Source organism: Rhizobium sp. BT03 (assembly GCF_030053155.1).
GTDB lineage: Bacteria > Pseudomonadota > Alphaproteobacteria > Rhizobiales > Rhizobiaceae > Rhizobium.
Genome location: NZ_CP125642.1, coordinates 514,098 through 559,700, shown reverse-complemented (window position 1 = coordinate 559,700; position 45,603 = coordinate 514,098). Strand labels below are relative to the sequence as shown.

The 45,603-nt window shown below is 63.1% G+C and carries 46 protein-coding genes (1 of these 46 cut by a window edge); 23 read left to right on the top strand and 23 right to left on the bottom strand.

Annotated elements, in window-relative coordinates; translation table 11 throughout:
• The first annotated feature begins 237 nt into the window (after nucleotides 1–237).
• Nucleotides 238–915 (top strand): spermidine synthase, encoded by a 678-nt coding sequence (locus QMO80_RS27365; protein ID WP_283201001.1) that lies wholly within the window; start codon nucleotides 238–240, stop codon nucleotides 913–915.
• 6 nt (nucleotides 916–921) lie between these two features.
• On the opposite strand, the gene QMO80_RS27360 is transcribed toward QMO80_RS27365, so the two are convergent.
• The 3 genes from QMO80_RS27360 to QMO80_RS27350 all read right to left on the bottom strand — a co-directional run bounded on the left by QMO80_RS27360 (nucleotide 922) and on the right by QMO80_RS27350 (nucleotide 2,950).
• Nucleotides 922–1,716, bottom strand: a complete 795-nt coding sequence (locus tag QMO80_RS27360; RefSeq protein WP_283201000.1) for an HpcH/HpaI aldolase/citrate lyase family protein — start codon at nucleotides 1,714–1,716, stop codon at nucleotides 922–924.
• Between the two features lie 36 nt (nucleotides 1,717–1,752).
• A complete protein-coding gene (locus QMO80_RS27355) occupies nucleotides 1,753–1,953 on the bottom strand; it encodes a hypothetical protein (protein WP_283200999.1) in 201 nt (66 codons plus the stop codon).
• Between the two features lie 91 nt (nucleotides 1,954–2,044).
• The gene (locus QMO80_RS27350; protein ID WP_283200998.1) at nucleotides 2,045–2,950 is read right to left on the bottom strand and encodes a LysR family transcriptional regulator; all 906 of its coding nucleotides are present in this window, start codon (nucleotides 2,948–2,950) and stop codon (nucleotides 2,045–2,047) included.
• A 94-nt stretch (nucleotides 2,951–3,044) separates the two neighbouring features.
• Here QMO80_RS27350 and betC point away from each other — a divergent pair, with 94 nt between their 5' ends.
• The gene (gene betC, locus QMO80_RS27345; RefSeq protein ID WP_283200997.1) at nucleotides 3,045–4,559 is read left to right on the top strand and encodes a choline-sulfatase; all 1,515 of its coding nucleotides are present in this window, start codon (nucleotides 3,045–3,047) and stop codon (nucleotides 4,557–4,559) included.
• An 18-nt stretch (nucleotides 4,560–4,577) separates the two neighbouring features.
• Here the strand turns inward: betC and QMO80_RS27340 are convergent, their stop codons facing one another.
• Together QMO80_RS27340 and QMO80_RS27335 are read right to left on the bottom strand one after the other, a co-directional pair.
• Nucleotides 4,578–5,438, bottom strand: coding sequence for a sugar phosphate isomerase/epimerase (locus tag QMO80_RS27340; protein ID WP_283200996.1), 861 nt, complete (start codon nucleotides 5,436–5,438; stop codon nucleotides 4,578–4,580).
• Between the two features lie 65 nt (nucleotides 5,439–5,503).
• Nucleotides 5,504–6,874 carry an amidase gene (locus QMO80_RS27335; protein ID WP_283200995.1) on the bottom strand — a complete coding sequence of 457 codons (1,371 nt, stop codon included), beginning with the start codon at nucleotides 6,872–6,874 and terminating at the stop codon, nucleotides 5,504–5,506.
• Nucleotides 6,875–7,148: 274 nt separating this feature from the next.
• Here QMO80_RS27335 and QMO80_RS27330 point away from each other — a divergent pair, with 274 nt between their 5' ends.
• Nucleotides 7,149–7,427 carry a hypothetical protein gene (locus QMO80_RS27330; RefSeq protein WP_283201238.1) on the top strand — a complete coding sequence of 93 codons (279 nt, stop codon included), beginning with the start codon at nucleotides 7,149–7,151 and terminating at the stop codon, nucleotides 7,425–7,427.
• A 77-nt stretch (nucleotides 7,428–7,504) separates the two neighbouring features.
• Entirely contained in the window at nucleotides 7,505–7,936 is a 432-nt protein-coding gene (locus QMO80_RS27325; protein ID WP_283200994.1) for a DUF1810 domain-containing protein, read from the top strand.
• A 1-nt stretch (nucleotide 7,937) separates the two neighbouring features.
• On the opposite strand, the gene QMO80_RS27320 is transcribed toward QMO80_RS27325, so the two are convergent.
• Together QMO80_RS27320 and QMO80_RS27315 are read right to left on the bottom strand one after the other, a co-directional pair.
• Complete coding sequence (locus QMO80_RS27320; protein WP_003594637.1) at nucleotides 7,938–8,132, bottom strand: hypothetical protein; 195 nt, start codon at nucleotides 8,130–8,132, stop codon at nucleotides 7,938–7,940.
• 72 nt (nucleotides 8,133–8,204) lie between these two features.
• On the bottom strand, nucleotides 8,205–8,828 hold the full coding sequence (locus QMO80_RS27315; RefSeq protein WP_283200993.1) for a TetR/AcrR family transcriptional regulator: 624 nt from the start codon (nucleotides 8,826–8,828) through the stop codon (nucleotides 8,205–8,207).
• Nucleotides 8,829–8,956: 128 nt separating this feature from the next.
• On the opposite strand from QMO80_RS27315, the gene QMO80_RS27310 reads away from it, so the two are divergent.
• On the top strand, nucleotides 8,957–9,172 hold the full coding sequence (locus tag QMO80_RS27310) for a hypothetical protein (RefSeq protein ID WP_049735753.1): 216 nt from the start codon (nucleotides 8,957–8,959) through the stop codon (nucleotides 9,170–9,172).
• A 55-nt stretch (nucleotides 9,173–9,227) separates the two neighbouring features.
• Here the strand turns inward: QMO80_RS27310 and QMO80_RS27305 are convergent, their stop codons facing one another.
• Nucleotides 9,228–9,755: a winged helix DNA-binding protein gene (locus QMO80_RS27305; RefSeq protein WP_049735752.1), complete on the bottom strand. Its 528-nt coding sequence runs from the start codon at nucleotides 9,753–9,755 to the stop codon at nucleotides 9,228–9,230.
• Between the two features lie 85 nt (nucleotides 9,756–9,840).
• On the opposite strand from QMO80_RS27305, the gene QMO80_RS27300 reads away from it, so the two are divergent.
• Entirely contained in the window at nucleotides 9,841–13,452 is a 3,612-nt protein-coding gene (locus tag QMO80_RS27300) for a hydantoinase B/oxoprolinase family protein (protein ID WP_283200992.1), read from the top strand.
• Nucleotides 13,453–13,537: 85 nt separating this feature from the next.
• Here the strand turns inward: QMO80_RS27300 and QMO80_RS27295 are convergent, their stop codons facing one another.
• Entirely contained in the window at nucleotides 13,538–14,395 is an 858-nt protein-coding gene (locus tag QMO80_RS27295; RefSeq protein WP_283201237.1) for an SDR family oxidoreductase, read from the bottom strand.
• Nucleotides 14,396–14,590: 195 nt separating this feature from the next.
• Between QMO80_RS27295 and QMO80_RS27290 the strand changes: the two genes are divergently transcribed.
• A complete protein-coding gene (locus QMO80_RS27290; protein ID WP_283200991.1) occupies nucleotides 14,591–15,430 on the top strand; it encodes an IclR family transcriptional regulator in 840 nt (279 codons plus the stop codon).
• 37 nt (nucleotides 15,431–15,467) lie between these two features.
• Here QMO80_RS27290 and QMO80_RS27285 read toward each other — a convergent pair whose 3' ends face one another.
• A complete protein-coding gene (locus QMO80_RS27285; RefSeq protein WP_283200990.1) occupies nucleotides 15,468–16,682 on the bottom strand; it encodes an amidohydrolase/deacetylase family metallohydrolase in 1,215 nt (404 codons plus the stop codon).
• A 165-nt stretch (nucleotides 16,683–16,847) separates the two neighbouring features.
• Nucleotides 16,848–17,717 (bottom strand): sigma-70 family RNA polymerase sigma factor, encoded by an 870-nt coding sequence (locus tag QMO80_RS27280; RefSeq protein ID WP_283200989.1) that lies wholly within the window; start codon nucleotides 17,715–17,717, stop codon nucleotides 16,848–16,850.
• Nucleotides 17,718–17,844: 127 nt separating this feature from the next.
• Between QMO80_RS27280 and QMO80_RS27275 the strand changes: the two genes are divergently transcribed.
• Entirely contained in the window at nucleotides 17,845–18,303 is a 459-nt protein-coding gene (locus QMO80_RS27275; RefSeq protein ID WP_283201236.1) for a carboxymuconolactone decarboxylase family protein, read from the top strand.
• Nucleotides 18,304–18,369: 66 nt separating this feature from the next.
• Here QMO80_RS27275 and rhaI read toward each other — a convergent pair whose 3' ends face one another.
• A complete protein-coding gene (gene rhaI / locus QMO80_RS27270) occupies nucleotides 18,370–19,662 on the bottom strand; it encodes an L-rhamnose catabolism isomerase (RefSeq protein ID WP_283200988.1) in 1,293 nt (430 codons plus the stop codon).
• A gap of 215 nt (nucleotides 19,663–19,877) precedes the next feature.
• Nucleotides 19,878–21,974, bottom strand: a complete 2,097-nt coding sequence (locus tag QMO80_RS27265; RefSeq protein ID WP_283200987.1) for a bifunctional rhamnulose-1-phosphate aldolase/short-chain dehydrogenase — start codon at nucleotides 21,972–21,974, stop codon at nucleotides 19,878–19,880.
• Between the two features lie 198 nt (nucleotides 21,975–22,172).
• On the opposite strand from QMO80_RS27265, the gene QMO80_RS27260 reads away from it, so the two are divergent.
• The 9 genes from QMO80_RS27260 (at nucleotide 22,173) to QMO80_RS27220 (ending at nucleotide 31,064) form a co-directional block, all read left to right on the top strand.
• Nucleotides 22,173–22,985 carry a DeoR/GlpR family DNA-binding transcription regulator gene (locus QMO80_RS27260; RefSeq protein ID WP_283200986.1) on the top strand — a complete coding sequence of 271 codons (813 nt, stop codon included), beginning with the start codon at nucleotides 22,173–22,175 and terminating at the stop codon, nucleotides 22,983–22,985.
• A 46-nt stretch (nucleotides 22,986–23,031) separates the two neighbouring features.
• Nucleotides 23,032–24,027 (top strand): rhamnose ABC transporter substrate-binding protein, encoded by a 996-nt coding sequence (rhaS, locus tag QMO80_RS27255; RefSeq protein WP_283200985.1) that lies wholly within the window; start codon nucleotides 23,032–23,034, stop codon nucleotides 24,025–24,027.
• A gap of 72 nt (nucleotides 24,028–24,099) precedes the next feature.
• On the top strand, nucleotides 24,100–25,635 hold the full coding sequence (locus QMO80_RS27250) for a sugar ABC transporter ATP-binding protein (RefSeq protein ID WP_283200984.1): 1,536 nt from the start codon (nucleotides 24,100–24,102) through the stop codon (nucleotides 25,633–25,635).
• A 10-nt stretch (nucleotides 25,636–25,645) separates the two neighbouring features.
• Complete coding sequence (locus tag QMO80_RS27245) at nucleotides 25,646–26,635, top strand: ABC transporter permease (protein WP_210632311.1); 990 nt, start codon at nucleotides 25,646–25,648, stop codon at nucleotides 26,633–26,635.
• Complete coding sequence (locus tag QMO80_RS27240) at nucleotides 26,632–27,642, top strand: ABC transporter permease (protein WP_064823589.1); 1,011 nt, start codon at nucleotides 26,632–26,634, stop codon at nucleotides 27,640–27,642. Before QMO80_RS27245 ends, QMO80_RS27240 begins: the two co-directional genes overlap by 4 nt.
• On the top strand, nucleotides 27,639–27,959 hold the full coding sequence (gene rhaM / locus QMO80_RS27235) for an L-rhamnose mutarotase (protein ID WP_010068510.1): 321 nt from the start codon (nucleotides 27,639–27,641) through the stop codon (nucleotides 27,957–27,959). Before QMO80_RS27240 ends, rhaM begins: the two co-directional genes overlap by 4 nt.
• On the top strand, nucleotides 27,956–29,335 hold the full coding sequence (locus tag QMO80_RS27230) for an FGGY-family carbohydrate kinase (RefSeq protein ID WP_283200983.1): 1,380 nt from the start codon (nucleotides 27,956–27,958) through the stop codon (nucleotides 29,333–29,335). The genes rhaM and QMO80_RS27230 overlap by 4 nt, the downstream gene beginning before the upstream one ends.
• Nucleotides 29,336–29,424: 89 nt before the next feature.
• Nucleotides 29,425–30,183, top strand: coding sequence for a fumarylacetoacetate hydrolase family protein (locus QMO80_RS27225; RefSeq protein ID WP_283200982.1), 759 nt, complete (start codon nucleotides 29,425–29,427; stop codon nucleotides 30,181–30,183).
• Nucleotides 30,184–30,284: 101 nt separating this feature from the next.
• On the top strand, nucleotides 30,285–31,064 hold the full coding sequence (locus QMO80_RS27220) for an ABC transporter ATP-binding protein (RefSeq protein ID WP_283200981.1): 780 nt from the start codon (nucleotides 30,285–30,287) through the stop codon (nucleotides 31,062–31,064).
• An 8-nt stretch (nucleotides 31,065–31,072) separates the two neighbouring features.
• Here QMO80_RS27220 and mmsB read toward each other — a convergent pair whose 3' ends face one another.
• The 7 genes from mmsB to QMO80_RS27185 form a co-directional block, all read right to left on the bottom strand.
• Nucleotides 31,073–31,954: a 3-hydroxyisobutyrate dehydrogenase gene (mmsB, locus tag QMO80_RS27215; RefSeq protein WP_283200980.1), complete on the bottom strand. Its 882-nt coding sequence runs from the start codon at nucleotides 31,952–31,954 to the stop codon at nucleotides 31,073–31,075.
• A 9-nt stretch (nucleotides 31,955–31,963) separates the two neighbouring features.
• A complete protein-coding gene (locus QMO80_RS27210) occupies nucleotides 31,964–33,559 on the bottom strand; it encodes a GMC family oxidoreductase (RefSeq protein ID WP_283200979.1) in 1,596 nt (531 codons plus the stop codon).
• 66 nt (nucleotides 33,560–33,625) lie between these two features.
• The gene (locus QMO80_RS27205) at nucleotides 33,626–34,615 is read right to left on the bottom strand and encodes a branched-chain amino acid ABC transporter permease (protein ID WP_283200978.1); all 990 of its coding nucleotides are present in this window, start codon (nucleotides 34,613–34,615) and stop codon (nucleotides 33,626–33,628) included.
• Nucleotide 34,616: 1 nt separating this feature from the next.
• Complete coding sequence (locus QMO80_RS27200) at nucleotides 34,617–35,504, bottom strand: branched-chain amino acid ABC transporter permease (RefSeq protein ID WP_003553893.1); 888 nt, start codon at nucleotides 35,502–35,504, stop codon at nucleotides 34,617–34,619.
• A 247-nt stretch (nucleotides 35,505–35,751) separates the two neighbouring features.
• Nucleotides 35,752–36,453: an ABC transporter ATP-binding protein gene (locus QMO80_RS27195; protein ID WP_283200977.1), complete on the bottom strand. Its 702-nt coding sequence runs from the start codon at nucleotides 36,451–36,453 to the stop codon at nucleotides 35,752–35,754.
• Nucleotides 36,453–37,235, bottom strand: a complete 783-nt coding sequence (locus QMO80_RS27190; RefSeq protein ID WP_283200976.1) for an ABC transporter ATP-binding protein — start codon at nucleotides 37,233–37,235, stop codon at nucleotides 36,453–36,455. Before QMO80_RS27190 ends, QMO80_RS27195 begins: the two co-directional genes overlap by 1 nt.
• A 5-nt stretch (nucleotides 37,236–37,240) precedes the next feature.
• Nucleotides 37,241–38,446 (bottom strand): ABC transporter substrate-binding protein, encoded by a 1,206-nt coding sequence (locus QMO80_RS27185; protein ID WP_049735732.1) that lies wholly within the window; start codon nucleotides 38,444–38,446, stop codon nucleotides 37,241–37,243.
• A gap of 175 nt (nucleotides 38,447–38,621) precedes the next feature.
• On the opposite strand from QMO80_RS27185, the gene QMO80_RS27180 reads away from it, so the two are divergent.
• Complete coding sequence (locus QMO80_RS27180; protein WP_283200975.1) at nucleotides 38,622–39,575, top strand: LysR family transcriptional regulator; 954 nt, start codon at nucleotides 38,622–38,624, stop codon at nucleotides 39,573–39,575.
• Here QMO80_RS27180 and QMO80_RS27175 read toward each other — a convergent pair whose 3' ends face one another.
• Nucleotides 39,576–39,914, bottom strand: coding sequence for a cupin domain-containing protein (locus tag QMO80_RS27175; protein ID WP_283200974.1), 339 nt, complete (start codon nucleotides 39,912–39,914; stop codon nucleotides 39,576–39,578).
• Nucleotides 39,915–40,089: 175 nt separating this feature from the next.
• Here QMO80_RS27175 and QMO80_RS27170 point away from each other — a divergent pair, with 175 nt between their 5' ends.
• The 4 genes from QMO80_RS27170 to QMO80_RS27155 all read left to right on the top strand — a co-directional run bounded on the left by QMO80_RS27170 (nucleotide 40,090) and on the right by QMO80_RS27155 (nucleotide 43,797).
• The gene (locus QMO80_RS27170; protein ID WP_283200973.1) at nucleotides 40,090–41,277 is read left to right on the top strand and encodes an acyl-CoA dehydrogenase; all 1,188 of its coding nucleotides are present in this window, start codon (nucleotides 40,090–40,092) and stop codon (nucleotides 41,275–41,277) included.
• A 91-nt stretch (nucleotides 41,278–41,368) separates the two neighbouring features.
• Nucleotides 41,369–41,830, top strand: a complete 462-nt coding sequence (locus QMO80_RS27165) for a DUF4126 domain-containing protein (protein ID WP_283200972.1) — start codon at nucleotides 41,369–41,371, stop codon at nucleotides 41,828–41,830.
• The gene (locus QMO80_RS27160; RefSeq protein ID WP_283200971.1) at nucleotides 41,827–43,194 is read left to right on the top strand and encodes an FAD-containing oxidoreductase; all 1,368 of its coding nucleotides are present in this window, start codon (nucleotides 41,827–41,829) and stop codon (nucleotides 43,192–43,194) included. Before QMO80_RS27165 ends, QMO80_RS27160 begins: the two co-directional genes overlap by 4 nt.
• Nucleotides 43,195–43,227: 33 nt before the next feature.
• On the top strand, nucleotides 43,228–43,797 hold the full coding sequence (locus tag QMO80_RS27155) for a DedA family protein (protein ID WP_283200970.1): 570 nt from the start codon (nucleotides 43,228–43,230) through the stop codon (nucleotides 43,795–43,797).
• Nucleotides 43,798–43,812: 15 nt separating this feature from the next.
• Here the strand turns inward: QMO80_RS27155 and QMO80_RS27150 are convergent, their stop codons facing one another.
• Both QMO80_RS27150 and QMO80_RS27145 read right to left on the bottom strand, forming a co-directional pair.
• Nucleotides 43,813–44,856 (bottom strand): NAD(P)-dependent alcohol dehydrogenase, encoded by a 1,044-nt coding sequence (locus tag QMO80_RS27150; RefSeq protein WP_283200969.1) that lies wholly within the window; start codon nucleotides 44,854–44,856, stop codon nucleotides 43,813–43,815.
• Nucleotides 44,857–44,933: 77 nt separating this feature from the next.
• Nucleotides 44,934–45,059 (bottom strand): hypothetical protein, encoded by a 126-nt coding sequence (locus QMO80_RS27145; RefSeq protein ID WP_283200968.1) that lies wholly within the window; start codon nucleotides 45,057–45,059, stop codon nucleotides 44,934–44,936.
• Nucleotides 45,060–45,354: 295 nt separating this feature from the next.
• Here QMO80_RS27145 and QMO80_RS27140 point away from each other — a divergent pair, with 295 nt between their 5' ends.
• Nucleotides 45,355–45,603, top strand: partial view of a copper resistance protein CopC gene (locus QMO80_RS27140; RefSeq protein ID WP_283200967.1) — the 5' portion only. The gene runs 114 nt beyond the window's last position; the window shows 249 of its 363 coding nt (coding positions 1–249); the start codon lies at nucleotides 45,355–45,357; its stop codon lies beyond the right edge, outside the window.

The following is a 45,603-nucleotide window of genomic DNA, read 5'->3' as shown; positions in this document are numbered from 1 at the left end:
GTTCCAATCTCCAAAAATGTCGTTGCAATCTCCGAGGCGTGCCCTCGTCCAGCGAAGGACGCTTGAGGTGCCCAGACACCGACAGCCTCCAACCCAAATTCGCTGATGTCCACATCGGAAGCTTGAAGCATGGACCGCCCAACCACCGCCCGACTTTCAAACGGTCTCCGACTGCTGACTGGCCCCACTCATCACCCTATGCTAGGGGACGGTTCTTTCAACTGAGGCGAAACCGTCATGCTGCCCTGGATCCAGCTCGATTCCGCGACCATTCCCGGCGAAGGCGGCGAACTCAGGCTGAAGCAGCGCGGCAGCGAGTTCTCGATCATGCTCGGCGCCAACGAGCTGATGAACAGCCGCCTCAGCGGCTCGGAGGAAGCGCTGGCGACGCTTTCCTGGGAACGGATCAAGTCGCATCCGAAGCCGAAGGTGCTGATCGGCGGGCTCGGCATGGGGTTCACCCTGCGCGCCGCTCTTGCCATCCTTCCCGGTGATGCCGGCGTCACCGTCGCCGAACTGGTGCCCGCTGTCGTCGCCTGGGCGCGCGGGCCGATGGCCGAGGTCTTCAAGGGCTGTCTCGACGATCCGCGCGTCGCCATCCATCAGGGGGATGTTGGCGAAGCGATCCGTGCCGGCAAGAACGCCTATGATGCGATCCTGCTCGATGTCGACAATGGCCCGGATGGGTTGACCCGCAAATCCAACGATCGGCTCTATGATTTCGCCGGCCTGCGCGCCGCCCGCGATGCGCTTCGCCCCGGCGGCGTGCTCGCCGTCTGGTCGTCTAGCCAGGATCCTGCTTTCACGCGCCGGCTTGGGGACAGCGGCTTTTCCGTCGATGTCGTCAATACCCGCGCCGGCCGCAAACGCGGCGCCCGTCACGTAATCTGGCTGGCGGTGAAGCCGGCCCGCTGACGAAGATCAACTGCCCGAAGCGATCCTGCGGGCGGCGTTGATGGCGCGGCGGGCGCCGGAGCGCAGTTGTGTAGTCTCGGCGCCGGCGATGACCAGGTCGAAGCCGAATTTCAGGAGTTCGCCGGCCCGCTCGCCATCGGCGCCAAAGGCGCAGGCGAATTTGCCGTGGGCGCGGCAGCGCTCGACGGCATGCTGCATGGCGCTATCGATTTCGGCAGCGTTCGGCGCCACCTGATCGCCGTTCGACAGCGCAATCGAAAGATCGGAAGGGCCGATGAAAATGCCGTCGATGCCGGTCACGCCGAGAATGCCGTCGATCGCATCGAGCGCGGCGCGGGTCTCGATCATGGCGATGGCGACGGTGAGCGCGTTGGCGTTCTTCAAATAATCATCGCCCGACAGGCCGGTATGGTTCAGCGCCAATGACGGCCCCCAGCTGCGCTCGCCGACGGGCGGATATTTCGTCGTCCGGACCAGGGCTCTCGCATCGTCGGCCGAATTGATCATCGGCGCGATGATGCCCGAGGCGCCGGTATCGAGCAGCCGCGAGGCGGAAGCGAAATCGCCGACCGGGATGCGCGCCAGGGCCGGCTTGCCGGCCAGACGCACCTGCGCGATGCCATTGGCCGCCGACGGCATGTCCCACATGCCGTGCTGCATATCCAGCACGACGGCATCGAAGGCCTCCTGCGCCAGATGGTTGACGAGCAGCGCGTCGGGAATGCCGACCCAGGCGGAGATCATGCCGGCCCGGCTGCCCCTGATCCGGTTCGCAAAGCCGTCGATGTCAGTTGCACCCATGCCATTCTCCTCAATTCGTCAGCGCCCAGCGGCGGCTCACACTCTCCGGCGCAGCCGCGAGACGATGATCATGAGGGCAACGCCGGCTGCGGCCAGAAGAGCACCCCACAGCATCCAGATCGTTTGGGCGATCATGAAGCTCGAGGCCGGATAGGGAAAATAGCCGCTTCCCTGCCCGATCCAGATCAGCCCGAGGAGGACCATAAGCAGTCCGATGATATATCCGATCGTTCGCATGCTTGCGTCACTTTCGCTAGGGATTCGCTCCCACAATGTCGGTCGGCGTCGCCGATGACAAGGCTCCCCCCGGCGGGAAATGCAGCCGTTGCTAACTGCTCCGCTTCACCTCGTCCAATAGCCAGGCAATGAGCCTCTCGCTGTGAGCGCTTGGAGACCGCGGCGGCACCAGCCAGTAGCCGCGGTCCTGCGCCTCGAGCGGCGGGCCGGCCTCGACCAGCATGCGGGCGGAGAGCAGCGTATCGACGAGCCCCATCCAGCCGATCGCCACGCCCTGCCCGCTCAGCGCCGCCTGAACGACCAGTGAGTAGGTATTGAAGCTGATATCGCCGCGGCCGGCATTGATGTCGCGCAGGACGGAGAATTCGGTCAAATAGCTGCGCCAGTCGAACCAGGGTGATGGCATCGGCGTGTCGAGATGGATCAGCACTGCCCTGGCAAGTTGCCTCGGATCGTCGAACGGACCGTTGCGGTCGAGAAATCCCTGCGTGCAGACCGGCACGACCTCTTCCGGCAGCAGAAGCGTGCCGATGGCGCCGAATTCCGCCCGCGTGCCGAAAACGACCGCGACATCCGCCTCGTCGCGAAAGCCGGCTGAAAATCGCTGCGTCGCGACGATCTGGATGTCCGTTTCCGGGTGAAGAAGACGAAAGCCGTCCATGCGCGGGATCAGCCAGAGCGATGAAAAGGCATAGTCGGTTCTCAACCTGACGACCGGTCTTTGCGCTTCGGCGCGGAAACTGCGGGCGAGCGCATCGATGTCGCCGACCGCCTTGGCGGCGACGTCGAGAAGCCGCTCGCCTTCAGCAGTCAGCGTCACGCCGCGATGCTGGCGGCGCAGCAGGCTGACGCCGAACTGCTCCTCCAGCCGGCGGATCTGATAGCTGACGGCCGGCTGGGTAAGCCCGAGCACCACCGCTGCCGACGAAAAGCTCCCGAGTCTGGCGACCTCGACGAAGATGCGCATCCATCCAAGCTCAAGCGGGTGCTCTGGCATAAAAATTCCTTTGATGAGATATCGAAAAAAGCCAGCTTTACAGGAACGATGATAGGCGTTTCAATAAAATCTGCAAATATCATAGAGGAACGACATGACGCGCCCGAATATTCTCATCCTGATGGTCGATCAGTTGAACGGGACCCTCTTTCCCGATGGGCCTGCCGATTTTCTGCATGCGCCGCATCTGTTATCATTGGCGGAGCGTTCCGTGCGCTTCGCCAACACCTATACGGCAAGCCCGCTCTGCGCACCGGCGCGGGCCTCCTTCATGTCCGGGCAATTGCCGAGCCGGACGCGCGTCTACGACAATGCCGCCGAATTTGCCTCCGACATCCCGACCTATGCGCATCATCTGCGCGCCAGCGGATATCAGACGGCGCTATCGGGCAAGATGCATTTCGTCGGCCCCGACCAGTTGCATGGTTTCGAGGAGCGGCTGACGACGGATATCTATCCGGCCGATTTCGGCTGGACGCCCGACTATACCAAGCCCGGCGAGCGCATCGACTGGTGGTATCACAATCTCGGCTCGGTGACCGGCGCCGGCGTTGCCGAGATCACCAACCAGATGGAATATGACGACGAAGTCGCCTACCACGCCACCCGCAAACTGTTCGATCTGTCGCGGGGCCATGACGAACGCCCCTGGTGCCTGACCGTCAGCTTCACCCATCCGCACGACCCCTATGTCGCGCGCCGCAAATTCTGGGACCTCTATGAGGATTGCCCGGCCCTCGACCCGGCGGTGGCGCCGATCGCCTTCGAGCGGCAGGATCCGCATTCGCAGCGGCTGATGAAAGCCTGCGACCACGATGCTTTCGACATCAGCCCGGAAGAGATCCGGCGGGCAAGGCGGGGCTACTTCGCCAATATCTCCTATGTCGACGACAAGATCGGCGAGATTCTCGGCGTGCTGGAACGGACCCGCATGGCCGACAACACCATCATCCTCTTCGTTTCCGATCATGGCGACATGCTCGGCGATCGCGGCCTCTGGTTCAAGATGAACTTCTTCGAAGGATCGGCGCGCGTTCCGCTGATGATCGCGGCCCCCGGCTGGAAGCCCGGGCGTATCGATCAGCCGGTCTCCACGCTCGACGTGACGCCGACGCTGGCGGCTCTTGCCGGGATCGACATCACCTCGTTGAAACCATGGACCGAAGGCGAAGATCTCGCAGGCCTTGCCGAAGGCACCGGCAGCCGCGGCCCCGTGCCGATGGAATATGCCGCCGAAGGTTCCGAAGCGCCGCTCGTCTGCCTCAGGGACGGGCGCTACAAGCTTTCGCTCTGCGAGAAGGATCCACCGATGCTGTTCGATCTCGAAGCCGATCCGCAGGAGCTCGACAATCTGGCCGGGAAGCCGGCGCATGCCGACACTCTGGCAAGACTTGCCGACCAGGCCGGCCGGCGCTGGAACCTTGCCGATTTCGACGCAGCCGTGCGCGAAAGCCAGGCGCGCCGCTGGGTGGTCTACGCCGCGCTGCGCAACGGCGCCTATTATCCCTGGGACTATCAGCCGCTGCAGAAGGCATCGGAGCGCTATATGCGCAACCATATGGACCTGAACGTGCTCGAGGAAAGCCAGAGGTTCCCGCGGCAGGAATGAGCGCGAAATCCGTTTGGATCAAGCCGTCCTGCGCGCCGGCGACTCGCGCAGGAAATCCTCGATGAACTGCTTTTGCAGCAGGATGCCGTCCCATTCGTCGGGGAAGAAGGGCGAGTCGTAGATCAGCGTGAAGGGTCCGGCATAGCCGGCCCGCTCGCACATCTCCAGGCATGTGCGGTAGTCGTCGGCATCGAGGCCGGCAACGGTGTAATCGGCCTTGGCATGGCAGATTTCCGCCCGGCGCATGATGTCGGCCAGACCTTCATATTTTGCGGGTGCCGCCCAATTGCCGAGGTCGCCGTTGAGGCCGACCTTGCCGTCCAGCCGATCCAGCAGCCAGTTCATCTCGACGGGCGACGGCAGCAGGTCGAACCAGTTTTCGACGACGATGCGCACGCCGCTGCCTTCGGCTCTTTCGGCCAGCCAGTTCAGATGACGGGCAGCACGGCTCAGGTTTTCCTCGACCGGCTTCTGCTTGCCGGCGATGACGCGCATCCTCTGCGCCCCAAGGGAAGCGGCGATATCGATCCACGGCGCCATCCATCTGACATCGCGTTCTCCAGTCTCGGGATGGCTCGGATCGCCGTCCTCGACGAGCAACGTCTGGAACAGCACGTTTGACGCCGTCATCGCATCGCGCAATTCGCTTAGATAGCCGGAATCGAGGCTCGGCAGATGAAAGGAGCAGATCTCCAGCCGGTTGAGGCCGCGCGCCGCCAGCGCCGCCGGCATGTCGATCAGTGCCGCGGCCCCCGGGCCATAGGGTTGCCTGGGCGCAGCACTTTTATCAGGATCGGGGCTATAGTCATAAACGGCGCCGAGCAGCCGATGCAGCGACCATGTCGAAACCGCGAAGCGTCCGTTTTGCAAGATCTGCACGTGCTTTCCTCCAGGATTTCCTCCTGCCATCAATCGCAATAAAAGCCCGGCGGTTCAATTGCCAATTAGGCGAAATCGCCACGAACGACCGGCTCGGCGGCGAGTGCGACCCCGAGCAGCGCCTCGTCGCGACGGGCGGTGGCCGAAAGCAGCAGACCGACCGGCATGCCTGAAGCACCCGTGCCGCAGGGGATGGAGACGCCGCACCAGTCGAGGAAATTGCCGAGCGCGGTGTTGCGCAGCGTCTTGTTGTTTGTCGCGAAGAACAGCTCGTCATCCTGTTCCAGCGGTCCGATCGGTGGAGCGACATGGGCGACCGTCGGAAAAGCGATGAGCCGGTCGCCGGCAAGGCGCTCGACATCGGCGATCAGGCGGCCGCGCGCCGCAAGGACCGCCAGGTAATCGGCCAGACTCGTCCTGCTTCCCAAGCGTGTGCGCATGACGACGCGGTGGTCCATCCTGTCCGCATCCGGTCCCGCGAGCCGCTCCCGATGCAATGCGAAAGCCTCCGCTGTGACCAGCGGGCCGTATCTCGTCATCAGATCGAAAATCTCGTCGAAGGCGGGAATGACCCTACGGGCAACATGGGCGCCGGCCCTTTGAAGACGTTCCAAAGCGGCCTCGAACGCAGCGATCACGTCAGGCTCGGCTCCGTCGAAGACGATATTGTCAGGCACGAGCAATTCCAGCCCCTGCAGCGGAGGCTCGACGACATCAGGCGCCGTGCGGCCGCGCATCGCCGCATCGATCCACACCGCATCCCGGACGCTGCGGCAGAGCGGCCCCAGCGAATCCAGGCTCTTGGCCAGCGGATAGACGCCTTCCATCGCATGACGGCCGCGGGTCGCCTTGTAGCCGACAATGCCGTTGAAGGCGGCGGGAATGCGCACCGAGCCGCCAGTATCCGTGCCCATCGCGACCGGCACCAGACCGGCGGCGACGGCGACACCGGCGCCGGAGGACGAACCGCCGGGAATGCGCGGCAGATCCGTGCTGCGCGGATTGACCGGCGTGCCGTAATGCGGATTGATGCCGAGGCCGGAAAAGGCGAATTCGCTCATATTGGTGCGGCCGATAGCGACCATGCCCGCCTGCCGGAGGAGACCGACGACGGCCGCATCGCGCCTGGCCGGCGCATCGGTGGCAAGCACGACGGAACCCGCCGTCGTCGCCAGGCCTTCGACATCGAAAAGATCCTTCCAGGCGATCGGAATGCCGTCCAGCAATCCGAGCGATCGGCCTTGGCGCAAACGCTTCGAGGAGGCCCGCGCCTCCTCCATCGCGCGGCTTTCCAGCAGCGTGGTGAAGACCGCCTTGTCGGCATAATCAGCGATGGTTCCGAAGACCGCCTCGGCCACGTCGACCGGATCGGCCGCGCCACCTTGAATGAGGACGGAAAGCTGGGCGACCGACATCGCGCCGAAGGATTTGCTCATAGGACGATCCACAGAAAGATGATCCTCTGGACTACCCCGGATCATTCCGGCGAGCCAGAGCATCACGATATTTTGCATTCATTAGGACGATTTTTTGAACACTGAGTTTGCAAATTGCCCCTTCAATTGCCGCGATTAAAGACACACATGCTGCACGCATGCGGGAGTCGGTCCGCCATGAGGGTTGAGAGTTTATTCTTGAGAGGCCGGCGTCGCATGTGTTGCAGGAGTTATTGAGATGACAGATTGTGAAACTTTGACCCGTCGCCAGGATATGGTGACCCTTCATGTGAAGGAGGATGAAACCGCCGGCTTGGGCGAGCGCGATTATGTGGAGCATGTCAGCGCCCAGAAACTTTCGGGCTTCGAGCGCATTGTCGTGGTCGCGGCGCTGGCTCTCTTGAGCTTTGTCGGTTTCGCCGCATATTCTTCCACCGAGACGGACCCGGTGACGACCTCGGCCATTGCCGCCCCCGCCGGTGACAGCGCGCCGCATCATCAGCCTTACGGCCATTGCCGTGAGAGCAGCCCTTATGCCGAAAGGGTCTGCTGAGGGCGCGTCCGGATAGAACCGCTCGCCGGGCATGGAGACCTTGGCCCAGGCTGCATAGTGCAGGAAAGGGAGGGACCATGGCCGGTGATATCGACTACAATCTCGACCGCTTCGTCGGCGCCCAGAACGGCGTCTACGAAAAGGCGCTTTCGGAACTGAAAGCCGGGCGCAAGACCTCCCACTGGATGTGGTTCATCTTCCCGCAGATATCAGGTCTCGGCACTTCGCCGATGGCGGAAAAATATGCGATCCGTTCCGCCGAGGAAGCCGCCGCCTATCTCGCCGATCCCATTCTCTCCAGCCGGCTGTTGCGCTGCGTCGAGGCGATCCTGTCCGTTGACGGCCGATCCGCGCATGAGATCCTGGGCTCGCCCGACGACCTCAAGCTGCGCTCGTCGATGACCCTGTTTGCCGCCATCAGCGACCATGGCTCGCCCTTCCACCGGGTGATCGAGCATTTCTACCAAGGGAAATTCGACGAGCGGACGATGGAAATCCTCAGGACTTAGATCATGCTCTCGCGGTCCGGCCTGCTTCCAGTGCGTCGATTTCGTCGGAAATTTCGCTCAGCCGCTGGCGCAGATCGCTGTCGGTGCCGTCATCAACCTCTTCCTCGCCGAAACAATAGCGCGCATCGTGAAGCTCCAGCTTGGCTTCGAGCTCGGCGCGTTTGGCATATAGGCGCTTGAGATAGACGTAGTTCATCTCCCGGTCTCCACTTGTCCTCCGGTGATGGAAAAACGGCGTGGAAGCGGTAAGGTTCCCGAAAGGACCGGTTCAGGCGAAAGAAGCGATCGCCGCGTTGCAGGCCTTGGCGAAATGACCGCAGCAGCTGGCAGCGCCCATGGCCTGGCGGCTGACACGCGCACCTTCGAGCAGCAGCGTCAGCGTATCGGCGAGAAGCTCCGGCTCGCGCGCATCGGCCGCCGAACAGAGCGCGGCAAGGCGATCACGCTGTTCGGCCTTGTGCCGCTCGATCATTTCATGGGCCGGATGGCCCTCGCCCTTCAGCTCGATGGCGGCATTGGCGAGATCGCAGCCGGCGGGCTCGCCGTTCAGACATTGCGCCCGCATTTCCACCCATGCGTAGAGCTGGGCGCGCGGATTGCCGGGATAGGCCGTCTCCAGATCGCGCCAGATGGCACCCGCCTTTTCGGAGGCGCGGCGCAGCGTCTCGCAGACGAGTTCGTCCTTCGAGCCGAAATGCCGGTAGAGCGTCATCTTGTTGGTCAGCGCCGCGTCGGCAATGGCATCGACGCCGATGCCGCGGATGCCGCGCTCGCGGAAAAGCTCCGATGCCGTTGAGACGATACGTTCCCGCGGCGGGATTCGATCCTCTGAAACGGCTGCGGAGATTTCATTCGAAGTTTCGGATTTTTTTGCGGACGTAGTCCTTGACATCAATGTGACCGATCGGTAACAAATGCATTGTTACTTACCGGTAACACCACGAAACGCGAAAGTCAATGTCGAGAACACGGCAGCGCACAGTGGAACACGGGCGACCGCCCACGAAAGGAGGACAAGCCATGAGAAAGACCAGAGACGACCTGACGATATCCGAAGCCCTTCGCGACCCCCTGATCGCCATGGTGTTGCGCGCCGACGGCGTGAAGCTTGAAGATTTCAAGCAACTCCTGGAAACGGCCGCCGGTAAACGCGAACCGCGCTCGACCTCGGTGGGCAACATCATCGGAGCGATCGCAAGCCGCGCCAATCTGCCGGCAATGCCCTGCTTCGGCTGAACAGCCCGCCTGAAAATTTCGGGGGATCTCTCCCTGCCCCCGTCAAGGGCTGCCGTCACAAAGAGGCGGCGGCCCTTGCCGCTTGATCGTAGTGCCCGGAAAGCGCCCGCAGCATGGCGGCCATCGCCGATGCCGCCGCGGCATCGAGCCCGAGGCCTTTCATAGACTCCACCAGCAGCGCTTCGCGCACTGCCCGGTATTTCAAGCAGATTTCAACACCCTTTTCGGTGGCGGCGATCAGTTTCTCCTTGCCCGCCCGTGTGCTCGTCACGAGACCACGCCTTTCCAGCTTCTTGATCGCGTAGATCACCAGATGCGTATCCTCGACGCCGAGCACGCTGCAGAGATCGCCGAGCCGCTTCGGCCGCTGCCGGTGGGCCACCGAATGCAGCACCAGCACGTCGATCGCAGCACAGCCGGGCTCGCCGGCCGCCGTCATGCAGCGCACCATCCAGCGATCGAAGGCATTGCCGGCGAGGATAAGGCCGAATTCCAGCTCGGAAAGCGCCGGAAGCGCGCCATCGGCCAGATGGGCTGAGGAGACGATCGGTCCGATACCCTGTTGTCCACGCCCATCCGCCATGTCACCCTCCACGATGCAAGAGCAGAAACGTTGACATTTTATCGATAAATCGTCAATAAATTCCAATTCAACAGGAGGTCGGACGATGGGCAGACAGTGGGATTTCTGGGTCGATCGCGGCGGCACTTTCACCGATATCGTCGCACGCCGTCCCGACGGTTCGCTGATCGCCCACAAGCTGCTCTCGGAAAATCCGGAGGCCTATCGCGATCCGGCCGTTCACGGCATCCGAGAATTGCTCGGCGTGGTCCCGGGCCAGCCGATCCCTTCCGGCCTGATCGGCGCGGTGAAGATGGGAACGACGGTCGCCACCAATGCTCTGCTGGAACGCAAGGGCGACCCGACCCTCTTGGTAACGACGAAGGGTTTCCGCGACGCGCTGGAGATCGGCTACCAGGCCCGCGCCGATATCTTCGCCAAGAAGATCGTCAAGCCGGAGTTGCTCTATGCCGATGTCGTCGAGGCCGACGAGCGTGTGCTGGCGGACGGCACGGTGGAGCGCGCCCTCGACGAGGATAGCCTGCGGCAGGCGCTCGAAGCCGCCTATGCGGAGGGGCTGCGCGCCGTCGCCATCGTCTTCATGCATGCCTATCGCTATCCCCTGCACGAGCAGCAGGCGGCCGCCATCGCGCGCGCGATCGGCTTCACGCAGATATCGCCGTCACATGTGGTTTCACCGCTGATCAAACTCGTCGGCCGCGGCGACACTGCCGTCGTCGATGCCTATCTGTCGCCGGTTCTCCGCCGCTATGTCGATCAGGTCGCGGCCGAACTCGGCACCGGCGAAGGCGAAGGCCCGAAGCTGATGTTCATGCAGTCCTCCGGCGGGCTGACCGACGCGCATCTCTTCCAGGGCAAGGATGCGATCCTCTCGGGGCCCGCGGGCGGCGTGGTCGGCGCGGTCGAGGTCTCACGCATTGCCGGTTTCGACAGGATGATCGGCTTCGATATGGGCGGCACCTCGACGGATGTGTCGCATTACGACGGCGACCTGGAGCGCGCCTTCGAGACCGAAGTCGCCGGTGTGCGGATGCGCGCGCCGATGATGAAGATCCATACCGTCGCCGCCGGCGGCGGTTCTATCCTGAGCTATGACGGTTCGCGCTTCCGCGTCGGCCCTGAATCGGCCGGCGCCACACCCGGCCCGAAATCCTATCGCCGCGGCGGCCCGCTCACCGTCACCGACGCCAACATCATGACCGGCAAGCTGCTGCCGGAATTCTTCCCTGAAATCTTCGGGCCGGGGCAGGACCAGCCGCTCGATGCCGAGGCGGTGCGCGCCGCCTTTGCCGAGATGGCGCAGGTGATCGGTGGTGGGCGGACGGCTGAGGATGCCGCCGACGGCTTCCTTGCGATCGCCGTCGAGAACATGGCCAATGCCATCAAGAAGATCTCGGTTCAGCGCGGTTATGATGTTTCCGGCTATGCGCTCACCTGCTTTGGCGGTGCCGGCGGCCAGCATGCCTGCCTTGTTGCCGACAGCCTCGGCATGAAGACCGTACTGATCCATCCCTTCTCCGGCATTCTCTCGGCCTATGGCATGGGTCTTGCCGATATCCGCGCCACGCGCCAGCGCGCGATGCTGACGGAGCTTGCGACGGCGTTGACCACGATCGCCGATATCAGAGCCGGGTTGGCCGAGGAGGTGCGCGAGGAATTGACGCTGCAGGGTGTCGAGGCTGCCTATATGGAGATCGTCACCCGGTTGCACCTGCAATATAAGGGCACCGACACTGCCCTGCCCGTCGCCTTCGGGCCGCAGGAGGAGATGGTGCAGGCCTTTGCCGTCGCCCACAAGAAGCAGTTCGGCTTCATCTTCGAAGACCGGCCTGTCGTCGTCGACTCCATCGAGGTCGAGGGCATCGGCGGCGGCGCCGATATCGAGGAGACGGATAGAGAGGCAAATGCCTTCGCGCCGGACGCGCTGCGCACGACCCGCTTCTATTCCGGCGGGACATGGCAGGAGGCCGGCATCTTCAAGCGCGAGGCGCTGAAGCCCGGCGCCGTCCTCAAAGGGCCTGCGCTGATTATCGAAGCGCATCAGACCATCGTCGTCGAAGCCGGCTGGCAGGCGCGGCTCACCGGCCACGACCATATCGTGCTTACCCGCGAGATCCCGCTTTCCCGTCATGCCGCGATCGGCACCAGCGCCGATCCCGTCATGCTCGAAGTCTTCAACAACCTGTTCATGGCGATCGCCGAGCAGATGGGCGTGACGCTGCAGAACACCGCGCATTCGGTCAACATCAAGGAGCGGCTCGATTTCTCCTGCGCCGTCTTCGACCGCACCGGCGCACTCGTCGCCAATGCACCGCACATGCCGGTGCATCTCGGCTCGATGGACCGTTCGGTCGAAACCATCATCCGCCTCAATGAGGGCCGCATCCGCCCGGGTGACGTCTTCGCGCTCAACGCCCCCTATAATGGCGGCACGCATCTGCCCGACATCACCGTCGTCACGCCGGTTTTCGACGATGCCGGAGAGGTGATCCTGTTTTACGTCGCCTCGCGCGGCCATCATGCCGATATCGGCGGCAAGGCGCCGGGCTCGATGACGCCGCGGGCGACCAAGGTCGATGAGGAAGGCGTGCTGATCGACAATTTTCTATTGGTCGACGAAGGCCGTTTCCGCGAGGCCGAATTCGCGGCCATGCTGACGGATCATCCTTATCCCGCCCGCAATCCGGCCCAGAACCTTGCCGACGTCAAGGCGCAGATCGCCGCCAACGAAAAGGGCGTTTGGGAATTGCGCAAGATGGTCGCCCATTTCGGGCTTGATGTGGTCGAGGCCTATATGGGCCATGTGCAGGACAATGCCGAGGAAAGTGTGCGCCGGGTGATCGCGCGCTTGAGCGACAGCGAATTCACCTATCCGACGGATCAGGGCGCCGTCATCAAGGTGAAGATCACCGTCGACAGGCAGGCGCGTGAAGCGACGGTCGATTTCACCGGCACGAGCGCGCAGCAGCCGACCAATTTCAATGCGCCGGAACCGGTGACGCGCGCTGCCGTGCTCTATGTCTTCCGCGTCATGGTCGAGCAGCCGATCCCGATGAATGCCGGCTGCCTCAGGCCGATCCGGATCATCGTGCCCGAAGGGTCGATGCTGCGCCCGGCCTATCCGGCCGCCGTCGTCGCCGGCAATGTCGAGACCAGCCAGCATGTGACGAATGCGCTGTTCGGGGCGCTCGGGACGCTGGCGGCAGCCCAGGGCTCGATGAACAACCTGACCTTCGGCAACGCCGCCTATCAATATTACGAGACGATCTGCGCCGGCGGCCCCGCCGGCCTCCTCAACGACGGCACCGGCTTCGGCGGCGCCGACGGCGTGCACGCGCATATGACCAATTCGCGCCTGACCGATCCTGAGGTGCTGGAATTCCGCTTCCCCGTCGTGCTCGAAGATTTCCATATCCGCCGCGGCTCCGGCGGAAAGGGGCAGTATAGTTCCGGCGGCGGCACGGAGCGCACCATCCGCTTTCTGGAAATGATGGATTGCAGCATTCTCTCCTCGCATCGAACGATCCGGCCTTTCGGGCTTTTCGGCGGGGAGGACGGGCAGTTGGGGAAAACCGAAATCCGCCGCGCGGACGGCAAGGTCGAAAGGCTTGAAGGCTGCGACCAGACAATGCTCGCCGCCGGCGACGCCGTGATCGTCACGACGCCGACCGGCGGCGGCTACGGCAGGCCGAACTGAAACACGTCGTATCAGATCGACCCGCTTCAGCTCCTTGTTTCATGCATGTCTTTACCTCGGAACCGCCAATTCCAGGCGACTTGCATCAAAGGATCGGCTTGCCGCCGGTGACCGCGATTGTCGTGCCGGAGACATAGCTCGACAAGGGATCGGCCAGCATCACATAGGCTGTCGCCAGCTCGGCCGGCTGGCCCGGCCGTTTCATCGGCACCTGCTTGCCGAAATTGCTGACGCTGTCTTCCGGCAGCGTCGAGGGAATGAGCGGCGTCCAGATCGGCCCCGGCGCCACGGCATTGGCGCGAATGCCTTTCTCGGCCAGAAGCTGGGCAAGACCGGCGGTGAAATTCTGGATCGCGCCCTTGGTCGTCGCATAGGCGAGCAGCGTCGGGTTTGGGCTGTCGGAGTTGATCGAAGCGGTGTTGATGATTGAACTGCCGGGTTTCATATGCGGGACGGCCGCCTTGGTCAGGTAGAACATCGCGTGGATATTGACCTTGAAGGTCAGTTCCCACTCGTCGTCGCTGATTTCGTCGATGCTCTTGAAGCTCGCCTGATGGGCGGCATTGTTGACGAGAATGTCGATACCGCCCAGCTCCTTGACCGCCGTCTCGACGATCTGCCGGCACAGAGCCGGATCCTGGATATCGCCGCTGACGAGCACGGCCTTGCGGCCGGCCTCCTCGACCAGCCGCTTCGTCTCGTCGGCATCCTCATCTTCGTCGAGATAGGAAATTACAATATCGGCGCCTTCCCTGGCATAAGCGATTGCCACCGCCCGGCCGATGCCGCTATCGCCGCCGGTGATGATCGCCCGCTTGCCCTTCAGCCGTTCGGAACCACGATAGGTTTTTTCGCCATGGTCGGGAACCGGGTCCATCTGCGCGGTAAAACCGGGCATCGGCTGTTTCTGGGACGGGAAAGGCGGTGTCGGATAATTCGTCATCATGACCTCCTGGGTTCAGGATCAAACTCAGGCTGCGGTTTGTTGTTCCAAGTTTTTGATGGAGTTCTTTCCGAGTGGGCACATCGTACAGAGCTGCCGCATTCCTCCGCACGATCAACCTACAAAATGTTGCGATTTGCCACAGCGACCGCTATGCCATAGTAATGTAACATGATCGCAGTTTTAACGAGGTGCATGGAATTGGACGGAAAAACATCACCCGCAGTTTACGCCGAAGACGAGATTCATGGTGAGGAAGCCGCCGGCAAGGGTGCGCGCCGCGCGCGCGTCAGCGGTATCGACCGGGCGCTTCAGGTGATCGATCATCTCTATGAGACGGGATCGCCTGCCGGTGTCTATGCCATCGCCAAGGCCGTGAAGGCGCCGCTGTCGACCGTCTACGTCATCGTCGACGATCTGGTCGAGAAGAACATGCTGACACGCCAGGCTGATGGTTCCATCTGGCTCGGCGCACGGCTTTATCACTACGGGCTCGCCTACGCCCGGTCGCTGGATTTCATGAGCATCGCCACCCACGAAATGCACGATCTCTGCCGCCAGGCCGGCGAAACCGTGCAGGTCTGCGGCCGCGACGGTGATTATATGCTGGTGCTTGCCATGGCCGATGGCCCGAGCCACTTCCAGGTGGCGTCGCGCGTCGGCACAAGGGTGCCGCTGAACTGGACGGCGTCGGGCCGCCTGCTTGTCGGCCATCTGCCGGAAGAGGAGCGCATCGAGCTGTTCAAGCGCTGCGCCCGCTCGTCTCCGACCGGCCGCGCCGAGATCGATCCAAGCACGCTGTCGGAAGCCGCCGCCAAGGCCTTTGAGGCGCGCCTGTCGATCCAGGCGGGGGAATCGGATTATGCGGTTGCCTGCATCGCCTCGCCGATCTGCGACCGCGACGGCCACTGCGTCGCCACCATTTCCATCGTGCTGCCGGAGCAGAAAGCCTTCTCCGACGAGAACCACTATACCGCGCATGTACGCAATTCGGCGGAGCGGATCGAAAAGCTGATGGGCTGGCGCAACCGCTAAGGCTTTCCTCGGTCGCCGAACCAAGCCCGACGGCGACCTACCTATAGGAATAGCCATGGCTGTGGCGCACCAGCCTGCGCGCCCGCGGCACGTAGCGGCTGGCGGTAACGGCATCGGCGCCCATCACCGCGTAGCGCGGCTCGAACAGCTTGTTGAGGACCGAGACGTCGCCGTTGGAATCCGTCGCCTCGAGCTCGGAATCGACGAGGTCGAAGATCGTGAATTCGGCCTGCGCGCCGACGATAAGCCGGTTGTCCATCGACAGCTTAATGACCGCTGCCGGCGCATGGGTGACGGCCTCCACCACCTTGTCGAAGGGCATGCCGACACTCAGCAGCTTCGACATCGTCGTCGCCAGGTCCCAGACCGGAAAATTCATCGAATGGCCGTGCAGATCCGTCGAGATCGAGAAGGGCAGCAGCCCGCGCGCGATCGCCGCTTCCGCCACCTTGAAGGAGAAGGAGGCGCCGCCATGGCCGATATCCAGACGGATGCCCTCGGAGGCGCAGCGCTCGGCGAGATTGAAGAGATCCTCGTCCTCCATGATGCTCGAACCGGCCTTGCCGTTGAAACAATGGGTGACGACGTCGCCGGGGCCGAGGATCTCAAGCACTTCGTCATAGAGCGCCGGCGGCTCGCCGACATGCACCATCATCGGCACTTTCAGGATCTTGGCGATCTTCTTGCCGAGCTTGACGGGGGTGACGCCCCAGGAGCCGGTGATGACATGGCTGGCACGCACCTTGATGCCGACGATGTGCTCGCTGTTTTCGGCATAGACTTCAAGGATGCGGTCGAGATCGATATCTCTGATATCCCTGAGTTCGGCGACGCGGTTACAGGCGACGAGGCCGATCGAACCGAGGTTCAGGAAGGCTTTGATGCGCTCGCGTGCGGGCTCGATGATATATTCGCGGAAGCCGTGGAAATTCGCCTCGCCGGCCGAACCGGCGTCGACCAGCGTGGTGACACCGCGCTCGACGCCGCATTCGGAGGGGCGAATGGAAATGTCGGTGCCGCCGTGCCAGATATGCACGTGCAGATCGATCCAGCCCGGCGAGACGAAGGCGCCCTTGCCATCGATGCGTGTCACATCCTGGGAGACGGCGAGCGAAGCACCGATCTCGGCGATCCTGCCGTCGCCATCGACGAGAATGTCGACCGTCCCGTCCGGCGCGCCGGCACCGAAAGCGATCGGCCTGATATTGGTGAGAAGAAGCGGCTTCTTCGCCTGGTCGCCTGATGTGATCATATCGCTGAATTCCACAGTTATGCTATATAAATCTTTATAATAGAATAAAGCTGAAGATGCTGCTGTCAAGGAAAATGAGGCGGTATCCATCGCTCCGGAAACGGCAACGGCGCGCTCGTTCGATAGCGCGCCTGTCGCGGGGATCCGGTAAATCCACGTTTATTTTCAATCCCGAAGGATCGAATAATCAAGTCGTTCCAGGTGATCCGGATCGGCAATGGCGTCGATCGCAGCGATCCTGCCATCGGCGATCGTCAGCGCCACGACGACGCGGAGCTGGCCGCCGATCTGCACGACGAATCCGAGCTCGCCGTCGACGACGGCAATTTCTGCCGCCTGCGCCCGGCCCTTGAAGGCTCGGGCGACCTCTTCTGCGCCACGCATTTCGCCGATCGTGCCGAATCGCGCCGCCGTTGCATCCGGCCGGAAGACGACATCGGGGGCAAGCACGGTAAGCAACGCTTCCAGATCGCCGTTGCGCGATGCCGTCAGAAAGGCCTCCGCGACCGTCCGCTTGCCGCCGAAATCGACCTCGGGCGCCTCATCCGTACCCTGCACCCGGCGGCGGGCGCGGCTTGCGAGCTGCCGGGCGGCGGCGGACGAGCGGCCGATGATCGGCGCGATCTCGTCGAAGGGCAGATCGAACATATCGTGCAGCACGAAGGCGACACGCTCGGCGGGTGCCAGCGTCTGCAGCACGACGAGCAATGCCAGACCGACGGAATCGGCGAAGGCTGCTTCGCGTTCCGGATCGTTCGCCGGATCGGCGATCGCCGCATGGACCGGCATTTCCAGCGGCTCCTCGCGCCGGGTCTTGCGGGTGCGCAGCATGTCGAGGCAGATGCGCGCCACCACCGTCGTCAGCCAGCCGCCGAGATTACCGACGTCGGTCGTGTCGGTGCGGCTCAGCCGCAGCCAGGCCTCCTGAACAGCATCTTCAGCCTCGCCGCGTGAACCGAGCATGCGATAGGCGGCGGCCCGCAGATGCGCCCTGTTCGCCTCGAATTCGTCGGCCAGCCATTTTTTCTCGTCCATTTGTCACATTCCTCCGCTGCATCCCGTCAAGGCCATGACGAATGAAACCCGGCCGATGTGACAGCGCCGGCGGATCGTCGAAGAGTAAAACGCATCAAGGAGACATACCATGCAGGAAAAATTAGCCATGCAGGAGAGAATGGGAAATCCCGCCCTCGTCCTTCCCGCTGCCATGCAGGCGCTGACGGCTCTTGCGAAGGTGCCGGTCGAGGCCGGGCTTTCGCCGAAGCTGCTGGAACTCGTCAATCTGCGCGCCAGCCAGATCAACGGCTGCAGCGTCTGCGTCGACGGGCATCCGCGCATCGCAAAGAAGCTCGGCGAAACGGACGAAAGGCTTTTCGCCGTCAGCGCCTGGCGCGACTCGCCCTATTTCAGCGACGCCGAGCGGGCTGCCCTGGCGCTGACCGAGGCCGTCACCCGCACCAGCGACCGCGCCGACCCCGTGCCCGACGAGATCTGGGACGAGGCGACCCGGCACTATGACGGTCGGAGCCTTGCGGCCCTCGTCATCGCCATCGCCAATATCAATGTCTGGAACCGGCTGAACATCGCCACCCGGCAGATCGCCGGCGCCTGGAAGCCGTAAGCGGCAATTGCCGGCAGCGGGTCACACCTGCGCTGCCGGCAATCGTTCTCTTATTCAGGTCGAAGCTCAGATGATACCGCCGCCGCCGGCAGCGGAGGCCGGACGCTCGGCCGCTATATTCTTGCGGTAGCCGCTGGCGCGGTAGGCGGCGATCGGGTCGATCGCACCGCCGGCCCGGCGCCGGGCTTCGGCGAGGATCGGCTCGACATCGGCGCGATAGGCGCGCTTCAGCGTTTCCGACGCCATCAGCGCGTCATTGTCCTGCTGGTAGCCATCGAGCGCCTTGCGGTCGACGAGCAGCGCCTGCGCATAGGCGCGGCGGATTTCGTTGGCGCTGTTGATCAGGCTTTCGATCGGGTCTGTGACATTATGCGACTGGTCGATCATATGGGCCGGGTTGAAGTCGTTGACGCCGCGCTGCTCGGCATCCACCAGCTCGTTGAAGACCAGGAACAGCCGGTAGGGATCGATCGCGCCGGCGTCGAGATCGTCGTCGCCATATTTCGAATCGTTGAAGTGGAAACCGCCGAGCTTGCCGAACTGGATCAGGCGGGCGACGATCATCTCGATATTGGTGTTCGGCGCATGGTGGCCGAGATCGACGAGGCAATGGGCCTTGGGGCCGAGCGTCTGGGCGATCAGGTAGTTGGTGCCCCAGTCCTGGACGATCGTCGAATAGAAGGCCGGCTCGTACATCTTGTGCTCGGTAAAGAGCTTCCAATCGTCGGGCAGCGCCTTGTAGATGTCGGCCATCGAGGCGAGATAACGCTCGAACGCCCGGGTGAAATTGCTCTGGCCGGGGAAGTTCGAGCCGTCGCCGATCCAGACGGTCAGCGCCTTGGAGCCGAGCGCCTGGCCGATCGCGATGCATTCGAGATTGTGCTCGACCGCCTGCGCCCGCGTTGCCGCATCGGTATGGCTGAGCGAACCGTATTTATAGGAATGGGCCTGTCCCGGCGCATCGGAAAAGGTGTTGGAGTTCATCGCATCGAAACCGAGGCCGAGCGCATCGCCCTTGGCCTTCAGCTCCTTGGCATCCGCCTTGTCCCAGGGAATATGCAGCGAGACATTCGGTGTCGCCTGCGTCAGCTGGTTAATGACGGCGCAATCGTCGAGCTTGTCGAAGATGCCGCGCGGCTCGCCCGTGCCGGGGAAGCGGGCAAAACGCGTGCCGCCGGTGCCGACACCCCAGGAGGGAACGGCGACGAAAAATTCGGCGACCTTGCGGGTGATCGCTTCGATATCGACGCCGCGGCGGTCAAGGTTCGCGCCCAGCGCCTCGTAATCGGCTTTCAATGCGGCTGCCCGCTTGTCGTTTTCTGTCGCGACCAGATCCTGCGCGATCCTGAACTCGGCCATTTCTACCTCCCGGTTATGCAATTTCTAAGATGGGACTGCTGTGGGGCCGCCCCTCATCCGCCTGCCGGCACCTTCTCCCCGTTCAGACGGGGAGAAGGGGATGTGCCGCACCGTCTTCGTCCCACTCCAACATTTCGTTGGGCAAGTCCCCTCTCCCCGTCATGACGGGGAGAGGGTTAGGGTGAGGGGCAGACGCATCCGCCGCCAATCAAAAATTACCGCGTAAAACTCTGCACGTTACCGGCATCGACGTTGATGATGTTGCCGGTCGATTTTGCCGAAAGGTCCGATGCGAGGAAGTAGATCGCCTCGGCGATATCTTCAGGAAACACATTGAGTTTCAGCATCGAACGCTTGCGGTAATGCTCCTCGAGATCGTCAACCTCGATCTTCGAGGAGGCGGCGCGCTGCTCGCGCCACTCGCCGCTCCAGATCTTCGAGCCGCGCAGCACCGCGTCCGGGTTGACGGTGTTGACGCGGATGCCGACATCCGCGCCTTCCAGCGCCAGGCAGCGGGCGAGATGAATTTCGGCGGCCTTTGCCGTGCAGTAGGCAGAGGCATTCGGCGAGGCGGCAAGGCCGTTCTTCGAGGCGACGAAGACGATGTTGCCGCCGAGCGCCTGGCGGCGGAACAGGCGGAAAGCTTCGCGCGAAACGAGGAAATAGCCGGTCGCCAGAATATCGATATTGCGGTTCCAGGTCGAAAGCTCGGTGGCTTCGATCGGCGCGGAGGAGGCAATGCCGGCATTCGATACGAGGATGTCGACGCCGCCGAATTCGACCGACGCTTCCGTGAAGGAGGCGATCACCGCATCTTCCTTGGTGACGTCGAGCCGGACGCTGCGCACGGCGTCAGTCCCGTATTTCTTGACGAAATCGGCTTCCGTGGCTTCGAGCGCCGCCTGGTCGATATCGGCAAGCACTACGCAGGCGCCCTCGCCGACGAGACGGGCGGCCGTCGCCCGGCCGATGCCGCCGGCACCGCCGGTGACGAAGGCGACGCGGCCGGCAAGGCTCTTCGGCTTCGGCATGCGCTGCAGCTTCGCCTCTTCGAGCAGCCAGTATTCGATATCGAAGGCTTCCTGCTCCGGCAGGCCCTGATATTCCGAAACCGTCGAGGCGCCGCGCATGACGTTGATTGCGTTGACGTAGAATTCGCTGGCGATGCGGGCCGTTGCCTTGTCGCGGGCAAAGGACAGCATGCCGACGCCGGGAACGAGGAAGATGACGGGATTGGCGTCGCGCATGGCGGGCGAATTGTCATGCTTGCAGTCGTTGTAATAGCGGGCGTAATCGGCGCGGTAATCCTCCAGCGCCCGGTCGAGGCCGGCGACGATCGCGTCGACATCCGGCTTGGCCGGGTCGAAATCGACGATCAGCGGCCGGATCTTGGTGCGCAGGAAATGGTCCGGGCAGCTGGTGCCGAGCGCGCCGAGCGGACGCAGGTCTTTTGAATTGACGAATTCCAGAACCGCGTCCTGATCGTCGAAATGGCCGAGCTTGCGTTCCTGCTTGCCGATGCGACCGCGAATTTCGGGCATCAGGCGAGCGGCGATGGCACGGCGCTCCGCCACAGCCAGGCTTTGAACGACGGCGCCGCCGAAAATCGTCTTGCCCTCAGTCTGGCCGGCAAACCATTCGATCGCCTTGTTGATGATCTCGAGCGTCAGCTCGTAGCAGGCCTTGGCGTCATTTGCCCAGGTGAAGAGACCATGGCTTTCGAGCACGACGCCCTTGGCGCTCGGGTTCGCCTTGACGAAGGCTTCGAGATCGAGGCCGAGCTGGAAGCCCGGACGGCGCCAGGGCAGCCAGCCGATCTCGTCGCCGAAGATCTGCTGCGTCAATTCCCTGGAATTTTTCGATGCGGCGATTGCGATGATCGCATCGGGATGCATGTGGTCGACATGGGTGAACGGCACGAAACCGTGCAGCGGCGTGTCGATCGAGGCAGCGCGGCCGTTCAGGTTGAAGGTGCAATGCGGCAGGAAACCGACCATGCGATCCTCGTCCTCGACACCCTTATAGATGCCTTTCAGCGATTCCAGCTTGTCCTGGTAGAGGGTGGCGAAACCGTCGAGCTTGATGGTGCCGACGTCGCCACCCGAGCCCTTGACCCAGAGGACCTTGACCTTGCTGCCATCAAGCGGATCGGTTTCCATCACCTTCGCCGAGGTGTTGCCGCCGCCGTAATTGGTGATGCGCTTGTCGGCGCCGAGCAGATTGGAGCGATAGAGCAGCTTGCCGGGCTCATCGAGGCCCGCCGCGTAACCATCATCCCACCGGTTTTCCAGAAGCCGGACGTTCGCCGCCATATCATCCTCCCATATCAGGCTTGTCGGGGGCCGCGATCAGCGCGCCCTTTCGCTCACGGTATCGCGCATCAAAAGTGCGCTTGTCAATCGAAAACGATCAAAATCGATTGTTGTGCAGCGCAATATGAAAATTTATGATCGTTTGTGATTGACAGCCATTAACGGATGCGAAATAAATATGACAAGAGGAGGAGCCCAATGCACGAACGCGAACGCCATCGCATCATCTTAAGCGCCGTTCAGGAAAAGTCCGTCGTCACGATCCAGGACATTTCCGAATTGACGGAAGCTTCTGAAGCGACAATCAGGCGCGACATTGCGGCTCTTCACGTGCAGGGCAAGATCCGCCGTGTCCGCGGCGGCGCGGAGGCCGTGCATCCGCCGCAGCTCGGCAATCTCGCCGGCCGGCCCTTCCGGGTTTCAGAATCAGTCAACATCGATAAAAAGCGCGCAATTGCGCGCGCCGCCGTCGAGCTCTGCGAGGCCGGCGACGCCATCATCATCAATGGCGGCACGACGACCTTCCAGATGGTGCATTATATGGCTGGCCACCGCCTGCAGGTGATGACCAATTCATTCGCCATCGCCGAACATCTGGTCAAACACTCCAAAAACACGGTGACGGTGCCGGGCGGCGCGATCTATCGCGAGCAGAGTCTCATCCTGTCGCCGTTCGACAACGACGCGATCCGCAATTTTTATGCGCGGCGCATGTTCATCGGCGCCCAGGGCGTCGGCCCGCTCGGCATCATGGAGGCGGATGCCCTCATTATCCAGAGCGAGCAGAAGCTGATGCACCAGGCCGACGAACTCGTCGTCATGGTCGATTCAAGCAAATTCAATCGCCGGTCGAGCCTCATTCTCTGCGCGCTCGACCGCGTTTCCGTGGTCATCACCGATGACGGGATTTCGGACGAGGCGGCTCGCATGGTCGAGAATGCCGGCGTCCGGCTCGTTGTCGCAAGCCCGGTGGCCCAGGCTGTGAGGGAGGATTCCTCGTCGGTCGCATGAGGCGCCGCCGAGGTGTGGAAGTCTAATCTTTAAGGGAGGAAAGTACATGAAACTCGCAAAGACACTTGCGCTCGGCGTCGCGCTCGCCGTCGCCATGATGGCCGGCACCGCCAGTGCCAAGGACATCAAGATCGGCCTCGTCGTGAAGTCGCTCGGCAACGGCTTCTTCGACGCCGCCAACAAGGGCGCTCAGGAAGCCGCCAAGGAACTCGGCGGCGTTGAGGTGATCTACACCGGTCCGACGTCGACGACGGCCGAAGGCCAGATCGAAGTCATCAACTCGCTGATCGCCCAGGGCGTCGACGCCATCGCCGTCTCGGCCAACGATCCGGACGCGCTCGTTCCGGCGCTGAAGAAGGCTGCCCAGCGCGGCATCAAGGTCATCTCCTGGGACTCCGGCGTAGCACCTGAAGGCCGCATCCTGCAGCTCAACCCGTCGTCCAACGAGCTGATCGGCAAGATGTGCCTGACGCTCGTCAAAAACCATCTCGACGGCGGCAAGGGTGACTTCGCCATCCTGTCGGCGACGACCACCTCGACCAACCAGAACATCTGGATCGACCAGATGAAGAAGCAGCTGAAGGATTTCCCGGGTCTCAACCTCGTCACCACAGTTTACGGCGACGACCTCTCGGACAAGTCCTATCGTGAAGCCGAAGGCCTCTTGAAGTCGAACCCCAACGTCAAGGTCATCGTCGCTCCGACGACGGTCGGCGTTCTCGCCGCTTCCAAGGTCGTCGAAGACAAGGGCCTTGTCGGCAAGGTCTACGTCACCGGCCTCGGCCTGCCGTCCGAAATGGCCGGCGCGATCAAGTCGGGCGCCACCAAGGAATTCGCCATCTGGAACCCGATCGACCTCGGCTACTCTGCAACGCAGATCGCTTATCACCTGGCAAAGGGTGATGCCGATGGCAAGCCGGGCAGCGAGATTGAAGCCGGCCGCATGGGCAAGATCAAGATTGGCGACAATGGCGAAGCCGCCATGGCCGACCCCTTCGTCTACAACGCTTCGAACATCGACCAGTTCTCCAAGGTCTTCTGATCCGGAGCCGACGAATAAGATCCCGGCGGCCTTGCCGCCGGGATTTCCCTTTCGACATTTGGTAGAAATCTGATGAACGCCGCCTTCCAACAAACCGTCACGGACAGCAAAACCGGCGATGCGCCCGCCATTCTGGAAATGCGCGGCATCTCCCAGATCTTTCCGGGCGTGAAGGCGCTCGACAATGTCAGCATCGCCCTCCACCCCGGCACAGTGACGGCGCTGATCGGCGAAAACGGCGCCGGTAAATCGACGCTCGTCAAGATCCTGACCGGCATCTACCGGCCGAACGAAGGCGAGATCCTGGTCGACGGCCGGCCGACGAGTTTTGCCAGCGCCCAGGCGGCAATCGATGCCGGCGTCACCGCCATCCATCAGGAAACCGTGCTTTTCGATGAGCTGACGGTTGCCGAAAACATCTTCCTCGGCCACGCGCCGCGCACCCGCCTGCGCACCATCGACTGGCAGGCGATGAACAACCGCTCGAAGGCGCTGCTCATCGCCCTTGAAAGCAATATCGATCCGACGATCCGGCTCAAGGACCTCTCCATTGCGCAGCGCCATCTGGTGGCGATTGCCCGCGCTCTGTCGATCGAGGCCCGCATCGTCATCATGGACGAGCCAACCGCCGCCCTTTCCCGCAAGGAGATCGACGATCTCTTCCGCATCGTCCGCGGCCTGAAGGAACAGGGCAAGGCGATCCTCTTCATCAGCCACAAGTTCGACGAGGTTTACGAGATCGCCGACGATTTCGTCGTGTTCCGCGACGGCCGCGCCATCGGTCAGGGCCGACTCAAGGACACGCCGCAGGACGAGATCGTCCGCATGATGGTCGGCCGCGACGTCGAAAACGCTTTTCCGAAGATCGATGTCGCCATCGGCGGCCCGGTGCTGGAGATCCGCAACTACAGTCACCGCACCGAATTCCGCGACATCTCCTTCACCCTGCGAAAGGGCGAGATTCTCGGCATTTACGGCCTGATCGGCGCCGGCCGCTCGGAACTCGCACAGTCGCTCTTCGGCATCACCCGGCCGCTCTCCGGCCGGCTGACGCTCGAAGGCCGGGAGATTTCGATCAACTCGCCGCATGATGCGATCAAAGCCGGCATCGTCTATGTGCCGGAAGAGCGCGGCCGCCACGGCCTGGCGCTGCCGATGCCGATCTATCAGAACATGACGCTGCCGTCGCTGACGCGGACCTCGCGCAAGGGCTTCCTGCAGGCGGCGGAAGAATTCGCGCTCGCCCGCAAATATGCCGAGCGACTGGATCTGCGCGCCGCCGCCCTCTCCGTGCCGGTCGGCACGCTGTCGGGCGGCAACCAGCAGAAGGTCGTCATCGGCAAGTGGCTCGCCACCATGCCGAAGGTGATCATCCTCGATGAACCCACGAAGGGCATCGACATCGGCTCGAAGGCTGCCGTCCACGGCTTCATCAGCGAGCTTGCGGCCGAGGGCCTCTCCATCATCATGATCTCTTCCGAACTGCCTGAAATCATCGGCATGTCGGACCGTGTGCTGGTCATGAAGGAAGGCCTGTCGGCCGGGCTCTTCGAGCGCGATCAGCTTTCGCCGGAAGCGCTGGTGCGCGCCGCGACCGGAAATGCATGAGGTAATGGGCATGGCCAAACTGATCAGAAAACGCGAAACCCTGCTCTTTGCCATCATCGTGCTGATGATTGGCATCTTCTCGACGCGGGCGGCCGATTTCGCGACACCGGATAATCTCGCCGGCATCTTCAACGACACAGCGATCCTGATCATTCTGGGCCTTGCCCAGATGACTGTTATCCTGACCAAATCGATCGACCTCTCGGTTGCCGCAAACCTCGCCTTTACCGGCATGGCGATTGCGATGATGAATGCCGCCTTTCCGGGCCTGCCGCTGATCGTGCTGATCCTCGCCGCGGTCGTGATCGGCGCCGCACTCGGCACTATCAACGGCTTCCTCGTCTGGCGCCTGGAAATCCCGCCGATCGTCGTGACCCTCGGCACGCTCACCATCTATCGCGGCATGGCCTTCGTGCTCTCGGGCGGCGCCTGGGTGAACGCCCATCAGATGACGCCGACCTTCCTGGCCGTTCCCCGCACGCCGATCCTCGGCCTGCCGGTGCTGAGCTGGGTTGCGATCATCATCGTCGCGCTGATGTATATGCTGCTGCGCTACAGCCCGTTCGGCCGCTCGGCCTATGCGACCGGCGGCAATCCCACGGCTGCCGTCTATGCCGGCATCGATACCGGCCGGACGAAATTCCTGGCCTTCGTGCTCTCGGGCGCACTCGCCGGCCTTTCCAGCTATCTCTGGGTTTCGCGTTATGCGGTTGCCTATGTCGATATCGCCAACGGCTTCGAGCTCGACAGCGTCGCGGCCTGTGTCATCGGCGGCATCTCGATTGCCGGCGGCGTCGGCTCGGTCGCCGGCACCGTGCTCGGCGCGCTGTTCCTCGGCGTCATCAAGAACGCCCTGCCGGTCATCGGCATTTCGCCTTTCACGCAGATGGCGATCTCCGGCACCGTCATCATTCTCGCCGTCGTCTTCAACGCAAGGCGCGAGCGCAATCGAGGCCGCATCATCCTGCGTGACCGCGCAGCAGCGGAGGTCGCAGCATGAGCACCGTTTCCTCAACACCCGAAAAACGGGTCATTCCCGATCGGCTCGGCACGCCGTTCAAGCGCATCATGTCGAGCTGGGAAGTGCTGCTCTTCGGTGTCGCCGTCCTGATCTTCATCTTCAATTCTGTGGCCTCGCCCTATTTCCTCGATGCCTGGAACCTCTCGGACGCCACCTTCAACTTCACCGAAAAGGCGATGATCGCCTTTGCCATGGCGCTGCTCGTCATCTCGGGCGAAATCGACCTCTCGGTCGCCGCGATTATCGCGCTCGCCTCGACGGCGATGGGGGCGGCGGCTCAACTCGGCGTCGGCACGCCGGGCCTGGTATTGATCGGCATCGGCACCGGGCTTGCCTGCGGCATCTTCAACGGCGTGCTCGTTTCGGTGCTGAAATTGCCGTCAATCGTCGTCACCATCGGCACGATGAGCCTGTTCCGCGGCATTTCCTATATCGTGCTCGGCGACCAGGCCTACGGCAAGTACCCTGCCGATTTCGCCTATTTCGGCCAGGGCTACGTGTTCTGGGTGTTCTCCTTCGAATTCGTGCTGTTCTTCGTGCTGGCGATCGCCTTCGCCATCCTGCTGCACGCGACGAATTTCGGCCGGCAGGTCTATGCGATCGGCAACAATGATTTCGCCGCCCGCTTCTCCGGCATCCCGGTCGAGCGCGTCAAATTCATCCTCTTCCTGTTGACCGGCGTCATGAGCGGTGTTGCCGCCGTCTGCCTGACCTCGCGCCTCGGCTCGACCCGGCCGTCGATCGCGCAAGGCTGGGAGCTCGAAGTCGTCACCATGGTCGTGCTCGGCGGCATCTCGATCCTCGGCGGCTCCGGCACGATCGGCGGCGTCGTCATCGCCGCCTTCGTCATGGGCCTCGTCACCTTCGGCCTCGGCCTCTTGAACGTGCCCGGCATCGTCATGTCGATCTTCATCGGCCTGCTGCTCATCATCACCATCGCGATCCCGATCATCGCCCGTCGCATCAAGCTCATGAGCTCCCGATGACCTTGGAAAAACACGCCTTCAAGATGCAGCTCAATCCCGGCATGGAAGCTGAATACCGCAAGCGGCATGACGAAATCTGGCCTGAGCTGGTCGATCTCCTGCATCAGTCGGGCGCCAGCGACTATTCCATCCATCTCGACCGCGACACCAACACGCTGTTCGGCGTGCTGACGCGGCCTGCCGGTCACACGATGGCGAGCCTGCCGGAGCATCCCGTCATGAAAAAATGGTGGGCACACATGGCTGATATCATGGCGACCAATCCGGATAATTCGCCGGTTCAAAGCGACCTCGTCACCCTCTTCCATATGCCATGACCGCCAATTCCTATCGTCGCATCGCCGTTCTCGACATCGGCAAGACCAATGCCAAGGTCGTCGTGCTCGACAGCGGGACAGGCGCCGAGATCGCTGTCCTGAAACGGCCGAACATCACGATCAAGACCGGCCCCTACCCGCATTATGATATCGAAGCTCTGTGGTCCTTCGCCCTCGACGCGCTGAAGAGCCTTGCGCGGGAACCCGGCTTCGACGCCATCTCGATCACCACCCATGGCGCCGCAGCCGCGCTGCTCGACCGGGCCGGTGCGCTCGCCATGCCCGTGATCGACTACGAGCATGAATACCCAGAAGCGATCCGCAATGCCTATACGGCCTTGCGTCCTTCCTTCGGCGAAACCTTCTCGCCGCGCCTTGCAATGGGGCTTAATGTCGGCGCGCAGCTGCACTACCAGAAGAGCGCCTTTCCCGAGGAATTCGCTAAGGTGGCGACCATCCTCACCTATGCGCAATACTGGACGGCGCGGCTGACCGGTGTCGCCGCCAATGAGCTGACCTCGCTCGGCTGCCACACCGACCTCTGGAACCCGAAAACATCAGACTATTCCTCGCTGGTCGACAGGCTCGGCATTCGCGGCCTGATGGCACCGATCCGTTCGGCCTTCGATGCGCTCGGCCCGGTCCTGCCCGAGATCGCCGTCACGCTCGGCCTTGACGCACCGGTGCCGGTCTATTGCGGCATTCACGATTCCAATGCCTCGCTGCTGCCGCATCTGGTCCATCGGGCCGCCCCCTTCGCTGTCGTCTCCACCGGCACCTGGGTCATCAATTTCGGCGTCGGCGGCGATCTCGACCATCTCGATGCCGAACGCGATGCGCTCGCCAATGTCGACGCCTATGGCCGGACCGTTCCCTCCTCGCGTTTCATGGGCGGGCGGGAATTCGAACTCCTTTCGGCCGAGATCGGCCCTGTCGATGAAAAGGCCGCCCAGGCAGCGATCGGTCCGGTCGTCGAAAAGGGCTTGATGCTGCTGCCCAACATTGCCCCCGGCTCCGGGCCCTTCCCTGGAAAGGCAAGCCGCTGGATCGGCGCCGACGAGGCAAGCCGCGAGGAGCGTCATGCCGCCGCCTGCCTCTATCTCGCTTTGATGACCGATGCCTGCCTCGGACTGACCGGCGCCAAAGGCCCGGCTATCGTCGAGGGTCCCTTTGCGCTCAACGAGACCTATCTGAAGCTGCTTGCGGCGCTCATTGGCCGCGAGGTCCTGGCCCTTCCCGGCACGACCGGCACAAGCCAGGGTGCTGCCCTTCTCACCGGCATCCGGCCGGTATCCGGCGCCGAGACGCATGTTCCGCCGTCCGAGATCGCGGGGCTTTCCGTCTATCGCGATCGCTGGTACGCGGCGATGGAATAAGAGCTTTTCCAAAGACGGCCCAAGAACGGTCTTGCTCGCTCCTGCCTTGCGGTTAGTGTGCCCCTCGAAAACCAAGTCGAGGAGACAGCATGACAGAGGCATTCGATCCACGCGGGCTCGCAGCCAGGCTTCACAGCCTGCGCCAGGCCGGCGGGCAGGAAGAAACCGGCAGTTTCGCACTGCCGGCCGATCTGCATCAGGCGATGGAGGCGCAGAATTTCCTGAGCGCGGCCGACGGCATTTCCAGCAATGGCTGGAAGGTGACGGTCTCGCCGGAGGGTCAGGCGGTCACCGGTCCGCTGCATCCCTATGCCGAAGCCGCCGCCGGCGCCAGCATCTCCTGGTATCCGGGCCTGAAATTCGAGACCGAGATCGCCGTGCGTCTCGGCAGGGACCTGCCGATCCGCACCGGCACTCCCTATAGCCGCGCCGAGGTCGTCGAGGCGATCGCCGCCGTCCATCTCGGCGCCGAGCTGCTGGTCAGCGCCGTCAAGGAAGGTGGCAGCGTCTCCTTTCTGCTGTTTACATCAGACCGCCTCGGCAATAGCGGCTATGTGCTTGGCCCGAAGCTCGACAAAAGCGCTGTCGATACCGCCGGCGGCACGCCGCTCAAGGTCACCCATGCCGGCCGCACGATCTATGACGGTCCGGCGCAGCATCCAAAGGGCGACGTTCTCACCTGGCTTGTCGATTACGCCAATGACGGTCTGCGCCCCGAGACATCGCTGAAGGCAGGCGCGTTGCTCACCACAGGCACGTTGAGCGGCGCGATCGAACTGACCGAGCCCGGCGAGATCGATATCCTCTTCGGGGACAGCCAACTCCGTTTCTCGGTTTCGAAGGGCTGATTTGAAGCCGAGCAGAAAGCGTAAGTTGACAATCCCGGTTTAGTTTTGCAGGGAAAGGGAGGGCTCGCCCTCCCCGTGCGACACCGAACCCGGAGCAGATCATGCCTTCACCCTTCCTTGCCCTGTCGGCAATCGAGCATGCCATCGGACAAAAATCCGTCCTGCATGGCATCGATCTGACGCTCGAGCAGGGCCGCATCTACGGTCTGGTCGGCCCGAACGGCTCCGGCAAAAGCACGCTTTTGAAGATCATCGCCCGCCAGACCGCGCCGAAGTCCGGCGCCATCGCCTTCAACGGCAAGCCGGCGGGTGATTGGGGTGCCCGGGAATTTGCCCGGCACGTCGCCTACATGCCGCAATTCACGCCGGCGACCGACGGGATGATCGTGCGCGAACTGGTGGCGCTCGGCCGTTTCCCCTGGCACGGCACGCTCGGCCGCTTCACCCCTACCGATCGCAACAAGGTCGAGGAGGCGATCGTCCGCACCGAGCTCGAGGATTTTGCCGATCGGCTCGTCGCCAACATGTCCGGCGGCGAGCGCCAGCGCGCCTGGATCGCCATGATGCTCGCTCAGGACGCCCGCTGCCTGCTGCTCGACGAACCGACATCGGCGCTCGACCTTGCTCATCAGGCAAGCGTCCTCTCGCTGGTCAAGGAGCTCAGCCATGAACGCGGCCTGACCGTCGTCATCGTGCTGCACGACATCAATCTCGCCGCGCGTTATTGCGATGCGATCGTCGCGCTCAACCGCGGCCGGATCACCGCCGAAGGCACGCCCACCGAGATCATGCGGGCGGAGACACTGCAATCGATTTTCGGCGTCGGCATGGGCGTCTTTCCCCATCCGGTTCGAAACGAGCCGGTCAGCTATCTCTTATAGGTCGTCGCTCACGTCTTCTCGCGGAACATCTCGATGATGGCGGAGAAATCCCGTCCGCCGTTGCCCTGTTTTTCGAAGAGGGCAAAAAGCTGCGCCGCCTCCGCCCCCATCGGCGTCGACGCACCGCTCGCCAGCGCCGCCTCCTGCGAGAGTCTCAAATCCTTCAGCATCAGGGCCGCGGCGAAACCGGGCTTGTAGCCGTTGTTGGCCGGCGAGGTCGGCACCGGTCCGGGCACCGGGCAATAGGTATTGATCGCCCAGCATTGGCCGGATGAGGTCGAGGCGACGTCGAACAGCGCCTGGTGCGAGAGGCCGAGTTTTTCGGCAAGCACGAAGGCCTCACAGACGCCGACCATCGAAATGCCGAGGATCATGTTGTTGCAGATCTTCGCCGCCTGGCCGGCGCCGGCCTCGCCGCAATGGACGATCTTCTTGCCCATCGCCTCGAGGATCGGTTTCGCCCGGGCGAAGGCTTCGTCCGAGCCGCCGGCCATGAAGGTCAGGGTGCCGGCAGTCGCCCCACCGGTGCCGCCGGAGACGGGCGCGTCGAGCGACAGGCAGCTTGCGGCCTTGGCCATCTCATGCGCCTTGCGGCTGCTGTCGACATCGATTGTCGAGCAATCGATGACCAGCGTGTCCTGCGCCGCGGTCTGCAGGATATCGGTCCAGGCCGTCAGCACGTGCCTGCCCTGCGGCAGCATCGTGATGACGATGTGAGCGTCCTTGACCGCCTGGCTGGCATGGCTTGCCGGCTTGACGCCGCTCGCCTCGGCCGCCTTCAGCACGGGAGCGGCGAGATCGAAGCCAAGGACTTCGTGACCTGATTTGACGAGATTGGCCGCCATCGGCCCGCCCATGTTGCCCAATCCGATGAATGCGATCCTTGCCATGGTCTTCTCCTATCGATTGTCTTCAAGGATCATCGCGGCAGCCTTTTCGGCGATCATGATGGTCGGTGAATTGGTGTTGCCCGAGGTGATCGACGGCATCACCGAAGCGTCGGCGATCCTGAGCTTGCCGAGCGCCCGGAACCTCAGCCGGGGATCGACGACGCTCTCCCTGTCGGCGCCCATGCGGCAAGTGCCGACGGGATGGAAGATCGTCGTGCCGATCTCGCCCGCCGCCCGCTCCAGATCGGCTTCGGTCTGATAGCTCGGGCCCGGTTTGAACTCCTCGGGCCGGAACCGGGCGAAGGAAGGCTGCGCGACGATCTTGCGCGTCAACCGTATCGAACGGACAGCTATGTCACGATCGCGCTGCGTCGAGAGGTACTTTGGGCTGATCGTCGGCTGGGCGGCGAAATCCGGGCTCGACAGGTGCACGGAACCGCGGCTTTCCGGCCTCAGATTGCAGACGCTCGCGGTGATCGCCGGGAAAGGATGGACGGGGTCGCCGAACTTCTCCAGCGAGACCGGCTGCACATGATATTGCAGGTCCGGCGTCTCTCGGTCCGGTCCCGAGCGGGTGAAGATGCCGAGCTGGCTCGGCGCCATCGCCATCGGCCCGGAGCGGCGGACGAGATATTCGAGCCCGATTGCCGCCTTGCCGATCAGCTTCGTCGCCTTCTCGTTCAATGTCGGAACGCCCGTCACCTTGTAGGCCAGGCGCAATTGCAGATGGTCCTGCAGGTTCTCGCCGACGCCCTTCACCTCGGCAAGAACGTCGACGCCCGCCCGGCGCAACACCTCGCCTCTGCCGATGCCGGACAGTTCCAGAATATGCGGCGAGCCGATCGAGCCGGCGGAAAGGATGGTTTCCCTAGCCGCATAGGCGCGCTTGGCAACACCATCGTGCTGGAACTCGACGCCGGCAACAGTGCCCTCCTCCAGCAGCAGTCGGCGGACCTGCGCCTTGGTCAAAACGGTCAGGTTGGCGCGCTTCATTGCTGGGCGCAGAAAGGCCTTCGAGGTGTTCCAGCGAATGCCGGACCGCTGGTTGACGTCGAAATAGCCGGAGCCTTCGTTGCTGCCCCGGTTGAAATCCGCCGTCTCCGGAATGCCGGCCTCTCTCGCCGCCTGCTGGAAGGCATCGAGCACGGCCCAGCGCACGCGCGCCTTCTCGATGCGCCATTCGCCACCGGCGCCATGCATCTCGTCTTCGCCGCGATAAAAATCCTCGGATCTGCGGAAGAAGGGCAGAACATCGTCCCAGCCCCAGCCGCTGCAGCCCATCTGCCGCCAGAGATCGTAATCGCGCGCCTGGCCGCGCATATAGATCATGCCGTTGATCGACGAGCAGCCGCCGAGCACCTTGCCGCGGGGATAACTCAGCGCCCGGCCGTTCAGTCCGGCTTCCGGCGCCGTGGTGAAACACCAGTCGGTGCGCGGATTGTTGATGCAATAGAGATAGCCGACCGGAATATGGATCCAGTGATAATTGTCGCTGCCGCCGGCCTCCAGCAGCAGCACCCGGCTCCTGCCATCGGCCGACAGCCGGTTGGCAAGCACGCAGCCGGCACTCCCCGCCCCGATGATGATATAGTCGTAACGATCCATGTGCCCTGCACGAACTCCAGATGCTTGCCGCTTCCCCTCCCCGCGGACGGGAAGAGGTTCGCCCGTTCAGCGGCGATAGACGAAGCCCAGCTTCCGCCCCAGCCGCGAAGCGTAGAATTCGCCGATGATGCCGCGGCGAAAGATCAGCACGCAGACCATGAAGACGATGCCGGTGATGATCGTCACCGGGAATTCCGAGGTGGCGAGGTAGTTTTCCAGCGCCACCACCAGCCCGGCGCCGAAGAGCGGACCGATCAGCGTGCCGATGCCGCCGAGCAGCGTCATCAGGATCACTTCGCCCGACATCTGCCAGGCGACGTCGGTCAGCGTCGCGAACTGGAAGACGATCGATTTGACCGCGCCCGCGAGCCCGGCCAGTGCTGCCGACATGACGAAAGCGCCGAGCTTGTAGCGCGCGACGGAATAGCCGAGCGAGATCGCCCTCTGCTCGTTTTCGCGGATCGACTTCAGGATCATGCCGAAAGGCGAATTGATGAAGCGCCAGATGATCAAGATCCCAACGAGGAAAACGGCCAGCACGAAATAATACATGTTGGTCGAGCTGTTCAGATCGATGAAGCCGAAGAGATGGCCGCGCGGCACCGACTGGATGCCATCCTCGCCCTCGGTGAACTCCGCCTGCAGGCAGAAGAAGAAGAACATCTGCGACAGCGCCAGCGTGATCATCGCGAAATAGATGCCCTGGCGGCGGATGGCGAAGAAACCCATGACGAGGCCGAGTAAGGCCGCACCCGCCACGCCGATCAGAATGCCGAGCTCCGGCGGCAGGCCCCATGATTTCACGGTATAGGCGGTGAAATAGGCTGCGCCGCCGAAGAAGGTGGCATGGCCGAAGGACAAGAGGCCGGTATAGCCGAGCAGCAGGTTGAAGGCGCAGGCAAAAAGCGCGAAGCAGAGCAGCTTCATCAGGAAGATCGGATAGAAGAAGAAGGGCGCAAGCAGCAGCAGCAACAGCCCGATGGCGAGGAAGGCTGCCTGCACCGAAAGGGCGGTCCGGCTTTTTTCCGTTCGAATGGTGTCGGTGATGTCAGCCATGTCAAGCATCCCGGCCGAAGAGGCCCGCGGGCCTGATGAGAAGCACGATCGCCATGATGACGAAGATCACGATGTTGGAGGCCTCGGGATAGAAGACCTTGGTCAGGCCCTCGGCGATGCCCAGCACATAACCGGTGATGATCGCGCCCATGATCGATCCCATGCCGCCGACGACGACCACGGCGAAGACGACGATGATCATATTCGAGCCCATCAGCGGCGAGACCTGGTAGATCGGCGCTGCCAGCACGCCGGCAAAGGCGGCAAGACCAGCGCCGAGGGCATAGGTCAGCGTCAGCAGCACCGGCACGTTGACGCCGAAGACCTGCACCAGCACGGCGTTTTCGGTGGCGGCGCGCAGATAGGCGCCGAGCTTGGTCTTTTCGATCAGCAGCCATGTGCCGAGGCAGACGACGAGCGAGACGACGACCACCCAGCCGCGATAGATCGGCAGGAACATGAAGCCGAGGTTGGCCCCGCCGGCAAGGGCTGCCGGCGTCGCATAGGGCTGGCCGGACGAGCCGTAGAGATAGCGGAAGGTGCCTTCCACGGCGAGCGCCAGCCCGAAGGTGAAGAGCAGGCCGTAGAGCGGATCGAGATCGTAGAGCCGGCGCAGGAACAGCCGCTCGATGATCGCGCCGGCAAGGCCGACGATGACGGGCGCCAGGATCAGCGACGGCCAGTAGCCGATGCCGGCATAGGTCAGCAGCAGATAGGCGACGAAGGCGCCGAGCATATATTGCGCGCCATGGGCGAAGTTGATCACCCTGAGCAGGCCGAAGATGATGGCGAGGCCGAGGCTGAGCAGCGCATAGAACGAGCCATTGATCAACCCGATCAACAGCTGGCCGAGCAGCGCCTGTAGGGGAATGCCGAAGATCATCGTCATCTGGTCACACTCCCGAGATGAAGATCGAAGGCCGGCCATCCGCGGCCCTCTACGTTTCCCTCATTCCTGTGCTCGTCACAGGAATCCAGCAGCGCCGCGTCTGCGGCGCGAAGGAATCGTTTCGGCCCAAAGACTTGGGCCGGCTGGATTCCTGTGACATCGCTCGGGTCGCGCCCGAGCACAGGAATGAGGGAGGAGATGTTGACGCCCAATATCCCGGAAGCATATCCGAAGGTCATCATCATACCTAAACCCCCAGAACCTTGTGCAGCGTATCCATGCGCTGCGGCAGTTCGCCGATCGGGAATTCCGACACCATCTGCCCATGATCCATCAGATAGAAGCGATCGGCAATACGGCTGGCGAAGCGGAAGTTCTGCTCGACGAGCAGGATCGTCATGCCGCGTCCTTTCAGCGTCTGCAGCACCTCACCGATGCGCTGGACGATGACGGGGGCAAGCCCCTCCGTCGGTTCGTCGAGAATGAGCAGCCGCACACCGGTGCGCAGGATCCGGGCGATCGCCAGCATCTGCTGCTCGCCGCCTGAGAGTTTGGTGCCGGGGCTGCCGCGGCGTTCGTAGAGATTGGGGAAGAGCTCGTAGATCTCGTCGAGCGTCATGCCGCCCTTCGCCACGACAGGCGGCAGCAGCAGGTTTTCCGACACGGTGAGCGTCGAGAAGATGCCGCGCTCCTCCGGCACGAAGCCGATGCCGCGATGCGCCGTCTTGTGCAGCGGCACCTGCATCATGTCGCTGCCGGCAAAGCTGATCCTGCCCTTGCGGGCCCGCACGATGCCGGTGATGGTGCGCAGCGTCGTCGTCTTGCCGACGCCGTTGCGGCCGAGAATGGTGATCGTCTCGCCTTCGGCCACCCGCATGTCGACGCCGTGCAGGACATGGCTTTCGCCGTACCAGGCGTTCAATCCCTGAATTTCGAGGAGAGCGGCCATCAATGCTCCTCCGTGCCCATATAGGCGACGCGCACGCGCTCGTCCTGGCTGACAGTGGCATAATCGCCCTCGGCAAGGATCTCGCCGCGCTGCAGCACGGTGACATGCTGGCAGATATTGGCGACGACGGAGAGATTGTGCTCGACCATCAGCACCGCCCGGTCACGGGCGACATCGCGGATGATCGCCGAGACGACGCCGACATCCTCAAGCCCCATGCCGGCCATCGGCTCGTCGAGCAGCAGCACCTTCGGATCGAGCGCCAGCGTGGTGGCGATCTCCAGCACCCGCTTGCGGCCATAGGAGAGATCGGCGGCGATATGATCGCGCTCCTTGGAAAGCCCGACGCTGGCGAGCAGCTGCTCGGCGCGCTCGTTCAGCCGGTCGAGCGCCGAGAGCGGCCGCCAGAACTGGGTGGAAAGATTGTTCGGCCGCTGCAGCGCCACGCGCACATTGTCGAAAACGCTCAAATGCGGGAAGACCGCCGAGATCTGGAAGGAGCGCACCAGCCCCATGCGCGCCACCCTGTCGGGCGGCGTTCCGGTGATATCGGTGCCCATCAGCGTGATCGTGCCCGATGTCGGCTGCAGGAACTTGGTCAGCAGGTTGAAGACCGTCGTCTTGCCGGCGCCGTTCGGGCCGATCAGCGCATGCACGCTGGCATCATACACGTCGAGATCGACGTTCTTGACGGCGGTGAAGCCGCCGAAATCACGGCGCAGGCCGCGGGCGGATAAGACCACCCGCGGTTTTTCCTTAGTTTCAATCGCGGAAACCGCCATTGCGCTCACTTCACCAGATCGCAGCCGCTCTTGGCGGGGTCGATATAGGCTTCCTTGCCGGGAATGGTGGCGAGAACGTTGAAATAGTCCCACGGCTCCTTGCTGTCGGCCGGCTTCTTGACCTGCAGCAGATACATGTCGTGGATCATACGGCCATTGGCGCCGACCGTGCCGCCGCGGCCGAAGACGTCGTCGACCGGCATTTCATGCAGCTGTTTGGCGACGGCTTCCGTCTCGTCGGTGCCGGCCTTCTGCACCGCCTTCAGATATTGCGTCACCGCCGAATAGGTGCCGGTATGGATCATGTTCGGCATCTTGCCGGTGCGGGCGAAGAATTTCTTGGCGAAGGCGCGGCTTTCGTCGTCGCGGTTCCAGTAATAGCCTTCGGTCAGCGTCAACCCTTGAGCCGCCTCAAGGCCGAGACCGTGAACTTCGGCGAGCGTGAAGAGCAGCGCCGCCAGATGCTGGCCGCCCTGGGTGATGCCGAATTCGGCCGCCTGCTTGATGGCGTTCGAGGTGTCGAGGCCGGCATTGGCAAGGCCGATCACCTTGGCGCCTGAGGATTGCGCCTGCAGCAGGAAGGACGAGAAGTCCTGGGTCGACAGCGGATGACGGACGGCGCCGACGACCGTGCCGCCGCTCGCCTTGACGTAGTCACTGGTCTGCTGCTCCAGCGAATAACCGAAAGCATAGTCGGCGGTCAGGAAGAACCAGCTGTCGCCGCCCTGCTTGACCAGCGCGCCGCCGGTGCCGACGGCAAGCGCATGGGTGTCGTAGGCCCAATGGAAGCCGTAGGGCGAGCAGGCCTTGCCGGTCAGATCCGTCGTCGCAGCGCCGGTGACGATGTCGATCTTCTTCTTTTCCTTGGCGATCGCCTGCACGGCGAGCGCCACCGAAGAGGTCGTCAGTTCCATGATCGCATCCACCTGCTCGGTGTCATACCATTGGCGGGCGATATTGGAGGCGATATCCGGCTTGTTCTGGTGGTCGGCATCGACGATCTCGATCGGCACATCAAGCACCTTGCCGCCGAAATCCTCGACCGCCATCTTGGCCGCCTCGACGGAGGACTTGCCGCCGAAATCGGCATAGACGCCCGACTGGTCGTTCAGGATGCCGATCTTGACCTTGCCGTCGGTCGCGCTCTGCGCGAGCACCGCCGTGCTGCTCGCCAGCAGAAATGCAACTGAAGCAATGAGATTCTTACGCATATTCTCTCCTCCCAGAGATGAGCCAGATTGCGGTTCTGTTCAGATTTGGCCAGCCGCACTCCTCAGAACGGCGGACCCTCTCCTTACGATCACGGAAATTCCGCGTTGAAGCAACGGGTGGTTTACAACTAATTCCAAACAGTATCTGTTCGTTTTTGAACAGATGGGGATCGCCATGAACAATCCGCCGCAGTTTACTTGGGACGATCTTCAGTTTTTTCTAGCCGTCGCCCGCACCGGACAGCTTTCGACGGCGGCCCGGCAGCTGCGCTCCAGCCATGCCACCGTTTCGCGGCGCATCGACCGGCTGGAATTCACCCTCAAGGTCAAGCTCTTCGAGCGCAATCCGCGCGGCTATGTGCTGACCGCCATGGGCACGCGTTTCGTCGAGACGGCCGAACGGATGGAGCAGGAGACAGAACGGCTGCGCGCCGACCTCGCCGACGGCTCGATGGCGCAGCGCGGCCTCGTACGTCTCAGCGCGCCGGAGGGTTTTGCCAATTTCTTCTTCGCGACCGTGCTGCACCGGTTTGCCGCCCAGCATCCGCATCTGGCACTCGAGCTGGTGACGATCCAGCAGATCATGTCGCTGTCGCGCAAGGAGGCCGATCTTTCCGTCGTGCTCGACGAGCCGAAGGGCGGGCCTTATTTCGCCGAGAAACTGACCGATTATCATCTGCAGATCTACGGCTCGCGCGACTATCTGGCAAAGGCGCCCGCGATCACCCGCCGCGAGGACCTGCTTGAGCATCCCTTCGTCAGCTATATCGAGGAGATGATTTTCGCGCCGGGGCTGGATTATCTCAGCGATGTGCATCCGCGCATCAAGCCGCAGTTCCAGAGCTCCAGCATCTTCGCCCAGCTGACCGCCACCCGAAACGGCCTCGGCCTCTGCATCCCGCCCTATTTTTTCGCCAGCCGTTATCCCGAGCTGGTGCGGGTGCTGCCCGCGGAGATCGACCTCAAGCGCCAGTACTGGATCACCTGCCACCGCGACCTGAAACAGGCGCCGCGCGTGCGCGCCGTCATCGACTTCCTGCGCGAGGCGGTGCGCGGCGAGGACGCGCGCTTCGTGCCGCCCTATGTCACGCCGGCCGGCCCGGTGCGCCGATCGGAAGCCGAACCCTGACTATTTGAGAAATTCGGCCCGGTGCGGGGTGAATGTGTCGATCAGCCGGCCCTTTTCCAGCGCCTTGACGCCGTGGACGAGATTGGGCGGCACGATGAAGCTGCCGCCCTGCTTGAGCACCTCGGTGCGCCCGTCGATCGTCACTTCGAAGCTGCCCTCGGCGACATAACTTGCCTGGATATGCGGATGCGAATGCGCCGCACCGACGGCGCCGCTCTCGAAGGCCACTTCCACCATCATCATCTCGGGCAGATAAGCCATGATGCGCCTGGTAACGCCGGGCTCGGGATTGACCCATTCGGCGCCTTCGGCCGATACGAACAGATCGCTTGACGACATTTCCGTCTCCTCGTTCCAGAATCGATCGCCGGCAAAGTGGAGCATGGAGACGCGTTTGAAAAGATGGCGCGCCCGGTCTTTTCGATAGGGCCGCCTTCTGTTGACGCGGTCGGCTGGCGGGTCTATGCGACCTTGAGCGAGGCAAGCCTGAAGTCTAGGGTGAGGAGACGCCGACATGCAGCATACGCGCGAGGTTTTCGACTGGGCCGACCCGTTCCGGCTGTCGGAGCAGCTCACCGACGAGGAGCGCATGGTGCAGGATACGGCCCATGCCTATGCCCAGGAGAAGCTTGCGCCCCGCGTTCTCGACGCCTTCCGCAACGAAAAGACCGATCCCGAAATCTTCCGCGAAATGGGCGAACTCGGCCTGCTCGGCCCGACGATCTCCCCCGATTACGGTGGCGCCGGCCTCGGCTATACCGCTTACGGCCTGATCGCCCGCGAGGTCGAGCGGGTCGACAGCGGCTATCGGTCGATGATGAGCGTGCAGTCGTCGCTGGTCATGGTGCCGATCGACACCTTCGGGTCTGAGGCGCAGAAGCTGAAATACCTGCCGAAACTCGCCACCGGCGAATGGATCGGCTGCTTCGGCCTCACCGAACCCGATCATGGCTCCGATCCCGGCTCGATGGCGACCCGCGCCAAGAAAGTCGACGGCGGCTACAGCCTGACCGGCTCGAAGACCTGGATCTCGAACGCGCCGATCGCCGATGTCTTCGTCGTCTGGGCCAAGACCGAGGATGGGCTCATTCGCGGCTTCATCCTCGAAAAGGGCTGGAAGGGGCTTTCGGCGCCGGCCATCCACGGCAAGGTGGGATTGCGCGCCTCGATCACCGGCGAAGTGGTGATGGACGGGGTCTTCGTGCCCGAGGAAAATCTTTTGCCCGGCGTCACCGGCCTCAAGGGGCCGTTCACTTGCCTCAACTCGGCCCGTTTCGGCATCGCCTGGGGCGCGCTCGGGGCTGCCGAGGATTGTTATGCCAGGGCACGGCAATACACGCTGGAGCGCAAGCAGTTCGGCCGGCCGCTCGCCGCCAACCAGCTGATCCAGAAGAAGCTCGCCGACATGGCGGCGGAAATCTCGCTCGGCCTCCAGGGCTGCCTGCGGCTCGGCCGCATGAAGGAGGAAGGCCATCCGCCGGTGGAGCTGACCTCGATCCTCAAGCGCAACAGCTGTGGCAAGGCGCTGGAGATCGCGAGGGCGTCCCGCGACATGCTCGGCGGCAACGGCATCTCCGACGAATTCGGCATCGCCCGCCATCTCGTCAACCTCGAAGTGGTCAACACCTATGAGGGCACGCACGACATCCACGCGCTGATCATCGGCCGGGCGATCACCGGCATCGCCGCCTTCGCGAACTAAACTCCCGGCGCGGCAAGGCGAATTGCCACGCGCCTGACAATATGCAACCTTCCCTCTCGCGGCACGGCGCCGGCAATGAGGGGGATCGCGCATGTTTCTGCTTCTTGCATTGCTGATCGGTGTCATCTCCGGCCTTCGCACCATGACGGCGCCGGCCGCCGTCGCCTGGGGCGCGGCCCTCGGCTGGTTCGATGTCTCGCAGACGCCGCTTGCCTTCATGGGTTACCGATGGACGCCGTGGATTTTCACCATCCTCGCGGTCACCGAGCTGGTCGCCGACCAGCTGCCATCGACGCCGTCGCGCAAGGTGCCGATGCAATTCGGTGCCCGTATCGTCTCGGGGGCGCTGTCGGGTGCTGCGATCGGGGCCGCCAGCAGCCTGCTCTTCGGCGGACTGATCGCCGGCGTGATCGGCGCCGTCATCGGCACCTATGGTGGTGCTGCCATCCGCGGTAGGCTCGCCGCCTCCTTCGGCAGGGACCTGCCGGCCGCTCTCATCGAGGATGCCGTCGCCGTCATCGGCGCGGTGCTGATCGTGGGGGCCGTGTCATGAAGAGCTTCGACGCCATCGTCATCGGCGCCGGCCAGGCCGGCCCGTCGCTTGCCGCCCGCATGGTCGACAAGGGCATGAAAGTGGCGCTGATCGAGCGCAAGTTCCTCGGCGGCACCTGCGTCAATGCCGGCTGCATGCCGACGAAGACGCTGGTCGCCAGCGCCCGCGCCGCCCATGTCGCGAGGAACGGCGCCGCCTACGGCGTCAAGATCCCCGGCGAGATCGCCGTCGACATGAAGGTGGTGAGAGCCCGGGCCGAAACCGTGACGATGAATGCCCGCAACGGCCTGATCGGCTGGCTCACCGGCATGGCCGGCATGAGCGTCATCTACGGCCATGCCCGTTTCGAGGATCCGAAGACCGTCAGCGTCAATGGCGAAACGCTGACCGCGCCGCGCATCTTCCTCAATGTCGGCGCGCGGCCTGTTATCCCCGATCTGCCTGGCATCGGCGATATCGATTACCTCACCAGCACCTCGATCATCCATCTCGACACGCTGCCGCGGCATCTGGCTGTAATCGGCGGCAGTTATATCGGGCTGGAATTCGCGCAGATGTATCGCCGCTTCGGCGCCGAGGTCAGCGTCATCGAACACGGGCCGAAGCTCGCATCGCGCGAGGACGAGGATATATCGGACGTGATCGCCGACATCCTGCGTTCGGAAGGCATCGGCGTCCACACCGACGCCGATAACATCGCCTTCGCCAGCAACGGCAGCGGCGTGAGCGTTACCGCCGGCTCGGCGACGATCGATGCGAGCCATGTGCTGATCGCCACCGGCCGCAAACCGAACACCGACGATCTCGGCCTCGATGCCGCAGGCGTTACCACCGACAAGCGCGGCTTCATCACGGTCGACGACGGGCTCGCCACCAATGTCGAGGGCATCTGGGCGCTCGGCGACTGCAACGGCCACGGCGCCTTCACCCACACTTCCTACAATGATTTCGAAATCACCGCCGCCAATCTGCTCGACGGCGACGACCGCAAAGTTTCGAGCCGCATCCCGGCCTATGCGCTCTATATCGACCCGCCGCTCGGCCGCGTCGGCATGACGGAGAAGCAGGCGCGGGAGTCGGGGCGCAGGATCACGGTCTCGACCCGGCCGATGAGCCGCGTCGGCCGCGCCAACGAACGCGGCGAGACCAAGGGCTTCATGAAGGTGATTGCCGACGCCGAGACCAAGCAGATCCTCGGCGCGGCGATATTGGGCATCGAGGGCGACGAGGTGATCCATGGGCTTATCGATGCGATGAATGCGGGCACGACCTATCCGGCATTGCAATGGTCGGTGCCGATCCATCCGACGGTGTCGGAGCTGATCCCGACGCTGCTTGGCGATCTGAAGCCGGTTCAGCCGTGACGTGACCTCGGGAAGAGCTGGAGGCGAACCCGCGTGTCCATCGAACTGCTGATCGAAAATTACGGCCTGCTGGCGATCTTTCTGGGCGCCGCCTTCGAAGGCGAAACGGCCGCCTTCCTCGGCGGCGTGATTTCCCACCGCGGACTGCTGCCCTATTGGTCGGCGTCGCTCGCGGCCACGGCCGGATCTTTCGCCGGCGATCAGCTGTGGTTCCTCGCCGGTCGTTACGCCTCCCGCTGGAGCCTCGTCCGGCGGCTGATGGAAAAGCCGGCGCTCGCCCGCGTTGCCGAACTTCTGGAAAAATATCCGACAGGCTTCATCCTTGCCTTTCGTTTCCTGGTCGGGTTGCGGACGATCAGCCCTATCGTCATCGGAACAACGCGGATACCGACCGGAAAATTCGTCGTCTTGAACGCCGCAGCCGCGCTGGTCTGGGGGCAGCTTTTCACCGCGCTCGGCTATTTGTTCGGGCACGGCATCGAGCAGATATTGGGCCACCTTTCCCTTCACCGGCATCTGCTGGTGGCCATCGGAGCCGCGGCTGTCGTCGCGGCCGCGGCCCTTGCCTTTCGCAAGATGAGACCGAGCGCCAGGCACTCATAGAAGTGGCGCGGCACTCTACTCCATCACGATCTGCAGCTTGACGTCGCTCGGCCGCGCCTCGACGGCGCGATCGAACGCCTTGATCGAATCCGCGAATGTGAAGGTCTCGGATATCAGCGGCTTCAGGTCGACGCGGCCCGATGCCAACAGCGCGATCGAGCGCTCATATTGGTGCGCGTAGCGGAACACCGTCTCGATGCGGATCTCCTTGGTCGAGGCCGTGGAGACGTCGAAACCAACAGGGTTGACCGGCAGGCCGACGGCGACGATGACGCCGCCCGGGCGCGGCAGCGCCATGATCGTCTCCCAGGCCCTCGGCGAACCGGAGCATTCGAAGACGACATCGGCGCCCCAGCCGTCCGTCAACCTGGCCACTTCTTCACTCAGGTTCGTCTCGCGGATATTGACCGGAATGACGCCCTGATATTGCGCGGCGATATCGAGCTTCGGCTGGGCGAGATCGGCGACGATCGCCCGGGCGCAGCCGCCGGCAAGAGCGGCGATCGCCACCATCGTGCCGATCGGCCCGGCGCCGAGGACGACGGCGGTATCGCCGGGTGTAATCTTGGCTTTGCTGGCCGCCTGCATGCCGACGGCGAAGGGCTCGACCATCGCGCCTTCGGCAAAGCTGACATTGTCGGGCAGCTTGAAAGTATAATTGGCGGGGTGCACGACCTCAGGCGTCAGCACGCCGTGGATCGGCGGCGTCGCCCAGAAGGTCACGGCCGGGTCGATATTATACATGCCGAGCCGGCTTGCCTTGGAATTCGGATCGGGAATGCCGGGCTCCATGCAGACGCGATCGCCGACGTTCAGATGCGTCACCCCGGCCCCGACCTCGACCACCGTGCCCGCCGCCTCATGGCCGAGCACCATCGGCGCGTTGACAACGAAAGGACCGATCTTGCCGTGGGTATAATAATGGACATCGGAACCGCAGACACCGACTGTGTGGATCCTGATTTTCACCTCGCCGGGACCGGTTTCGAGCGGCAGATCGATATCGCGAAGCGCAAGCTCATGCTGGCGCTCCAGCACCAGCGCACGGACTTTGGTCATGATCGGTTTCCTTCCCTATTGCCCCGCGGTTCATCGCGTGCCGTTGAAGCGACTATAAGACTGTAAGGCGCGGCAGTTCAATCGTTGAGATCAAGCTTTTGCTCAACATATGATGAAATGCCCATTTTCCATAATCCGAAAGATTTGCCTTCCAAGACCTCCGTATGATTCCAGCCGCGGCCATCGGAGAGTACATTTTCCATTCGAGATCCCGGCCATGAGGACAGGCAGAGAGCGATGAAGAACGATCACGACAATGCCGGCGGAAATCGGTCTTCCGGCCCGACGATATCAAGGTCAATCCGGCAATTCTGGCAGCGGCTTGTGGATCTGATCGCCGCGCTGCCGAAAGGTCCCCGGCCGCGGCCGGCGCGCGTTATCGCAAAAACTAGGGATCGAAATCCTCCCCCACCGCGTTATTAATAATGCGTCGGCATGGCGTCACGGAAGCATGACGGCTCCGGGCACATGCGGGTCGGCACGATAAGGAAGACCATCATGAAGTCGATCGCGTCATTCTGTCTGTTCGTCTCCCTTCTCTTCACCGCAAGTGAGGCGTCTGCGGCCCTGGAACAAGCCTCTCTTCCGCCGCAGGAGCAGGAAGTCAGGCTGGCGCCGGCCAACCTCGAACTCACCTTCACCGGCCCGGTCGATCTTGCCCGTTCGACGGCCGTGCTGATGGATGCTCAGGGTACGGCGCTTCCCACGGGCAAGCCGTTTCTCTCCGGTCCCGAGGGATCGATCTTC

Excerpts from the sequence above, each read along its gene's own strand:
- QMO80_RS27220 (WP_283200981.1), top strand. The coding sequence starts at position 30,285 with ATGCCTTCACCCTTCCTTGCCCTGTCGGCAATCGAGCATGCCATCGGA.
- QMO80_RS27200 (WP_003553893.1), bottom strand. The coding sequence starts at position 35,504 with ATGACGATGATCTTCGGCATTCCCCTACAGGCGCTGCTCGGCCAGCTG.
- betC (WP_283200997.1), top strand. The coding sequence starts at position 3,045 with ATGACGCGCCCGAATATTCTCATCCTGATGGTCGATCAGTTGAACGGG.
- QMO80_RS27310 (WP_049735753.1), top strand. The coding sequence starts at position 8,957 with ATGAGAAAGACCAGAGACGACCTGACGATATCCGAAGCCCTTCGCGAC.
- QMO80_RS27250 (WP_283200984.1), top strand. The coding sequence starts at position 24,100 with ATGAACGCCGCCTTCCAACAAACCGTCACGGACAGCAAAACCGGCGAT.
- QMO80_RS27305 (WP_049735752.1), bottom strand. The coding sequence starts at position 9,755 with ATGGCGGATGGGCGTGGACAACAGGGTATCGGACCGATCGTCTCCTCA.
- QMO80_RS27285 (WP_283200990.1), bottom strand. The coding sequence starts at position 16,682 with ATGATCACATCAGGCGACCAGGCGAAGAAGCCGCTTCTTCTCACCAAT.
- mmsB (WP_283200980.1), bottom strand. The coding sequence starts at position 31,954 with ATGGCAAGGATCGCATTCATCGGATTGGGCAACATGGGCGGGCCGATG.
- QMO80_RS27360 (WP_283201000.1), bottom strand. The coding sequence starts at position 1,716 with ATGGGTGCAACTGACATCGACGGCTTTGCGAACCGGATCAGGGGCAGC.
- QMO80_RS27330 (WP_283201238.1), top strand. The coding sequence starts at position 7,149 with ATGGTGACCCTTCATGTGAAGGAGGATGAAACCGCCGGCTTGGGCGAG.
- QMO80_RS27315 (WP_283200993.1), bottom strand. The coding sequence starts at position 8,828 with ATGTCAAGGACTACGTCCGCAAAAAAATCCGAAACTTCGAATGAAATC.
- QMO80_RS27225 (WP_283200982.1), top strand. The coding sequence starts at position 29,425 with ATGACAGAGGCATTCGATCCACGCGGGCTCGCAGCCAGGCTTCACAGC.
- QMO80_RS27290 (WP_283200991.1), top strand. The coding sequence starts at position 14,591 with ATGGAATTGGACGGAAAAACATCACCCGCAGTTTACGCCGAAGACGAG.
- QMO80_RS27365 (WP_283201001.1), top strand. The coding sequence starts at position 238 with ATGCTGCCCTGGATCCAGCTCGATTCCGCGACCATTCCCGGCGAAGGC.
- QMO80_RS27300 (WP_283200992.1), top strand. The coding sequence starts at position 9,841 with ATGGGCAGACAGTGGGATTTCTGGGTCGATCGCGGCGGCACTTTCACC.
- QMO80_RS27355 (WP_283200999.1), bottom strand. The coding sequence starts at position 1,953 with ATGCGAACGATCGGATATATCATCGGACTGCTTATGGTCCTCCTCGGG.
- rhaS (WP_283200985.1), top strand. The coding sequence starts at position 23,032 with ATGAAACTCGCAAAGACACTTGCGCTCGGCGTCGCGCTCGCCGTCGCC.
- QMO80_RS27195 (WP_283200977.1), bottom strand. The coding sequence starts at position 36,453 with ATGGCCGCTCTCCTCGAAATTCAGGGATTGAACGCCTGGTACGGCGAA.
- QMO80_RS27205 (WP_283200978.1), bottom strand. The coding sequence starts at position 34,615 with ATGGCTGACATCACCGACACCATTCGAACGGAAAAAAGCCGGACCGCC.
- QMO80_RS27230 (WP_283200983.1), top strand. The coding sequence starts at position 27,956 with ATGACCGCCAATTCCTATCGTCGCATCGCCGTTCTCGACATCGGCAAG.
- rhaM (WP_010068510.1), top strand. The coding sequence starts at position 27,639 with ATGACCTTGGAAAAACACGCCTTCAAGATGCAGCTCAATCCCGGCATG.
- QMO80_RS27190 (WP_283200976.1), bottom strand. The coding sequence starts at position 37,235 with ATGGCGGTTTCCGCGATTGAAACTAAGGAAAAACCGCGGGTGGTCTTA.
- QMO80_RS27295 (WP_283201237.1), bottom strand. The coding sequence starts at position 14,395 with ATGACGAATTATCCGACACCGCCTTTCCCGTCCCAGAAACAGCCGATG.
- QMO80_RS27175 (WP_283200974.1), bottom strand. The coding sequence starts at position 39,914 with ATGTCGTCAAGCGATCTGTTCGTATCGGCCGAAGGCGCCGAATGGGTC.
- QMO80_RS27240 (WP_064823589.1), top strand. The coding sequence starts at position 26,632 with ATGAGCACCGTTTCCTCAACACCCGAAAAACGGGTCATTCCCGATCGG.
- QMO80_RS27280 (WP_283200989.1), bottom strand. The coding sequence starts at position 17,717 with ATGGACGAGAAAAAATGGCTGGCCGACGAATTCGAGGCGAACAGGGCG.
- QMO80_RS27180 (WP_283200975.1), top strand. The coding sequence starts at position 38,622 with ATGAACAATCCGCCGCAGTTTACTTGGGACGATCTTCAGTTTTTTCTA.
- QMO80_RS27210 (WP_283200979.1), bottom strand. The coding sequence starts at position 33,559 with ATGGATCGTTACGACTATATCATCATCGGGGCGGGGAGTGCCGGCTGC.
- QMO80_RS27275 (WP_283201236.1), top strand. The coding sequence starts at position 17,845 with ATGCAGGAGAGAATGGGAAATCCCGCCCTCGTCCTTCCCGCTGCCATG.
- QMO80_RS27350 (WP_283200998.1), bottom strand. The coding sequence starts at position 2,950 with ATGCCAGAGCACCCGCTTGAGCTTGGATGGATGCGCATCTTCGTCGAG.
- QMO80_RS27150 (WP_283200969.1), bottom strand. The coding sequence starts at position 44,856 with ATGACCAAAGTCCGTGCGCTGGTGCTGGAGCGCCAGCATGAGCTTGCG.
- QMO80_RS27185 (WP_049735732.1), bottom strand. The coding sequence starts at position 38,446 with ATGCGTAAGAATCTCATTGCTTCAGTTGCATTTCTGCTGGCGAGCAGC.
- QMO80_RS27170 (WP_283200973.1), top strand. The coding sequence starts at position 40,090 with ATGCAGCATACGCGCGAGGTTTTCGACTGGGCCGACCCGTTCCGGCTG.
- QMO80_RS27260 (WP_283200986.1), top strand. The coding sequence starts at position 22,173 with ATGCACGAACGCGAACGCCATCGCATCATCTTAAGCGCCGTTCAGGAA.
- QMO80_RS27265 (WP_283200987.1), bottom strand. The coding sequence starts at position 21,974 with ATGGCGGCGAACGTCCGGCTTCTGGAAAACCGGTGGGATGATGGTTAC.
- QMO80_RS27325 (WP_283200994.1), top strand. The coding sequence starts at position 7,505 with ATGGCCGGTGATATCGACTACAATCTCGACCGCTTCGTCGGCGCCCAG.
- rhaI (WP_283200988.1), bottom strand. The coding sequence starts at position 19,662 with ATGGCCGAGTTCAGGATCGCGCAGGATCTGGTCGCGACAGAAAACGAC.
- QMO80_RS27335 (WP_283200995.1), bottom strand. The coding sequence starts at position 6,874 with ATGAGCAAATCCTTCGGCGCGATGTCGGTCGCCCAGCTTTCCGTCCTC.
- QMO80_RS27165 (WP_283200972.1), top strand. The coding sequence starts at position 41,369 with ATGTTTCTGCTTCTTGCATTGCTGATCGGTGTCATCTCCGGCCTTCGC.
- QMO80_RS27320 (WP_003594637.1), bottom strand. The coding sequence starts at position 8,132 with ATGAACTACGTCTATCTCAAGCGCCTATATGCCAAACGCGCCGAGCTC.
- QMO80_RS27145 (WP_283200968.1), bottom strand. The coding sequence starts at position 45,059 with ATGGAAAATGTACTCTCCGATGGCCGCGGCTGGAATCATACGGAGGTC.
- QMO80_RS27160 (WP_283200971.1), top strand. The coding sequence starts at position 41,827 with ATGAAGAGCTTCGACGCCATCGTCATCGGCGCCGGCCAGGCCGGCCCG.
- QMO80_RS27245 (WP_210632311.1), top strand. The coding sequence starts at position 25,646 with ATGGCCAAACTGATCAGAAAACGCGAAACCCTGCTCTTTGCCATCATC.